58 protein-coding genes and 1 pseudogene (1 of these 59 only partly in view) are annotated in these 57,671 nt (G+C 38.5%); 51 read left to right on the top strand and 8 right to left on the bottom strand.

Annotated elements, in window-relative coordinates:
• Both E2K98_RS13980 and E2K98_RS13985 read left to right on the top strand, forming a co-directional pair.
• Positions 1–224, top strand: partial view of a hypothetical protein gene (locus tag E2K98_RS13980; RefSeq protein ID WP_133335062.1) — the end only. It extends 283 nt beyond the left edge of the window; the window shows 224 of its 507 coding nt (coding positions 284–507); its start codon lies off the left edge, out of view; its stop codon occupies positions 222–224.
• A 342-nt stretch (positions 225–566) separates the two neighbouring features.
• Positions 567–2,039 (top strand): DHA2 family efflux MFS transporter permease subunit, encoded by a 1,473-nt coding sequence (locus E2K98_RS13985; protein ID WP_235824818.1) that lies wholly within the window; start codon positions 567–569, stop codon positions 2,037–2,039.
• Positions 2,040–2,086: 47 nt separating this feature from the next.
• On the opposite strand, the gene E2K98_RS13990 is transcribed toward E2K98_RS13985, so the two are convergent.
• Together E2K98_RS13990 and E2K98_RS13995 are read right to left on the bottom strand one after the other, a co-directional pair.
• The gene (locus tag E2K98_RS13990) at positions 2,087–2,506 is read right to left on the bottom strand and encodes a hypothetical protein (protein WP_133335066.1); all 420 of its coding nucleotides are present in this window, start codon (positions 2,504–2,506) and stop codon (positions 2,087–2,089) included.
• A gap of 22 nt (positions 2,507–2,528) precedes the next feature.
• Positions 2,529–3,101, bottom strand: coding sequence for a helix-turn-helix domain-containing protein (locus tag E2K98_RS13995; RefSeq protein WP_133335068.1), 573 nt, complete (start codon positions 3,099–3,101; stop codon positions 2,529–2,531).
• Positions 3,102–3,325: 224 nt separating this feature from the next.
• Between E2K98_RS13995 and E2K98_RS14000 the strand changes: the two genes are divergently transcribed.
• From E2K98_RS14000 to E2K98_RS14015, 4 genes are all read left to right on the top strand, one after another.
• Positions 3,326–4,525, top strand: a complete 1,200-nt coding sequence (locus E2K98_RS14000; RefSeq protein WP_133335070.1) for an aminotransferase-like domain-containing protein — start codon at positions 3,326–3,328, stop codon at positions 4,523–4,525.
• A 524-nt stretch (positions 4,526–5,049) separates the two neighbouring features.
• Positions 5,050–6,585 carry an NCS1 family nucleobase:cation symporter-1 gene (locus tag E2K98_RS14005; protein WP_133335072.1) on the top strand — a complete coding sequence of 512 codons (1,536 nt, stop codon included), beginning with the start codon at positions 5,050–5,052 and terminating at the stop codon, positions 6,583–6,585.
• Between the two features lie 198 nt (positions 6,586–6,783).
• Positions 6,784–7,359, top strand: a complete 576-nt coding sequence (yyaC, locus tag E2K98_RS14010) for a spore protease YyaC (RefSeq protein ID WP_133335074.1) — start codon at positions 6,784–6,786, stop codon at positions 7,357–7,359.
• A 150-nt stretch (positions 7,360–7,509) separates the two neighbouring features.
• Positions 7,510–8,187 (top strand): GntR family transcriptional regulator, encoded by a 678-nt coding sequence (locus E2K98_RS14015; RefSeq protein WP_133335076.1) that lies wholly within the window; start codon positions 7,510–7,512, stop codon positions 8,185–8,187.
• 69 nt (positions 8,188–8,256) lie between these two features.
• Here E2K98_RS14015 and nadX read toward each other — a convergent pair whose 3' ends face one another.
• The gene (gene nadX, locus E2K98_RS14020; protein WP_133335078.1) at positions 8,257–9,063 is read right to left on the bottom strand and encodes an aspartate dehydrogenase; all 807 of its coding nucleotides are present in this window, start codon (positions 9,061–9,063) and stop codon (positions 8,257–8,259) included.
• A 610-nt stretch (positions 9,064–9,673) separates the two neighbouring features.
• Between nadX and E2K98_RS14025 the strand changes: the two genes are divergently transcribed.
• Together E2K98_RS14025 and E2K98_RS14030 are read left to right on the top strand one after the other, a co-directional pair.
• Positions 9,674–11,122, top strand: coding sequence for a hypothetical protein (locus tag E2K98_RS14025; protein WP_133335080.1), 1,449 nt, complete (start codon positions 9,674–9,676; stop codon positions 11,120–11,122).
• Positions 11,123–11,251: 129 nt separating this feature from the next.
• Positions 11,252–11,947, top strand: coding sequence for an NAD(P)-binding domain-containing protein (locus tag E2K98_RS14030; protein WP_133335082.1), 696 nt, complete (start codon positions 11,252–11,254; stop codon positions 11,945–11,947).
• 228 nt (positions 11,948–12,175) lie between these two features.
• Here E2K98_RS14030 and E2K98_RS14035 read toward each other — a convergent pair whose 3' ends face one another.
• Both E2K98_RS14035 and E2K98_RS14040 read right to left on the bottom strand, forming a co-directional pair.
• On the bottom strand, positions 12,176–13,558 hold the full coding sequence (locus tag E2K98_RS14035; RefSeq protein WP_133335084.1) for a hypothetical protein: 1,383 nt from the start codon (positions 13,556–13,558) through the stop codon (positions 12,176–12,178).
• A 434-nt stretch (positions 13,559–13,992) separates the two neighbouring features.
• The gene (locus E2K98_RS14040; RefSeq protein WP_026576273.1) at positions 13,993–14,328 is read right to left on the bottom strand and encodes a hypothetical protein; all 336 of its coding nucleotides are present in this window, start codon (positions 14,326–14,328) and stop codon (positions 13,993–13,995) included.
• 333 nt (positions 14,329–14,661) lie between these two features.
• On the opposite strand from E2K98_RS14040, the gene E2K98_RS14045 reads away from it, so the two are divergent.
• The 15 genes from E2K98_RS14045 to E2K98_RS30950 all read left to right on the top strand — a co-directional run bounded on the left by E2K98_RS14045 (position 14,662) and on the right by E2K98_RS30950 (position 25,560).
• The gene (locus E2K98_RS14045; RefSeq protein WP_133335086.1) at positions 14,662–14,997 is read left to right on the top strand and encodes a 2Fe-2S iron-sulfur cluster-binding protein; all 336 of its coding nucleotides are present in this window, start codon (positions 14,662–14,664) and stop codon (positions 14,995–14,997) included.
• Between the two features lie 60 nt (positions 14,998–15,057).
• Positions 15,058–15,828: a creatininase family protein gene (locus E2K98_RS14050; RefSeq protein WP_133335088.1), complete on the top strand. Its 771-nt coding sequence runs from the start codon at positions 15,058–15,060 to the stop codon at positions 15,826–15,828.
• Positions 15,829–16,067: 239 nt separating this feature from the next.
• Positions 16,068–16,799 carry a TenA family transcriptional regulator gene (locus E2K98_RS14055; protein ID WP_133335090.1) on the top strand — a complete coding sequence of 244 codons (732 nt, stop codon included), beginning with the start codon at positions 16,068–16,070 and terminating at the stop codon, positions 16,797–16,799.
• 137 nt (positions 16,800–16,936) lie between these two features.
• Positions 16,937–18,400, top strand: coding sequence for an aldehyde dehydrogenase family protein (locus E2K98_RS14060; RefSeq protein WP_208025369.1), 1,464 nt, complete (start codon positions 16,937–16,939; stop codon positions 18,398–18,400).
• Positions 18,401–18,423: 23 nt separating this feature from the next.
• Positions 18,424–18,903: a GlcG/HbpS family heme-binding protein gene (locus tag E2K98_RS14065; RefSeq protein ID WP_133335094.1), complete on the top strand. Its 480-nt coding sequence runs from the start codon at positions 18,424–18,426 to the stop codon at positions 18,901–18,903.
• 39 nt (positions 18,904–18,942) lie between these two features.
• The gene (locus E2K98_RS14070; RefSeq protein ID WP_235824809.1) at positions 18,943–19,608 is read left to right on the top strand and encodes a chromate transporter; all 666 of its coding nucleotides are present in this window, start codon (positions 18,943–18,945) and stop codon (positions 19,606–19,608) included.
• Entirely contained in the window at positions 19,605–20,135 is a 531-nt protein-coding gene (locus tag E2K98_RS14075; protein ID WP_133335097.1) for a chromate transporter, read from the top strand. Before E2K98_RS14070 ends, E2K98_RS14075 begins: the two co-directional genes overlap by 4 nt.
• Positions 20,136–20,184: 49 nt before the next feature.
• A complete protein-coding gene (locus E2K98_RS14080) occupies positions 20,185–20,889 on the top strand; it encodes a GntR family transcriptional regulator (RefSeq protein WP_133335099.1) in 705 nt (234 codons plus the stop codon).
• 38 nt (positions 20,890–20,927) lie between these two features.
• Entirely contained in the window at positions 20,928–21,275 is a 348-nt protein-coding gene (locus tag E2K98_RS14085; RefSeq protein ID WP_133335101.1) for a 2Fe-2S iron-sulfur cluster-binding protein, read from the top strand.
• 60 nt (positions 21,276–21,335) lie between these two features.
• A complete protein-coding gene (locus E2K98_RS30945) occupies positions 21,336–21,512 on the top strand; it encodes a hypothetical protein (protein ID WP_155925787.1) in 177 nt (58 codons plus the stop codon).
• Positions 21,513–21,897: 385 nt separating this feature from the next.
• Positions 21,898–22,275, top strand: coding sequence for a CidA/LrgA family protein (locus E2K98_RS14095; protein ID WP_235824819.1), 378 nt, complete (start codon positions 21,898–21,900; stop codon positions 22,273–22,275).
• On the top strand, positions 22,259–22,951 hold the full coding sequence (locus E2K98_RS14100; RefSeq protein ID WP_165976271.1) for an LrgB family protein: 693 nt from the start codon (positions 22,259–22,261) through the stop codon (positions 22,949–22,951). Before E2K98_RS14095 ends, E2K98_RS14100 begins: the two co-directional genes overlap by 17 nt.
• Before the next feature lie 69 nt (positions 22,952–23,020).
• Positions 23,021–23,494, top strand: coding sequence for a DinB family protein (locus tag E2K98_RS14105; RefSeq protein WP_133335107.1), 474 nt, complete (start codon positions 23,021–23,023; stop codon positions 23,492–23,494).
• A 314-nt stretch (positions 23,495–23,808) separates the two neighbouring features.
• The gene (gene gabP, locus E2K98_RS14110) at positions 23,809–25,218 is read left to right on the top strand and encodes a GABA permease (protein WP_133335109.1); all 1,410 of its coding nucleotides are present in this window, start codon (positions 23,809–23,811) and stop codon (positions 25,216–25,218) included.
• Between the two features lie 174 nt (positions 25,219–25,392).
• Complete coding sequence (locus E2K98_RS30950) at positions 25,393–25,560, top strand: hypothetical protein (RefSeq protein ID WP_165976272.1); 168 nt, start codon at positions 25,393–25,395, stop codon at positions 25,558–25,560.
• A 126-nt stretch (positions 25,561–25,686) separates the two neighbouring features.
• Here the strand turns inward: E2K98_RS30950 and E2K98_RS14115 are convergent, their stop codons facing one another.
• Complete coding sequence (locus tag E2K98_RS14115) at positions 25,687–26,028, bottom strand: hypothetical protein (RefSeq protein ID WP_133335111.1); 342 nt, start codon at positions 26,026–26,028, stop codon at positions 25,687–25,689.
• A gap of 254 nt (positions 26,029–26,282) precedes the next feature.
• Between E2K98_RS14115 and E2K98_RS14120 the strand changes: the two genes are divergently transcribed.
• Positions 26,283–26,471, top strand: a complete 189-nt coding sequence (locus E2K98_RS14120) for a hypothetical protein (RefSeq protein WP_133335113.1) — start codon at positions 26,283–26,285, stop codon at positions 26,469–26,471.
• A gap of 152 nt (positions 26,472–26,623) precedes the next feature.
• Here the strand turns inward: E2K98_RS14120 and E2K98_RS31445 are convergent, their stop codons facing one another.
• Positions 26,624–27,514, bottom strand: a complete 891-nt coding sequence (locus E2K98_RS31445) for a hypothetical protein (protein ID WP_208025370.1) — start codon at positions 27,512–27,514, stop codon at positions 26,624–26,626.
• Between the two features lie 197 nt (positions 27,515–27,711).
• On the opposite strand from E2K98_RS31445, the gene E2K98_RS14130 reads away from it, so the two are divergent.
• Positions 27,712–28,599, top strand: a complete 888-nt coding sequence (locus tag E2K98_RS14130; protein ID WP_133335115.1) for a glycosyltransferase — start codon at positions 27,712–27,714, stop codon at positions 28,597–28,599.
• Positions 28,600–28,743: 144 nt separating this feature from the next.
• On the opposite strand, the gene E2K98_RS14135 is transcribed toward E2K98_RS14130, so the two are convergent.
• The gene (locus tag E2K98_RS14135) at positions 28,744–29,589 is read right to left on the bottom strand and encodes a DUF7164 domain-containing protein (protein ID WP_133335117.1); all 846 of its coding nucleotides are present in this window, start codon (positions 29,587–29,589) and stop codon (positions 28,744–28,746) included.
• A 319-nt stretch (positions 29,590–29,908) separates the two neighbouring features.
• On the opposite strand from E2K98_RS14135, the gene E2K98_RS14140 reads away from it, so the two are divergent.
• The 26 genes and pseudogenes from E2K98_RS14140 (at position 29,909) to E2K98_RS14265 (ending at position 57,544) form a co-directional block, all read left to right on the top strand.
• Positions 29,909–31,120 carry a glycosyltransferase gene (locus E2K98_RS14140; RefSeq protein WP_165976273.1) on the top strand — a complete coding sequence of 404 codons (1,212 nt, stop codon included), beginning with the start codon at positions 29,909–29,911 and terminating at the stop codon, positions 31,118–31,120.
• A 96-nt stretch (positions 31,121–31,216) separates the two neighbouring features.
• Complete coding sequence (locus E2K98_RS14145; RefSeq protein ID WP_133335121.1) at positions 31,217–31,996, top strand: hypothetical protein; 780 nt, start codon at positions 31,217–31,219, stop codon at positions 31,994–31,996.
• A 40-nt stretch (positions 31,997–32,036) separates the two neighbouring features.
• Positions 32,037–33,365: a lipopolysaccharide biosynthesis protein RfbH gene (gene rfbH / locus E2K98_RS14150; RefSeq protein ID WP_133335123.1), complete on the top strand. Its 1,329-nt coding sequence runs from the start codon at positions 32,037–32,039 to the stop codon at positions 33,363–33,365.
• Positions 33,362–34,138, top strand: a complete 777-nt coding sequence (rfbF, locus tag E2K98_RS14155) for a glucose-1-phosphate cytidylyltransferase (protein WP_133335125.1) — start codon at positions 33,362–33,364, stop codon at positions 34,136–34,138. Before rfbH ends, rfbF begins: the two co-directional genes overlap by 4 nt.
• Positions 34,139–34,152: 14 nt before the next feature.
• Entirely contained in the window at positions 34,153–35,256 is a 1,104-nt protein-coding gene (rfbG, locus tag E2K98_RS14160) for a CDP-glucose 4,6-dehydratase (protein ID WP_133335127.1), read from the top strand.
• The gene (gene rfbC, locus E2K98_RS14165) at positions 35,246–35,812 is read left to right on the top strand and encodes a dTDP-4-dehydrorhamnose 3,5-epimerase (RefSeq protein WP_133335129.1); all 567 of its coding nucleotides are present in this window, start codon (positions 35,246–35,248) and stop codon (positions 35,810–35,812) included. The genes rfbG and rfbC overlap by 11 nt, the downstream gene beginning before the upstream one ends.
• Complete coding sequence (locus E2K98_RS14170) at positions 35,802–36,704, top strand: NAD-dependent epimerase/dehydratase family protein (RefSeq protein ID WP_133335131.1); 903 nt, start codon at positions 35,802–35,804, stop codon at positions 36,702–36,704. Before rfbC ends, E2K98_RS14170 begins: the two co-directional genes overlap by 11 nt.
• Positions 36,705–36,907: 203 nt before the next feature.
• The gene (locus E2K98_RS14175; RefSeq protein ID WP_133335133.1) at positions 36,908–38,008 is read left to right on the top strand and encodes an ABC transporter substrate-binding protein; all 1,101 of its coding nucleotides are present in this window, start codon (positions 36,908–36,910) and stop codon (positions 38,006–38,008) included.
• A complete protein-coding gene (locus E2K98_RS14180; protein ID WP_133335135.1) occupies positions 37,998–38,831 on the top strand; it encodes an alkaline phosphatase family protein in 834 nt (277 codons plus the stop codon). The genes E2K98_RS14175 and E2K98_RS14180 overlap by 11 nt, the downstream gene beginning before the upstream one ends.
• 76 nt (positions 38,832–38,907) lie before the next feature.
• Entirely contained in the window at positions 38,908–39,753 is an 846-nt protein-coding gene (locus E2K98_RS14185) for an ABC transporter permease (protein ID WP_372512719.1), read from the top strand.
• Positions 39,750–40,529 carry an ABC transporter permease gene (locus E2K98_RS14190; RefSeq protein WP_133335137.1) on the top strand — a complete coding sequence of 260 codons (780 nt, stop codon included), beginning with the start codon at positions 39,750–39,752 and terminating at the stop codon, positions 40,527–40,529. Before E2K98_RS14185 ends, E2K98_RS14190 begins: the two co-directional genes overlap by 4 nt.
• Position 40,530: 1 nt before the next feature.
• Positions 40,531–41,535, top strand: coding sequence for an ABC transporter ATP-binding protein (locus E2K98_RS14195; RefSeq protein WP_133335139.1), 1,005 nt, complete (start codon positions 40,531–40,533; stop codon positions 41,533–41,535).
• Positions 41,532–42,335: a DeoR/GlpR family DNA-binding transcription regulator gene (locus E2K98_RS14200; protein ID WP_133335141.1), complete on the top strand. Its 804-nt coding sequence runs from the start codon at positions 41,532–41,534 to the stop codon at positions 42,333–42,335. Before E2K98_RS14195 ends, E2K98_RS14200 begins: the two co-directional genes overlap by 4 nt.
• Positions 42,325–43,323 (top strand): histidinol phosphate phosphatase domain-containing protein, encoded by a 999-nt coding sequence (locus tag E2K98_RS14205; RefSeq protein ID WP_133335143.1) that lies wholly within the window; start codon positions 42,325–42,327, stop codon positions 43,321–43,323. The genes E2K98_RS14200 and E2K98_RS14205 overlap by 11 nt, the downstream gene beginning before the upstream one ends.
• 250 nt (positions 43,324–43,573) lie before the next feature.
• Positions 43,574–44,587 carry a LacI family DNA-binding transcriptional regulator gene (locus E2K98_RS14210; protein ID WP_133335145.1) on the top strand — a complete coding sequence of 338 codons (1,014 nt, stop codon included), beginning with the start codon at positions 43,574–43,576 and terminating at the stop codon, positions 44,585–44,587.
• A gap of 10 nt (positions 44,588–44,597) precedes the next feature.
• Positions 44,598–45,914 (top strand): ABC transporter substrate-binding protein, encoded by a 1,317-nt coding sequence (locus tag E2K98_RS14215; RefSeq protein WP_133335147.1) that lies wholly within the window; start codon positions 44,598–44,600, stop codon positions 45,912–45,914.
• A gap of 149 nt (positions 45,915–46,063) precedes the next feature.
• Positions 46,064–47,338: an ABC transporter permease subunit gene (locus E2K98_RS14220; protein ID WP_133335573.1), complete on the top strand. Its 1,275-nt coding sequence runs from the start codon at positions 46,064–46,066 to the stop codon at positions 47,336–47,338.
• Between the two features lie 44 nt (positions 47,339–47,382).
• Positions 47,383–48,210, top strand: coding sequence for a carbohydrate ABC transporter permease (locus E2K98_RS14225; protein ID WP_133335149.1), 828 nt, complete (start codon positions 47,383–47,385; stop codon positions 48,208–48,210).
• Between the two features lie 20 nt (positions 48,211–48,230).
• On the top strand, positions 48,231–48,953 hold the full coding sequence (locus tag E2K98_RS14230) for a ThuA domain-containing protein (RefSeq protein ID WP_133335151.1): 723 nt from the start codon (positions 48,231–48,233) through the stop codon (positions 48,951–48,953).
• Positions 48,954–48,972: 19 nt separating this feature from the next.
• A complete protein-coding gene (locus E2K98_RS14235) occupies positions 48,973–50,019 on the top strand; it encodes a Gfo/Idh/MocA family protein (RefSeq protein WP_133335153.1) in 1,047 nt (348 codons plus the stop codon).
• Positions 50,020–50,029: 10 nt separating this feature from the next.
• On the top strand, positions 50,030–51,052 hold the full coding sequence (locus E2K98_RS14240) for a Gfo/Idh/MocA family protein (protein WP_133335155.1): 1,023 nt from the start codon (positions 50,030–50,032) through the stop codon (positions 51,050–51,052).
• Between the two features lie 39 nt (positions 51,053–51,091).
• Entirely contained in the window at positions 51,092–52,060 is a 969-nt protein-coding gene (locus E2K98_RS14245) for a sugar phosphate isomerase/epimerase family protein (protein ID WP_133335157.1), read from the top strand.
• Between the two features lie 60 nt (positions 52,061–52,120).
• Positions 52,121–52,877, top strand: a pseudogene (locus E2K98_RS14250) (SDR family oxidoreductase).
• A gap of 639 nt (positions 52,878–53,516) precedes the next feature.
• The gene (locus E2K98_RS14255) at positions 53,517–54,566 is read left to right on the top strand and encodes a putative 2-aminoethylphosphonate ABC transporter substrate-binding protein (RefSeq protein ID WP_133335159.1); all 1,050 of its coding nucleotides are present in this window, start codon (positions 53,517–53,519) and stop codon (positions 54,564–54,566) included.
• 117 nt (positions 54,567–54,683) lie between these two features.
• A complete protein-coding gene (locus E2K98_RS14260; RefSeq protein ID WP_133335161.1) occupies positions 54,684–55,682 on the top strand; it encodes an ATP-binding cassette domain-containing protein in 999 nt (332 codons plus the stop codon).
• Positions 55,683–55,762: 80 nt separating this feature from the next.
• The gene (locus E2K98_RS14265) at positions 55,763–57,544 is read left to right on the top strand and encodes a putative 2-aminoethylphosphonate ABC transporter permease subunit (RefSeq protein WP_235824821.1); all 1,782 of its coding nucleotides are present in this window, start codon (positions 55,763–55,765) and stop codon (positions 57,542–57,544) included.
• The last annotated feature ends 127 nt before the right edge of the window (positions 57,545–57,671 follow it).

A 57,671-nucleotide genomic window follows, 5' to 3' on the forward strand; every position in this document is an offset into this window, starting at 1 on the left:
ATCATGAAATCATGAGAGAATTAATGGACCAAAATATTCTCCAAGAACATGAAATTGATCAACTACAAGAACAGTTAGGGCACCAAGACGATAATGGTGATTGGGATGGAGAACGAAATGGCGATGGTCCAAATAACGTCGACGATAATGACCAGGATAACCAACAAAACAACAATGACAATGACTTTAGTGACTGGGATAACGGTGACGACAATTGGGTTTAAAAATTGAAAGAAGTTCCAAATACAAGCCTGCTTCCTTTAACAAATAAAGAAGGCAGGCTTTTTTTGATTCGACAAAGTTCGGGCGGTGACAGGCACCGCCCGAACTTTGTCGAATTATACTCCTTGTATAAAAATCTAAATTGCATGATTTTTTTGTATTGGTAAATCCTATTTGTAGACTGAATTTTTTTTGGTTGCAATTTTTGAACTGATGGTATATGATGGTTTTTATGCGTATTAGGGATGCAGGAAAATATATACAAATCAACTAAGGGGGATACAATTTTGGATCATACGTTAAATAAGGCCGCTTCTCCGCCGTATGGTGTCATCGCAGTATTGATGGTCGGGGCCTTTATTGCTTTTTTAAATAATACGTTATTAAATATAGCCCTTCCATCGATCATGAAGGATTTAGATGTAGAGGCCTCAACGGTTCAGTGGCTGACTACAGGGTTTATGCTCGTAAACGGGATATTAATCCCAACCACCGCCTACTTAATCCAAAAATATACAGTTCGCAGACTATTCTTAGTCGCAATGGGGCTATTCACCGTTGGGACAATTCTTGCTGGATTTGCACATTTTTTTATTATGTTATTAGCTGGCCGTATGATACAAGCTTCTGGCTCGGCCATCTTAATGCCATTATTAATGAATGTTATGCTAGTAAGCTTCCCAGTGGAAAAAAGGGGAACTGCGATGGGGGTATTCGGGTTAATTTTAATGTTTGCCCCGGCAATTGGTCCGACTTTATCCGGCTGGATTATTGAACATTACGATTGGAGAATGCTTTTTCATTTTGTTACTCCCATTGCCATTATCGTTCTTTTGATTGGCTTTTTCATGCTTAAGGATAAAAAAGAGAAAATGGATATGCGCTTGGATTTCATTGCACTTCTTCTATCAAGCATGGGATTTGGTGGAATTCTTTATGGGTTTAGTTCAGCAGGAAAAAAGGGCTGGGATAGCCCTGAGGTTTATGGAACCATTATTGTCGGAGTTATTTCATTAACTGTTTTTATCATCCGTCAATTAAAGCAGGAACGACCAATGCTGAACTTCAAGGTCTATCAGTACCCAATGTTCTCGCTATCATCGGCTATTTCAATGGTTTTGTATATGGCATTATTTTCAGGGATGCTGCTTCTTCCAATATATGTTCAAACCTTGAGGGGAATTACTCCGATGGATGCCGGGCTTTTACTACTGCCAGGGGCACTTCTAATGTCCATCATGTCTCCGATTACAGGGAAATTATTTGATAAGATCGGTGGACGCATCCTAGCCATCATCGGATTAAGCATTGTTACAGTTACCACTTATGGATTTAGCCAATTAACCTTGCATACGACTTATACACATCTCATTCTTTTATATTCCATTCGAAGTCTTGGGATTTCTATGGTGATGATGCCGGTTTCGACTAATGGTTTGAACCAATTACCGAAATCACTTTATCCGCATGGAACAGCAATGAATAATACATTGAACCAAGTAGCAGGAGCCATTGGGACGGCATTACTAGTAACGATTATGACAAACCGCACAGCATCACAGGCCAAAGAAATTGGTGCTGAGGCGATGAAGCATCTTACATCGAAGCCAACACCGGCAGCACTTGCTGAGATGAAGCAGCAGGTTATGATGAAGGCGATGTTAAATGGAATCAACTATTCCTTCCTTGTCGCTACTTTTATTGCAGCTTTGGCACTTTTTCTAGCCTTCTTTATCAAACGGGCCAAACAAGCCGAAGAACCCATTGAAGGAAACTCACGAAGTAAAAAAGTTAGAACCAAATTAGCGGAAAATTAGAATAGAAAAAGGGTGGCTCCATGAGTCACCCTTTTTCATCAGGTATTTTATGCACTTGTTTTTAAATCATAAGAAAAATCGCTGTCATTCCATTCGAAAATGCCTTCCTGTAAACGAATGGTGGGATTAAACGGACATGGAATTGAAACTACTTCTTCTGAGTAACTCTTTATTTCCTCCCGACATTTTTCAACCAATTGTGTTTTCAACAGAAGGAGTTCGTCTTTTGAGGCTACACGGATTAGTCTGTTAATCGAAATTTTACTCTCATTTATCCCATACTTTTCGCAAATACTATCATGAAAACCTTTATTAAACTGAATCATCATGGGAAGGTCTTGGATAGATGCCACACCATATACTTCTTTAATTACATCCTCATATCTAATTTGACTGCCGGTAGCAAATCTGGTTATTTTCTTTTCTGGGTTTTCCAATATATAAACTGTTTCAATTGAATTATTCATAAAAATCTGCCTCTCCTCATAATTAAAGTTGGATGTTTGGACTGGAATAGTAAATTACCACACTAATTTCACAAATTTCTTTATCTCTATTTTCAAAAATCTGATAAACATCAGTTGAAAAGGAGACGGAATCTCCTTGGTCCAATGAATACTGATCTTCATCACCAATGGTAATTGAGAATGTACCGGAATGGACTGTGATTGATTTAATCGCACCAATTCCGTTTGGTTCAGTATAGTGATTGCAGCCTGGATGAAGACGGGCCCGGTAACTTTCAATCGGTATACCTGGTGAAGCAAATGTATTATAAACCTCATACAAGTCATTATCCTCCTTGAAAAAAGGCTGGTCAGCCATTCGAATCATTTTAACAGAAGGATTCATTGCTAAAAAGGAAGCGAAAGGAATTTGCAGGCCAGCAGCAATTTTCCAAAGAATGGAGACGGTTGGATTAGAGGCTCCGCGCTCAATTTGACCAAGCATTGGCTTACTAACCCCAGTCAAGTCAGCCAGCTCGTCCAAAGTTAATTTCCGTTGTTGCCGGAAGTACCGCAACCGCTGGCCTATTTGAGCCGTTAAGATATCCTTATCCATTAAATAACCCCTTTGTTGGATACAGTATATTACTTTATAAAAATATTATAACATATTTCTATAATGCTTTAGGGCTATAACGTATAAACAAATTAAGGCGAAAAATTTTTCTAAATATTTTGCAAAATGAAATTTATTATCTTATAATGTACAATAAATCTAATATATTATATTTTTTACATCAAAAGGTTGAATACAATATAAATAAAAGGAAGCGACATTATATGAATTATCCATTTGCACCCCAAACCAAAAACTATGAATCATCTGCCGTAAGGGATATCTTAAAGGTTACACAGCAAGGGCATGTTATTTCTTTCGCAGGGGGTCTGCCAGCAGAAGACATTTTTCCAATCGAACAGGTTCAAATTGCCTATGAGAAAGTATTTGCTTCAGGGAAATCTTCATTGCAATATGGACTAACAGAAGGATTTATTCCCCTTCGCGAAGCGGTTCAAGCAAAAATGGAAAAGAGAGGTATTTTTTCACATCCCGATAACATTCTGCTTACAACTGGATCACAGCAAGTAATCGACTTGTTTTCACGAATTATGCTTGCACCGGGGGATGTTGTCCTCACAGAGGATCCTACATATTTAGCAGCATTACAGGTCTTTAGATCGTATGGAGCGAATGTTGTGGCTGTAAAGAGTGATGATCAGGGAATGATCACGGAGGATCTAAAAGAAAAAATTGAAAAATACCAGCCGAAATTTGTCTATACCATCCCAACTTTTGCAAACCCAGATGGAAAAGTGTGGAGTCAGGAACGACGTCAGGAGCTATTCAATCTTTGCTCCGAAAAGAATGTTCTAATTCTTGAAGATGATCCGTATGGCGATATTCAATTCCATCAAGACGAGGTCTATCAGCCGGTGGCTGCTTTAGATACAGATAAAAGGATTGTTTTGTATACCAGCACTTTTTCTAAGTCCGTTGTCCCAGCTTTAAGAACCGGTTGGGTAACCGGACCAGCTGAAGTTATTAAACTAATGACCCAAGCCAAGCAAATGAATGATTTACACTCAAGTTCACTCGATCAACAGGCACTCTATTATTTATTGCGCGATTTTAACCTGGATTCACATATTGCTTTAATTAGAAGCGTTTATTATGAGCGGATGAAATTGATGAAGGAATATTTTGATAAATTGGGGTCAGGATTGTTCACATGTAGGGAGCCAAAAGGTGGAATGTTCATGTGGGTAGAAGGAAATGAGGAGTTAAACACAACTGCCTTGCTTGGCGAAGCCGTTAAAAAGGGAGTTGCATTTGTTCCAGGTGCACCATTCTATGTCAACGAGCCAAAGCACAATACCTTCCGTGTAAACTATAGCCATTCTACTCCTGAAAAAATTAAGCTTGGAATGGAGCGACTGGTGGATGTGTTAACGTCAGTTCCAGTTGCAACGAAAACAATTTAATAAAATAGTTCATTCAAAAGAGTACTGTGTTTAACACAGTACTCTTTTGAATGAAAGTGTAGTTTTTTGTTTGAAATTGAGGACAGGTTCTCATTGAATAGAGAACTAGAAATGTTAAGATAATGATAGTTTATCAATGACCGGTTTTTTACAAAACATAAAAAATACAGTCTAAATTATTTTACCTTTTGTCCAATGACAGCCTAATTTGGTGATATATAATATAAGTTAGGCAGTTGTGGTTTGCTCCAAAATTGGTTTCTCTTGTATTTGGGGCGATTTTTAGATTGATTGGAAGGTGATGCGATGAACGAAGTTGTAGCATTATTTTAAAGCGCTTACATTCGTGAAAAGCTAAAAGGTAATAGAAGTTTAAAAAATCGTAAAATAGGAAATCAAAATATTCTCATTAATTATAAAGAAACGGCAATAATATCATGGTGATCATAAATATTCTCTAGCGAATGCACAGCATTGGTTTTACTCGGAAAGTTCTTTGAAAAACCAAACAAGGGGGAATTTTATTGAAAACGCAAATTGAGCAAAATGGTATTGTCATTTTGACACAAGAAGCGGCGGACAGCTTAAGCAATAGCGAGATGTGGAATGACGATCTCCGTCCGACCACTATGAAGGAACATTCTTGGAAAGGTCTAAATTTTGCTACTCTTTGGATTGGAATGTGTTTATGCATCCCAGCCTATACGATGGCAAGCGGGATGATCTCATTAGGAATGAACTGGTGGCAGGCAATTGGAACCATCTTTATTGGAAATGTTATTGTTCTTATTCCTATTTTATTGAACTCGCATGCTGGGACAAAATTCGGTATTCCGTACCCAGTGTTTGCACGACTTTGGTTTGGCTCAAAGGGTGCACACATCCCAGCTTTAGCAAGAGCACTTGTTGCAGCGGGATGGTTTGGGATTAACACCTGGATTGGAACAGGTGCCATTGATACATTGTTATCAGCTTCTTTCTCTTTCTGGAGCTTCCCAGGACATACAGCGATTGTTTTTGCTCTTTTTTGGATCTTAAACGTAGCTGTTGCCTATAAGGGCCCGCAAGCCATGAAGTATTTAAGTTTGATTGCAACTCCTGTTGTTGGGGTCTCTGCAATTATTCTCCTAATCTGGGCATTCACCAATTCCGGCGGTTGGGGGCCAATTTTATCGACTCCATCTAAATTCCAAACCACTGGTGAATTTTTAAAAGTATTTTTTCCTGCCGTTACTGGAGTAATTGCTTTCTGGGCTACTCTTGCCTTAAACATCCCGGATTTCTGCCGATATGCAAAAAGTCAAAAATCTCAAATGATCGCACAAAGCTTTTCACTACCACTAACCATGACCATTTTCTCTTTTATTGGAATTGCTGTAACCTCTGCAACAGTAGTCATTTTCGGGCAGGCCCTTTGGGATCCGGTAGCCTTGCTTGCAAAATTCCCGCCATTTGTTATTTTTCTAGGTACTTTAGTCATTGTTCTTTCTTCATTAACCATTAATGTAGGAGCAAACGTAGTCGCGCCTGCACGTGCGATTGAGAATTTAAATCCAAGACGGATTACGTTTGGAATCGGAGCTCTTGTTACCGGTTTATTTGCCATCCTAATTCAGCCATGGTATATCATGGAGAACTTTGGAAACTATATTTTTGGCTGGCTGGGAACATACGGTGCCTTACTCGGCCCAATTGATGGAATTGCAATCGCCGATTACTGGCTTGTCCGTAAACGGAAAATGGCTCTCCACGAATTGTATGATGTAAACGGCCGCTACAGTTATACAGGCGGATTTAATAAAAATGGTGTATATTCGCTCATCATTGGGGTTGCAATCCCGGTTCTTGGCCTCTTGATTCCAGGACTTCGCTTCATATGGGATAATGCCTGGACATTTGGATTATTTATCTCCATTATTGCCTACACCTATTTAATGAAAGGTGATAAGAGCGTTCTACAAAAAGGAGAGTATGAAAAAATTACAAGCTTCAAAACTGGCATTCCTGGACAAATCTCTGACTCGGTTGATGGCAGTAGCCCAAATGTGGATTTGTTTTAAAGTCATTAAATGAAAGCTGCTCAAAATCATTGGGCAGCTTTTTTGTTACCATTTTACGAACTTTATTGGGTGCAAATTAAAATTCTAAATAATTTTATGGTGAAGTTAACACTATCTATAATAAAATAAAAGAAATGGGCAATGAAAAGTGCCAAAGAAGGTCAGCACATAAAACACCGGTAGGGGGAGGTAAAGGTGATGTGGCCTTTTAAGAAAAAGTTCTTAGAAAAAGGTGAAAGGCCAGGTTTACTTTCCGTACAAGAAACGATTGAGGAAAGAGAAATTGAGAAAATGGCAAAAAAATTAAAACAAGTTCTAGATAGTACGAAAGATGAAATCATTTTTTTATGTATAGGATCAGATCGTTCCACAGGGGACTCTTTTGGTCCAATGGTGGGAACAATGTTAAAGGATAGAAAGGTTCCTTTTCCTGTATATGGTACATTAGAAGAACCAGTTCATGCACTGAATTTTAAGAAGATTCTGAAACAGGTTAAACAAACGCATAATGGACCGTTTATTGTAGCAATCGATGCTGCTTTAGGGGAAGAAAGTCAAATTGGATTAATTGTTTTGAAAGAAGGGGCTATTTTTCCTGGAAAGGCACTTAATAAAGGATTGCCAAGTGTTGGTGACTATCACCTGAAGGCTATTGTCAATTATCTTGATCCATATAAACCAATAGAGTCCTTGAACACCACAAGATTAAATACGGTTATGAAGCTGGCAGATATCGTAACCAGGATTATTTCTCGCGCTATCGAAGATTATTAGATTACGAGGATATATTGCATAATTCCATTTATTTGTAAATGGAAAATTCGAAAATTTTAGTGGTAATTTGAACCATATCATTTGATGTTTTTTTATCCGGTACGATATAATTGGTTTAATGTATACAAAAAGTTGAAGGGAGGAGATCTAATGAGTACTAATTGGGCGGCGGAGGATTTAATTTCCTTAAGAGAAAGGGTTTATTTACACATAAAAGACCTCATCTTAGAAGGTGAATTTAAAACCGGTGATCGGCTTGTGGAAAGGGAGCTTGCTGACAGATTAAATATTAGTAGAACGCCGATTCGTGAGGCTTTATTTCGGTTGGAATCACAAGGGTTTGTAAAAACCGTGCCGAGAAAAGGGGTAATTGTTGCGGACATTTCTGAGAAGGAAATTATTGAAGTTTTTACGATCCTATCTTCTCTTGAAGTTTTAGCAGCAAAATTGGCTGTTCAAAAGTTAGACGAAGAAACAAAAAGCAATATTGATACCTATATAAAAAAGGTTGAAGAATGCTTAGATAATGAAGAGGCTTTTTCTGATTTACATGGGGAATACAATCAACTCTTATATAGTGCTGCTAAAAATTCTAAACTTCAAGAAATACTGAGCGGATTATCTGATTATATTCGTGCTTTCGCCAAAATTGGTTATAAGAACCCAGGAAGAGCCGTACAATCTATGGAAGAACATGTTAAAATTATGGATGCCATTATGAATCAAGAGAGCGAGATGGCAGAATATTTGACAAAAATTCATATGGAAAATTCAAAAAAGGCGTATATTGAAGCGGTTAATCAAAGCAAGGAAAAAAGGAAAGGGTAAAAGGTTGTCCAAAAAGTCCATGATAAAAAAGACTTTTGGACAACCTTTTTTATAGGGTCAACGCACAGATTAAAGGCCAACCATAACGGATTCTGTTAGGTTTCTTAACACTTTTGCTACACTCATTGCTACAATAGGACTAGATTTAGGATTTTCTTTAAAAGGCGTATTTTGTACTTTAATTTCAATCTGACCAAAAAAGCCCCTTGCTAATATGGTGTGGAAATTTGCCTGAATGGTTGGGTCCACAAATACTTGAACTTTTGTTTTTTCGAAACCAACCCCGGCAATACTTAATGCGGCTGATACATTCACGTTTTCAGGGAATAATTTTGCAGCATTCCTGGCATTGCCTTCATATATACAATAAGGCTCAGAGATAGTCTTTAAATTTACTTTTTCCTCAGCAATCGTCCCATACCAGCTTTTTGGTTGTTTCCTCGTGATAAGCGTTATTTCTTCTATTTCTCCTAATACCCCTGCAGCTATTCGGTCTAATCCAGCAATGGCGGCAGAAGGAAGTATGATTTGTTTATTGTATTTTTTTGTAGCAACTTTCAGTGTTTCATAAAATTCATAATCTGCGAAAGCCCCGACAGAGAGTACGATTAAATTACTCCCAGTGGAAAGGGTCTTTTCCCCATATTGCTGTAGCGCTTTATGACCCGCTGCTTCAATAATAATATCCAAATCTTGATCAAAAAACAGGTTTTCGTCGGTCGTGACAACGCAATTTTGCGGAATAGATTCGTTTATACCAGGCTTCTTTCTAACAAGAATGGATTTGACTTCAACCTCGCCTGCTTGATTGGCAACGATCAAATCGCTAATCGCTTTGCCAAGAGTACCATAACCTATGATCCCAGCTTTAAGCATTTTTTTATCACCTCAATAACTTTATTAATTTTTCTCGATCTTTTTATGGTATACCGTATACCTGGAAGCTTTGTTTTATTTTATCGAATAAGCTTTTTAAAAGCAAGAGATAATTACGAAAATAAAAAAACATCTAAATTTTCAAAATTATTTGCTATTTAACCTCTTTTAATGGTATATTAAATTCATTCTATATAGTTTACAATCTCTATATAGTGAAAAATGTGAAAGGAGGGTACATAAATAGGCTCACTGGGTTTAATCTTGTCTCCGTTGTATTATTGAAAGGGCTTACAATAAGAGAGGTATGAGGATCTTATTGTAAAAACTCAGCAGGAATTGAAACATCACCAAAAAATGGGCTTTTCATTTTTATTTTTAAAACATCTTGGTATACAATCCACAATCCACAAAGTGCAAAAAACCCTTAGAACTTCAGGATAACAATTTTGGACTCATGAAAAAAACTGAATAGTTAAGTTAAGCAAAGAAAATTTGATTGAATATTCTTTTGGTTGAAAATCTATATGTCTTCGCTTAAAAGCCAAATGCTATGAAAACCTTGCAAGATTAATTCGATTAATATCTTATAAAGCAACGGAGGAAAGATATGGAATTAACATTAGCTCACTGGGTTTATCTAGTTGTAACTGCAGCTGTCATTGTGATTATGCTTTTTAGAAAAGGTGTTGTTTTACCTCTTATAATTGGGACCTTTTTAGTCGCAGCAGTATATAAAGGGAGTCTTATTGCAGGGTTTCAAGCGGTCTTTAATGCAAATCTAGTTGCCGCAAAGGAGCTATTCAGTATTTTCCTGATTATTTCCATCATGATTGGTCTGCTTAATTCGTTGAAGGATCTTGGGGCGGATAAAAGGATGGTTGTACCGATACAAAAAATAATGGTAAACGGTCATATCTCTTTTATCGTTTTAATGGTCACTACTTATGTAATTTCTCTCTTTTTCTGGCCAACCCCCGCAGTTCCATTAATATGTGCATTATTGGTTCCAGCAGCCGTGAGTGCAGGGTTGCCTGTTATGACATCCGCAATGGTCATTGTCATTGCTGGACAAGGTATGGCTCTTTCTTCAGATTATATTATGCAAGTAGCACCAATGCTTAGTGCAAAAGCAGCAGGAATTGATAAATCCGCAGTTTCAGATAAGGCATTCATTCTTTCTCTTATTACAGGGGTAACCTCCTTAGCCATTGTCTATGTGAGATCTCGAAAAGCAATTAGGAAAAAATCCGGGTCTGTCAATAACTTAAATAATGAAGAAAAAGCTTTCTTTGATGTGGCCAATGAACTTGCTGCTACGGCAGAAGAGAGTCCTGATCTTATCAAAAGAAAAGAAACATGGGGAAGATTATTTGCCATTATTGTTCCTTTGGCAATGCTAGGTGTTATGATTTTTATGTTCCAAACTAAAATTGGCGGCGGTTCAGGATTTGAAGGGGGCGACGGAGCAGCTTTTATTGGCGGTGTTGCAACTATTCTATTAGTGCTAGCGACCATTGCCTTCAATCGAATTCATGCCCTTGATAAAATTAGCGAACATATCACTGAAGGATTTGTTTTTGCCTTTAAGGCAATGGCACCGGTAATTCCAATTGCTGGATACTTTTTCATGGGAAGCGGGGATTTTTCAGGTTCTATCCTATCATTAGGTGATACCGCAGCAAAGCCTGCCTTTCTATTTGATTTAATCCAAGCAGGGCAAAATTATATTCCACATAGTCCATTTTTTGCAGCAATCAGTATATTAATTGTTGGTATTATTACGGGATTGGATGGTTCAGGGTTTGCAGGGCTACCATTAACGGGTGCGTTGTCTGGAGCCATTGCGCCAGGAAGTCACATTGATCCTGCTGTTATGGCGGCAATTGGACAAATGGGTTCAGTTTGGAGCGGTGGTGGAACACTGATTGCATGGTCATCTCTTGTAGCAGTTGCTGGGTTCTTGCAAGTTTCTCCGTTGGAATTGGCTAGGAAAAACTTCATCCCAGTCGTTTCAGGGCTTCTGCTGGCAACCATACTTGCCGTGTTTATATGGTAAAAGAGTGTTCTAGTTTACGAATTTCTTAGTAAAATATAAAATATAATTTTAGAATAAAGGGGTTTTCCAAAGTGTTATAACCTTTGGAAACTCCTTTTTTCATTATGGTTTGAAGAGGGGGTTCGATTGATGGAACAATGTAAGGTGGGGCTAGTAGGGATTGGTAAATTAGGGACCGCGATGATGACGCAATGGAATAAAATGAATAGGAAGATTGGGATTTACCATCCATTAAAAACAAAGGCTGAAAAGTTTGTGGAGCAGTTTCCAAACGGGTTTATCCTAATAGAACAAGAATTAAAGGAATTAGATGTGTTAATTTTAGCTTTACCTGCTGCAACTATTATTCCATTTATTACAAATTTAAAGCTTGAAAGTAATTTACCTGTTTCAACCACGATCGTTAATATGGCAACGACTTTAGATACGAAAGAGCTAAAAGAAAAGTATCCTTCATTAAATATTGAAGGGGTTAAATTTATGGGACATTGGAAAGATTTATTGGAGCATGGCAACGGTTTATTTATTACCGAAAATGTTCTGCAGAAGCCTATTGAAGAACTCTATCATTTCCTTGGGAAGGTAAAAATAGAAAAGGAAAGCTGTTTGACTGAAATTAACAAATTAGCAACCTATTATGCTGTAAAAACAGCCGTTGAATTGGAAAGTGAGTTTGAAAGAAGGGGATTTCCGCCGGAATATGTACAAAGAGCACTAATGTCCCTTGCCCCGGAAGTAATAAGGGGATATTGTGAAGGGAACCTCGGGCATTTCGCCAAGGAAATCGTTAAAGAAATTAAACAGAAGACTACGAAGGATCTATAAAAAAAGTGCCAAGATTGGTCGCCTCTGGCTTTCGAAAAACTTTCGATAGCCTTTATTCATTTATTTTTTTAACCAAATCTATATTGTTAATATATAGGCTTCTCAACAGGCCCATTAGCAGGGACAATCAATAAGAATTCCTGTTTAGGATCTAATAGAGTAAAAAAATGCCGAGAAGAATACCCTTTCTCGACAATCTGAGGTACCAGGTTGGCACCTTTTCTTTATTTAGTTTAGTAGTAATTCAAGTAAGAACAAATATGCCATCACGATGCCGATGTAGAGGGCTGCGAAGGAAAGATTCCAATTTGATACTTTATAAGAGCTTTCCTTTACGATGTTGGACATCAGGCCTAATGTAGCATTATACGGACCCACTAAAAAGGAAGAAACAGCCCCCGCTAACATCGCTACCGTTAAGATGTAAGGGGAAATTCCCATTGCTTGTGGATTTAACCCTTCAATCATTAAAGCAAGTGAAACAGCAGGGTGCAGACCAAGAAAAGCTAAGGCTAAAGGAATAAAGGGAAGTAAGATCAAGAAAACTTCCACACCTGCCAGGTGAATAAACTTCATAACCCAGCGATATAGCAGCTCATTTGTATGCGAAACATTGATGGCCGAGATGAAAAAGCCTGCCGATAAATAAATAAAGAATTGATCTTTCATACTAACGGAAAAAGATTGGAAATGCTCCAAAAGGTGTACACCAAACTCTTTTCCTTGCTTCAAGAATAAAGACCAGGTAAGGGCAAATGGAATCACCAATAAAGAAATGAGAATCAAAAACGGATAAGGAAACCTTGTTTCAACCAGCGAAATCACGACATTGAAAATGATAATGGCCAATAAGATTTGAAAGACTCTTCCAGAACGGTTGATTTGACCAGATTCAACCGTTGCTGCTAATTCATTCACTGTCAAATTCTTTTGAGTTTGAAGCATTCTTTTTGATTTCCTTGCCCCTATAAACCAATCAAGTCCCATTCCGATAATGCTTAATGGTATAACATATGGAAGTATGGATACCCAAGTAACTCCCGTCATCGTAATTACAATTCCGACAATCGGTGTTACCGGTGCCCAAATTAATGGCATCGCAAAGCCCCTTGTAATCGCCCTGCTCATGAAGCGCTCTTTGTTATTCACCGTATACAGTCCGAGTGCAGGTCTAATCGAGAAATAAGTCATTGGCAATGTTGCAAGATTCATAAAAATACTAAAAAAGTACGAAATTCCGGAGGTAATCATATACAATTGTCCGGAGGTTTTTACTTTTTTTTGAATAATGCTTTGAATCCCCCCGCTGTAGCCGCCAATTTTAATCGGAATTCCTAAAATCGGAATCAGGGTAAACATGGTGAGTAAATCCAGCATTGGGCCGAAGGAAAGGATATATTGCTTCCAATGCGCTCCGCTTGAAGCAAGTAAAAAAACACCAAGGAGTAAAAACGTACCTCCTAATATTTGCACAAAACGTTTTGCTTGAAAAAACGTGCTGACTACAATAATAAGGCACAAGCTGGAAAGAAGAAAGCCAATATGCAATTGGGGCAGAAGCACAGAAAATAAGTATAATACGATTACAAAGAAAAGCAGATATCTTAGCATACCAACACCCTAACTATAAGGAAATGTAATACATCAATACTTGAGTTACAATTAAAATCTGTTTAATTGTATACCAAAACATCCTAATTCAAGGAAGATTAGTCACAAATCTGCCATATTTACTTAAAATTTTGGTATTTGGTATACAAAATCCTTGAGTTTATTTAAAGCTCATTGTAAAATAAAAATAACAAATAGCAAACAAAACAGGGGGATACTGACATGCTAAATTTTTTATTTAATTCTAAAAAAGCTGCTGAAAAAGCGGAGAAAAAATTAGCATCATTGAGAAAAACACTTAAGTTTTAATGTTTGGATTTTAATTGGTTAACCGTCACAAAGCAGCTGTGGCGGTTTTTTTACGTTTATACCATTTAATATGCAAAAACCGGAGAGACGTTGCCATCTCTCCGGCCGTAAGCCTCTATTAATATCTATACAGCAACCTCACTTGATTTTACAAGTTTACTGTTTACCGAATCTACACTGTTACCGGAGGCTTTTACGATCTCATTTAATTCCTCGCGCGCGGCTTCAATTGTTTCAAACCTTTCAAAAAACTTTACACCGATATGGTTTACATATTCTTTTCCTTCAAATTCTTCGAACAACTTAATCTTAATTTTTTCATCCAACACTTTGGCAATCGTATACTTCGCCTTTAATTTATCAAAGAAATAGAAATGGTAGGTTTCGACAGGTTCTAGGCCATCGTTCTCGAGACTTGTTTGAAAGGTATCTTTATTCGTTAATACTATATATTTTCCCAATTTCTTCACTCCTTTAAATTAATTCAATAGTTTTAAACGCTTACAAATTGGAGAGTAGTAATATGTCCAAACACCTCCTCGGAACATTGTATACCAAAACTACTTAATTTGTATTTTATATCAAGGAGACAAAATATTCAACATTATATTCTAAATATTTAAATAATTACTTTTTAAAAAGCTATGGTAGATAGATTTTCAGCGGAAAATTTGGATAAAAATTTTATAAAGCGAGTTAAAAATAAAAAATTTTTAGTTTACTTATCTACCAAAAAGATTGTATACTTCAGAAAAGTATCAAAATTTTTAGAAAAAACAGAAAGGGGCTATTTTATGCCGAAAGTTATCCTGCACGTTGATGGAACTACAGTGGAGCAAGAAGTAAAAGACAATGCAAACTTAGTAGTATTAGCAGCAACACGTCTATTACCAAAGTTAAAATATGGCTGTGGAATGGGGCGTTGTACAAAGTGTACATGTCAGGTGATTAACGGTGCAGAAGATTTAGCAGCGCCGAATTGGAAAGAAGTAAAAATGCTTGGAGATAAAGTGAATGAGGGGTACCGATTAACGTGCCAATTAACGATCCAGCGGGATATTGAAATTTCGCAAGAAAATATTTCAGTCCAGGTTCCTAAAAAGCAATCACCGATTCAAATTAATGGATGATTATTTTTTTAACTTATTTATTGGTATACAAAATACATTGATTTTCAAAGGAGATTTGTGATGGAGGGTTATGATTTAACCAGGATGACATGGAAAGAGGTTGAAGGAGCATTAAAAAGTGTTCAGGTTGCAATTATCCCGGTTGGCGCACATGAACAGCATGGTCCCCATATGGTGGAAAGCTGTGATGCTGTTCTGGCTGAAAGGATGGCCAAGCGGCTTGGGGAGAGAATGTTTCCCTATGCGGTAGTTACGCCAACGGTGAATATGGGTGTTTCGGAACACCATATGAATTTTCCTGGAACCATTTCACTGAATCCATCTACACTCATTGCGATTTTACATGATATGATTTCCTCTTTGAAGCATCATGGAATTAAGAAATTTTTATTATTAAACTCACATGGCGGGAATCAATCTACACTCAATGTTGCTTCACTGACTTTAACAAAAGAACTGGATGTAGAAGTTTACTATGCAAAAACAACTGCATCTGCAAAAAAATCGATTCAGAACTATATTGGTTCAAGCTTATTTGGCCATAGCTGTGAACGTGAAGTTTCGGAAGCTTTATATTTAGCACCAGAGATTGTCCGAATGGACCAACTAGAAAAAGGGGATATTCAAGAAGAAGGTAGATGGAAACAGCTAAGACCTGGGAAAGCAATACAAGGATTTTATCGTTACGAGGAAATGACCCAAAATGGTTGTATTGGTGACGCAACAAAAGCCAGTTTTGCAATAGGCCGTGAGATCGTAGAGGAGTCCCTGGATAATCTTTCAGCAGAGCTCTTTAAATTATTAAATATACATGTGGATGTCCATTCCTAAATCGAAAATAGAGAAAATTAAGTATTTTTCAATAATCTTTAAAAAATTCTAAAAATTGTGTTTACAAGTAGTCATTTATCGGTTACTATTAAATCAAGGTATACCAAATACACTATTAACACAGTGGAAACGGTAAAAAACTAGTAAACTTTATTTTTTTATCGAAGTTTGGTATACAAAATATCAAATGCCAATAGCAGCATTGAAAATCTACATAAAAACTAAGGAGGAGATTTAAAATGGCAGAATTATTATCAAAAGATGAGTTTCGCAAGGAATTAGAGGAAGCAATTAAAGGAAATCATAGCCAAAAGGCACCGTTTACATTAGCTTGGGCTGAAGGTAAATTGGAAAGAAAACACTTTGCTAGATGGGCAGAAAACCATTACCACTACGTTGGCCCATTCGCTGATTACTTAGCGTATATTTATCACAATACTCCAACCAATCCAAAATTCGAAGCTGCTAAAGATTTCACCTTACAAAACATGTATGAAGAAGAAATCGCTGCTGACCGCCACACGGATCTCCTTATTCGTTTTGCTGAGGCATGTGGAACTACTCGTGAACGAGTAATGAATCCTGAAAATATGGCTCCAACTACATTAGGATTACAGAGCTGGTGTTTCGCGGTTGCAGCACGTGAGAATTTCGTTGTTGCCACTGCAGCATTAGTAGTTGGACTTGAGTCGCAGGTTCCAGATATTTACCGTAAACAAACTCCAGCGTTACGTGAGCAATACAACTTTACAGATGAAGAAATTGAATTCTTCGATCTACACATTGTTTCAGATGAAATCCATGGTGAGCGCGGTTATAAAATTGTGCTTGACCACGCAGACACACCAGAATTACAACAGCGCTGCCTAGAAATTGTACGTACTGGAGCAAAAATGCGTCGTATGTACATGGATGGCTTATGGAAGGAATACTTAGAACAAGATTTAGGCGCATTAGTAGAAACAAAATAATATCAGTATATGAAAATATAAATAAGTCATTACTTTCCTAATTTGTAGGCCGTCAGAATAATCTTGTAGTTAAAGGTTTAATTGACGGCCGCTTTTATTAGAAAGTTTTACTTAAATAAACGAAAAAGGTGATCGTAGTGATAACTACAAAAGTAGAAACATTTAATAACTATATAGATGGGATTTGGCAGGAATCGGTAAGCAAAAAAACGTTTAATAGTTTAAATCCTGCCAATAAAGAAGAAGTTGTCGGGGTTTTCCAAGCGTCTAATGAAGACGACGTAAATTTAGCCATTGAAGCTGCCCAAAAGGCGTTCCCAGGTTGGGCTAAAACAGCGCCATCCAAACGAGCAGCCATTTTAAATCAAGCAGCAAATATTCTGGAGCAAAAAGCTGATCAGTTAGCCGAAGAGTTAACACGTGAAGAAGGTAAGCATGTTAATGATGCTAAGAATGAAGTGTTACGCTCTGCCCAAACACTTCGATACTATGCTGTTGAGGGGCAAAGTTTTACAGGTGAAACATTTCCAAACGATGATCCAAACATGAAGGTATCCACGGAAAGAGAACCGCTTGGAGTGGTGAGTGTCATAACTCCTTGGAACTTTCCTCTATCGATTCCTGCCCGAAAAATCGCTCCCGCTTTAATCACAGGTAATACGGTGGTTTTTAAGCCCTCTTCTGATACACCACTCATTGCCGTACGCCTTGTTGAAGCACTTTACGAAGCAGGCATTCCAAATGGTGTTATTAATTTCGTAACGGGCAAGGCAAGTGACATTGGTGACCGATTGGTAACCCATCCGTCCGTCAGGGCTGTCACGTTTACAGGCTCAACTGCAGCCGGTGAAGATATTCATCGAAAAGCTTCTATGACAACTCGAACGCAGATGGAACTGGGCGGAAAAAACCCATTAATTGTCATGGATGATGCTGACCTCGATTTAGCCGCAACCCTGACAGTAAATGGTGGATTCTCCTTAACAGGGCAAGCTTGCACCGGAACGAGCCGGGTCATTGTATTGAAGGAAGTAAAAGAAGCATTTATTCAAAAGCTTGTTGATAAAACTAGCGTCCTAAAAATAGGAAATGGTTTTGAGGCGGGGGTGAAAATTGGACCGCTTGCAAACGAAAAACAAATGAAAAATGTTTTAAATTATATCGAATTTGGTAAAGAAGATGGCGCCGAATTAGTCTATGGCGGCGAGCCATTAACAACAGGGGAATTCGAAAAGGGCTACTTTGTAAGACCTGCCATTTTTACAAATGTAAAGCCGAATCATCGAATTGCAAAAGAAGAAATTTTTGGACCTGTCGTGGCCGTTATTGAAGTGGATACATATGAAGAGGCCATCGCTGTTGCCAATGATGTTGAGTACGGATTATCTGCTTCTATCGTGACCAATAATTTGAAGATTGCCAACCAATTTACAAAAGATATTCAGGCCGGAACGGTCAAAGTCAATCGGACGACGACTGGTAATTTAATGAATGCACCTTTTGGCGGTTTGAAAAAATCAAGTACTTCAACATTCCGTGAATCTGGAAGAGTGGGTCTTGAATTCTTTTCACAATTGAAAACAGTATATATCGGTTATTAAAAAAATGAAAAGGAGAACATAAAATGAAAACAGCATTGAAATTAGAATTAGAAGAAGCAAAATTAATGATTGAGGCGGCCAAGAAAAAATCAGAAGAAATTAATGTTCTCGAAACCATTGCAATTGTGGATGACGGAGGAAATCTCATTGCACTTGAGCGAATGAATGGAGCACGAATTACCGGTCCGGAAATTTCCATCGCCAAAGCCTACACTGCAGCAGGACATAAGCGATCTACTCACCTCTTTAATAAAGAACCAAATGGTCCTGCACTGCCGGGAAATGAGGCATTTGGTATCAACCAAATGCTTCCAGGGAAATTTGCAATTTTTGTAGGTGGATTCCCGATTGTGGTAAACGGTGAAGTGATTGGCGGCATTGGGGTAAGCGGTGGAAACGGTGAACAAGATACAGCAGTTGGAACGGCAGCTCTTCAAGCATTACAACACTATGTAGAAAAAGATGGATTTGAAGTCATCACTACAGCAGATATTAAAAAATAGTGAGCTCATTCAATTAAAAGCTTGGACAGAATGAGGCCCATGTTCATTCAACCGGAAGGGATTGTTATCAAAGAAATAGATGATTGGTTGAAGAAAGGGGATACACATGTGAAACCGTATGTTGATTTAGCGATTGGGTTTGCCCGCACTGGTATAACAGGCTACGGGGGCGGGCCCTCAACAATTCCGTTGATTGAATATGAAGCGGTCAAAAAATATCATTGGACATCTGAAGAAGAATTTTCCGAGATTTTGGCGATGGCCAATACATTGCCAGGGCCAATTGCGACAAAAATGGCGGCCTATATTGGATTTAAAGTGAAGGGTACATTAGGAGCAACCGTGGCCATTCTTGCTCATATCCTGCCATCGATCATTGCAATGTTTGCCTTATTAACTGCACTTTATTCGTTTCGGAATTCCCCGATTGTGAGTGGAATGGTGCAAGGGGTTACGCCTGTAATTGGATTTATGCTCGCGGAAATGGCTTACCGGTTTTTCCAAAATGGTCGAAAAGGACTTGGTTTATCGAAAATGATTAGCCTATCTGTCCTATCATTAATTGTAGTCCAGTTCCTAGGATTACATCCAGGAATCTTAATCGCTATTTTTCTAATTACTGCCTTTATTATTGCAGACCGTAAAGAAAAAGCTGCCGCCAAACAGGCCGAAGTTGTTGTTAAAAGAGAGGAAAAAAGTTCATGATCTATTTGCATATTTTTTGGGCATTTTTAATTTCGAATTTACTGGGCTACGGGGGCGGTCCTGCTACAATTCCATTATACCAAAATGAAGTCGTTAATCATTATCATTGGATGTCAGCATCTGAATTTGGGAATATATTAGCGATTGCGAATGCCCTGCCTGGTCCGATTGCAACCAAAATTGGCGGGTTTATCGGCTATCAAGTGGGTGGTCCGATTGGCGCAATTGTTGGGCTGGCAGCTACAATCCTTCCCTCTGCCATAGCTGTAATAATATTGTTTAAATTTGTAAATTTATTTAAAGATAACGCAAGAGTCAAGCTCATGACCAAGTCTGTACAGCCCATTATCGCTATCTTGCTGGGCGTAATGGCTTATCAATTTTTCTTAACGGCTTTTGAAAAAAGCGGTGTCTTTCATTTAGTTTTGTTAGCTGTAGTGAGTTATTTCGCTTTAATTAAAATCAAGCTCCATCCATCATTACTGATTCTTGGAGCGCTAATCTATGGCGGGGTATTTTTATCATAATTTTGATAAAAGGGAATGAAAATACTTAAGAAATAAGAGGGTGTGATGAATGGATATTAGGTGGGAGGAAAACAATCTTTTATCAGTACGAGAACATGCATATTTATACTTAAAAGATATGATTCTTGAAGGTGAATATAAAGCCGGTGATCGGTTGATTGAAAGAGAACTCGCAGGGAAACTGAATATTAGTCGCACCCCAATCCGAGAGGCTCTGTTCCGTTTGGAATCTCAAGGATTTGTAAAAACCGTACCCAGAAAAGGGGTAGTAGTTTCCAATATATCAGAAACTGAAGTTATCGAAGTGTTTACGATTCTTTCTTCTTTAGAAGTTCTCGCTGTCAAATTAGCCGCAGAAAAAATGGATGAGGATATCAAAGTAGAACTTGATCAAAAAATCCAAGAACTGATGGAACTCGAAGCAGGAGCGGAAGAAAATTATAATCTTGAACATATTCAAATGAACCGTCTTATCAACAAAGCATCGAAAAGCCCAAAATTGTTTGAAATTCTTTCCAGTTTGATTGATTTTATTCATATGGCTGCCAATATGGGATACGAAACACCAGGGAGACGTAAAGATTCTCTAAGGGAACATATTGAAATCATGAAAGCATTGCGTAATCAAGAAACAGAATTAGCAGAGTATTTTATGAGAATTCATATCGAAAACTCAAAAAAAGCGTATATCACCTATATACAGAACCGGAAAGAGAAGCTAAATAAAAAGAAAATGGAAATCCCCTCTAAATGAATTACTAATAAGAAGATAAAAAAGGGAGGACTTGGGAGATGCCGAAAATTCATTTTGTTAACAATGATAAACAATTAGATGTGCCGGAAAATTCGAATATTTTAAGAATGTCCCTTCGCTATGACGGAGAGCTTCCAAACCGGTGCGGCGGAGGAATTTGCGGAACATGTGTTTTTAAAGCGATTGAAGGAGCAGAATACCTGGATAAAGTAAAAATTCAAGAAAAAAGAAAATTAGGGGAAGAATGGCTTGAAAAAGGCTACCGCCTTGGCTGTCAAACCTTTGTAACCAACGGAGATGTTTCCCTTTCTTGGGATGAAGAGGTAACAAAACAGGTAATCAAAAGAAAACCTGATAAACTGCAAAAGGAAGTAACATCGGTTTAATATTTCTCTAAAATTAGTATTGTAGCAGATTCATATTAAGAAGGATTGGCGGGTGATCTTATGTGGGTATGTAACAGTCATATGAAGGAGATCATTGCATTAATGGATACTCCCCATATTAGTAAAGCATCATATCAAATAAAATGCTCGGCTTGTGATAACCGTGCTATTGCAAAGGTGTATTTTGCGCATAAACCATTCCGTCTTCAAAAAAATCAGAAGGAACTTGTAAAATGATTCATAAATGAAAACAAGGCGCATAATGCGCCTTTTTATTATTTTAGCTCTGTTAAAGGAAAATGTGGATTTTTGAACAACGTTGATTGGAGCGGAGGGCACGAAGACTCCTGTGGGAGTACGGGACAGGGGAGACCCCGCAGGAGCGAAGCGACGAGGAGGCTCCCCGAACCGCCCACGGAAAGCGAAGTGCCTGGAGCGGAAATCAACATCCAAGTGTAACAGAGCCATTATTTTAAGAAGGTTATCTTACATACTTTTGCTTAGATATGAAATTTCTATGTTATGAAAGCTTACATAATTTAAGATTCACTTCCTCTAATATGGCATACTTAAATCATATAAATCAGATTTATTCACGTAGCTATCAGGAGGTGTTGGGTTGATGCTTCGTTATTTTGTTCAATTTTTCACAATACTGCTGTTCTATTCAATCGGGAATGGAATGGTATCATGGTTACAGCTTTCGATACCTGGAAGCATTGCTGGATTATTTCTTTTATTTATTGCACTGAACTTTAGAGTTTGCCAACTCAAGTGGGTAGAAACAATTGCCCAATTGCATATTAAGCATATTACGCTGTTATTTATTCCTTTTACTGTCGGTATATGGAATAATATTGGGATTTTCCAATTGGAGGGAGCAAAGCTTGCGATCGTTCTGGCTATAAGCAGTTTGGTCGTCCTGCTGGCAACTGCAGTTATTGCAGAAACAATTGAAACAAGAACACAAAGGAGGAAACAAGGTGGAAAAATGGATTGAAAGTTTATTCATATGTACAGGGATCACATTACTAAGCTACATTGCAGGTGTTCGTGTTTTTCAAAAATTTAATAAGCCTTGGCTAAATCCAATGTATACTGTGTCTGTTTTTATTGTTAGTGTACTGTCTTTGCTTCACATGAATATGAAGATTTATACTTCCGGGACGGGGATTTTTTCACTTCTATTAGGAACTGCCACTGTTTCTCTTGCCATACCTTTATATAAGCAGATTCTTCTCATAAAAAAATATCTACCTGTGATTCTTTCGAGTGTATTTCCTGGAACGGTATTGGGCGTTGCTTCAATTGTTGTTTTAACAAAAGCACTCCATTTAAACCAAAAAATCATGGTTTCCTTACTACCCAAATCAGTTACCGCTCCTATTGCTCTGTCGATTTCCAACTCACTTGGAGGGATTCCTTCACTAACAGTCCTTTTTGTTTTCACCTCAGCCATTTTTTCACTGATCATCGGTCCACTCCTTTTAAAACATGCCCGGATCAAAAGTGGTGTTGCAAAAGGACTTGCATTAGGAACATCAGCACAGGCAATAGGAGCCAACCGTGCCTTTGAGTGGGGAGAATTTGAGGGTGCGATGGGAAGTATTGCGATGATCATTGCAGGTGTGGTGATGTCACTATTAACACCGCTTCTTATAATGCTATATCTTTAATGATTGCATAAACCATGATTTCCCATATACAATTAGGTTAGTTTATTTCCTGATGAAGGAGGGGAAACGATGCTATTATCAATGGAAACAAAACTCCAATATCACCACTGGGCCAACCGTACATTATTAGAACATATTAATCAATTAGATGAGGAGCTTTTTATTAAAGAAGTTAACAGCATTTTTCCATCGCTTGCAGCTATATTTGAACATATTTATTCAGTCGATTCTATGTGGCGGAAACGAATCTCCGGAGAAAAAGCACCCGTTTTAGAGACAATAAAATTTGATTCACCGACCATGGCCATTCAATCATTTGATCAACTTTACCAACTCTACAAACAGCTATATATAATAGAAGGAAAAATTTCATACCAAAATTCAAAAGGCGAAATGTTTCAAAATGAGCTTTACGAAATCATTGAACACCTCAGCAATCATGGGACCTACCATCGCGGGAATGCCTCAGCAGTGCTCCATCAACTCGGACATAATAGTGTTTCCACCGATTTAATCTTTTTCCTTAGAATGGTTACCAAATGATTAAGATTAAATACTATTCAATTAATAATAAATTACAAACAAAAGGGCATCAGGCGTTGTTGCCCTTTTTTCATTTTGTCATATCTTCTTGCAGAATTATTTTACAATTTGTCTAATGAATGCGCTTTCTCACTTGGATATAATATTTAAAAAGAATAACAATTTGGAATGTTGGGATATTGGTCGCATTCCAAATGACTTCACCGTTGGTAAAATAATATTGTAGTAGAAAGTAGGTGATACTTCCCGATTTATATTTGTCGAAATAAAGGAAACATAAAAGTTTTAAATTTCGGACAAAGGGTGTGTTGAATTTGAGTCAAAACCAAGAGAATTTAAAAAAAGAGTTAAAAATTCGCCATATTACGATGATTTCCATCGGGGGAGTAATCGGTGCTGGCCTTTTTATGGGAAGTGGTGCTGTTATCCACTCTGCTGGCCCTGGTTCGATTATCTCTTATGGACTAGCCGGGCTGCTTGTCATTTTCATCATGAGAATGCTTGGGGAAATGGCTACTGTTAATCCGACGAGTGGATCTTTTTCTACATATGCACGTGAAGCAATCGGCCCATGGGCCGGATATACCATAGGTTGGCTTTATTGGTTCTTCTGGGTGATCGTAATTGCGATCGAAGCAACAGCAGGAGCAGCCAATATACAGTACTGGTTCCCCAATATCCCGGCATGGCTATTAAGCTTAGTTTTAACGATTTTATTAACCCTCACCAATGTTTACTCTGTAAAATCTTTTGGTGAATTTGAATATTGGTTTTCTTTCATCAAAGTTGCAACCATCACTTTGTTTCTAATTGTCGGTCTCGCGGTTATATCTGGTCTTATGCCAGGCGTGACAGCTCCAGGGGCTTCTAACTTAACCGGGTTAGGCGGATTTATGCCGCACGGGATCAGTTCCATTCTTCTTGGAATTACCGTTGTCATTTTCTCGTTTATGGGTACCGAGATTGTTGCTGTTGCCGCAGGGGAATCCGCAGAACCTGCAAAAGCCGTTCGAATTGCCACAAACAGTGTTATTTGGCGGATTCTTATTTTTTATATCGGATCGATTGCCGTTGTTGTTACCTTGCTTCCTTGGAATTCTGCTAATCTTTTAAAAAGTCCATTCGTTGCCGTCCTTGAGCATGTTGGAATTCCTGCGGCAGCACAAATAATGAATTTCGTCGTGCTAACAGCCGTCCTTTCCTGTTTGAATTCAGGTCTTTATACGAATTCCCGGATGTTATATGGTATGGCAAAAACGGGGGATGCTCCAAAAGCATTCTTAAAGCTTAGTAAGAAAGGGGTTCCGGCAAATGCTGTGCTTTTTGGAACAGTCTTTGCCTATATAGGAGTCATCTTCAATTATTTTTCACCTGATAAAGTCTTCCTCTTCCTAGTCAATGCTTCAGGGGGAATTGCGCTATTAGTATACCTTGTAATTGCCGTTTCTCATTTGAAAATGCGTCGTAATGTACAGCGTGAGAATCCAGAACTGCTTAAGGTAAAAATGTGGTTATTTCCTTACTTAACCTATGTGACCATCGCAGGGATTGTCGCCATTTTAGTCGCAATGGTCTTTATTGATTCCATGCGATCACAAGTATTTTTAACCTTACTCATTGCTGTACTTGTAGTGGCATCTTATTTCTTTATTCGACGCAAGAAAGGCGATTCGGCTGAAATCGATGACAGCGATCTTACAACTTCAAAAATCATCAAAACATAGTTCAATTTTGATAAAGTTTAAGACTCAGGTGTTTGGGCACCTGAGTCTTTTTCCATTGCTTTATTTAATGCTAGTCTTATTAACTACACATTTCAAAAGGTCTTTACATAGATTGTTATAATAACAGGGTTTGATTCAAACCTTGTTTCTTTATAAATGAAGGAGGGGATTTACTTGGGATGTAATTGTGGTGGTAATAAAAAAATAGTTGCTCAACCAACTACCGTTTATAAATCAACACCAATTTATAAAACAACATCCATTTATAAGGCGGCACAAGACGCAGTAAATAAAAAAATGCAAAGTATTTCTAACCAAAACCAAGAAGATTCTCGGAAATAACATATCCGTAAAATAAACAATGATAAAGGGTGAGGATTCATAAAGAATGTACCTCCCCTTTTTCAATAAAAAAAGCATCAGTTAATAAAACACTAATTGTTAATAGAAAATTTGGTTTGAAAAAATTTATTTCTTTCCATGATGTTCATGACATTCCGATTGTTCACAGGCCTTAATTGCATCTTGAATTAACAGTTCGAGAATAATTTCTTTTTTGATTGCCAATCGAATTAGTTCTTCCAATTTTTCTGTGAGAAAAGATACTTGACCTGGAGAAAGGTGTTCTCTTCTAAGAAGTTCTGTTTCAGCATTTATTGCATTAGCCAATGCTTTTTCAATCTCAGCAACTGAAGAGAGAATTTCATTTATTTTTTTCTGACACTTTCTTTGTGAGCATTTACGAGACTTGTGATGTTCATCCTTTGCATGATGATCATGAGGCTCATGATGTTCATGATGGGGGGGCATAAGCACACCTCTTTTCATTTGTTACTTTAAATTTATGTTCATTTTTATTAAATGTTTGTACGTTTGCCCAGTTTCAGATTAGTTATAGACGGATATGTAAAGTAAACGCTATGGATTAATTTAGGTTTGTGAAAAGATAAGACACTTTGTTTATGAAAAGTATTTTTTTCAATTTTTAAGAACTTAGACATTTGCTTAGGCAATTATATTCACCCAACATATGATAAAGCAGTAAACAGAAAGGGGTGGTAAGCTTGGCATCACCACAGGATGATTTTAGAACTGCAGCCGCTGCAATGGAGCAGGCATTAGCAGATGCTTTGAATGCAGCAGTAAAAGTTCAGAACCCTGACACAGGCTTTATCGAGAGGTTATTAAAGCTTATAATTAAAAAGGAGATCGTTCTTGAATTACTATTAGAGGAATTTAATAACGCAGGTTAATAGTTTTTTAAATTTGAGGAGGAGCTCGTTCATTTGGTTAATGAATGAGCTTCTTAATTTATAACATTTTTATAAAGTCAGCTTTTAATTGATTTTCTTATGCAGAAAAAGCCCTTCGCAAAAGCGATGGGCCTTTTCTAAACTAACTTGTCTTAATCATCTTCAAAACCAGGACATTCTTCAAGTAACAATTCTAACAGAATTTCTTTTTTAATGATTAGCTTTAAGATTTGCTCAATTTCCTCTACAGTTCCATTTTGGTTAAAAACGTGTAACGTTTCTGCAAGTGCAGCTTCCATATTTGCTATAGGCTGAAGAAGCGGACATGCAGTCGTCGTTGGCGGTGGTGTAGTAGTCGGAGCCGCAGTAGTAGTCGGAGCCGCAGTAGTAGTCGGAGCCGCAGTAGTAGTCGGAGCCGCAGTAGTAGTCGGAGCCGCAGTAGTAGTCGGAGCCGCAGTAGTAGTCGGAGCCGCAGTAGTAGTCGGAGCCGCAGTAGTAGTTGGAGCCGCAGTAGTAGTTGGAGCCGCAGTAGTAGTCGGTGCGGCAGTAGTAGTCGGAGCTGCGGTCGTAGTTGCTGGCGGAAGACAGGAAGGACCTGGAATTGTGACCCCTGGTGGGGTTTGGGAAAGACTTCCACCCGCAAATGTAGCTGCTTGAACACACCCTAAAGAAACGGTTACACTGTTGGAAAATGTGACGCAAAAAGTTGCTGAATTACCTACAGTAAGCCCGGAAACATCTGCGAAGCTGATTCCTACAAATGGATTTGGACCATTAGGATTTGTAATGATAGAGCATTGAGCTGTTACAGGCATTAAAGGGTTTGTAGGTGTTACAGAAATGAACACATTTGAACCACACATTAAACCATTAACAAAGTTCTGAGCATCAGGGCAATCTACTCCAATATTAAAGTGACTTAATTGGTTTTGAGAACTTACATTTGTTACGAGGTAACAAAATTGTTGGGGGTTAGTTTGTGGAAGAAAAGTTATTTGGAACCCGCCAAGGTTAACCGTGTCATTTGAACAAGGCAACGGCATAGATTTTTTCACTCCTTTATAATGATTAATTCAGGAAGTTACCAACCTGTCCATATACAATATGATATGTTATAAAATTTGCTTAGACGATTATGGAAAAACGAATAATTTGGTAACTATCCCTATGTCCATTTTTCACACCTACATAATTTCTTGTACATATACATATTCAAGAAGATAATTAAAGGAGTGTTTACATGGATGCCGAAGGAAGAAAGCCTTTCGTTTCTATCATAATTCCAGTTAAAAATGAAGGGGAACACATAAAAAATACGCTGGAATCATTATTTAATGTTAAAACAGATGCCGATTATGAGATTATTGTTGTAGATGATTATTCAGAGGATGGATGCTGTACTTTTCTGGACAACACCCCAAATGAAAAAATCAGAATGATTCGTACAGAAGGACTTGGTCTTGCAAATGCAAAAAATGCGGGAGCTGACATCGCTAAAGGGGATATTTTTATTTTTTGCGATGCTCATCTTTTCTTTGAAGATTATTGGATTGAACGTTTAATAGATCCGATAAAAAATGGAAAAGCAGCTGCCGCCAATCCTGGTATTGCTGATGCGGCCAATCCCAGCAACATTGGTTATGGATATACTTGGAGTAAGGATTTAGAACCAAAATGGAATACGGATAGAAAAAAGGATCCTTATCCTGTCCCATTATTGGCTGGAGGCTGTATGGCGATTTCAAAAGAGGCATACTTGGATGTTGATGGGTTTGATAGGGGATTTGTTGTCTGGGGACATGAGGATGAAGAAATTTCATTTAAGTTGTGGCTGTTTGGCTATCAATGCTACATTGTTCCAGAGGTTACAATTTTACATGTATTTCGACCGTCGGCACCATTTGAATTAAAATGGGATTTTATTAATTATAACTTAATGAGAATGGCTTTGTTACATTTGAATTTAGTACGAGTTGCAAAGCTTTCTAGTTTAATAAAATATAGCGATAAAGAAAAAATATTGGATGATGTCCTTTCAGGCAATGTACTAGAGAAGCGAGCCTTATATTTTAAAAAGAGAAAACATGATGATAACTGGTTTATGGAGAAGTTTAATATATCATTTTAAATAGCAATTAATTCTCACATATTGATTTATCTAGAACTCTCTTTTATTTTTATCAATTCAAAGAAAAGGGAACATGGTTTAAATTTGACCATGTTCCTTTTTTTAGGTTGCATAATAATTTTCTGGCTAATACAGGAATTGGTTTTAAAGACCAATCCGTTCTTGCTTAGCCTTTAAGGCAATAAAAAGACAATAATCTTTTACAATTGATTGATCAAGTTCCTCCAATTTAATGTGGTCATAGTAACCAAGTTCGAAAGCAAACTTTGAGAACATTTCAGCTGTGTGCCAGCAGTGTATGTGTGGGTGGTCTAAAGTAGATTCAGATGATGTAGAAAAATAATCTAACTTATTTCCGTCGATAATCACTTTGTCTACAAGATGGTTAACCGCAATTTCATTGCTATACATGGATACAACTCCCTTGTACCATCCTGGCCATATACCATATCCGTTGCTAAATTCATTATTGATAATATATTTCGCTGCTGCTAATGAATGTATGCAAACGTTCCTGACTAATGGAGCCCAGCCGTAATGGGTAGAGCCAATATTATGATGTCCCTGGTGTCGATATCCAAGTTTTTGAGCGATCGTTTTTAAATTTCCGCTTACTTCAGAATCGTTAACATACCCTCCGCCACCCACCGTATAATAATCTGGAAAAAAATCTTTCCAAGCAGGTGTTAGGAATGTATCAACATCCGTCCGAAGAAGCAGATCATATTGATTAAGAAATGCCGCACTATCATCGGCCACACAAGCAATTGAATTGATGTAGTGATAATTTTGCCATTCCTTATTATAACTAATGGGGCTTTGTTCAATTTTAATACAATCATCAGGAATCTTTTTTAAAGCATTTTTTGTTCCAAAAACCACTAAATCTGTATCATCCGCTTCAATATATTTTAAAGAAGTATAAAGCCAGCCAAACTGCATTAATAAACTGGGCTTATCCTCAACATAAACGACCAATGCCCTTTTCATTTAATCACCTCAACTTATAAAAATATTACTTGATAAAGTATGCCTTTGTTATAATATGGCACTTAAAAACTTTACGTACTGTATGTTTTAAAATTCACATATAAATGGGTTTTTTCAATAAAAATTTAAGATTCATTGGATGCAATTATTAATGTTAATTATAACGCTTACAATCTTTTTATTTTTCACCTAATGAAAAAGTTTAGCCAAGCATTAAGGCAGAGCATACATTATTAGTACTTTTCAAAGCGATTGCAATTATATTCCGATTTATTTCCTTCATACTAGAGAATAGTTTAATAAAAGGAGGGAGATCTTTTTGCCTTATTATAGCTTTGTTATTTTATGCTTTAACAATTGGAGTCTAAGTAAGCAGGCGATTACATCATTAATAGAATCTTTAGATGTTTCTTATTTTCAAAAGGGGATTGAATTAATAATAATAAATAATGGATCAGAGGATTACACCACACTAGGGATCTTGGAAATGGAAAGGCAATATCAAGGTCAAATTCATATTATACCAGTGCATAAACATGAAAACATGGGGTATCCCGTAGGCATAAATTGTGGATTAGAGCATTGCAGTGGAGAAATAATTAGTATCTTAAGTAATGATTTAGTTTTTCCAGAGAATTGGTTTGATGGCATCAGAAAAACAATGGAAGAAGACCCTGCTATTGGGGTTGCTGTTCCCTATCTTTCCTATGGGTCTGGTCCCCAACACTTGGGAGTCACCTTTCATTCCTTAGATGCAATGAAGGAATTTGCCAAAAATTTTATGGAAAGCCATAAAGAAAATACGATTTACCTTGATAGAGTTATAGGCGCTTGTATGGTTTTTAAAAAAAATGTAATTGAATTAATAGGGGGAAATGACTTTTGGTATGGAATTGGAAACTATGATGATGATGATTGGTCACTAAGAGTAAGGATTGCAGGCTTTAAACTTGCACTTGTTGGTGGCTCATTCGTACACCATATTGGTTGTATTACCTTTAATCAAGACCCACAATCATTAAACTCTGCTTTGACATCTAACTATTATAAATTTCAAAATAAGTGGAAGCTTTATACCCACGATGAAAAAGCTAGAGAACAACTTATTACTACAACCCGTTTTAATAAAGACCTTCACTTTTATCCGGTAAAAATTGGACAATTTCGGGAACCCATTATAAATAGAAACCCTCAATCGGGCCAATTAAATATTATTGTTGTTGCTGACTGGTCAAGTCAAATATCGAACTGGAAAGAGAAAATAGGTGAGATTGCATCTAATAATCAAGAAAATTCCAGATTTACCTTTTGGATACCTTCTAAATACTATGGGTTTTGGAACTATGAATTGGAAATAAAACAAGGATTAGGAAAACAAGAATTAGATGTCACTTTTCTAAATGATGACATTCCACATATTAATTTATTACAATTTTTATCTCAATTTGATAAGTTTGTAACTTTTGAAAAGGATCATGTAAATAGGTATTTGAAATCTTTAGCTCAACATTGTTTATTAGATTTAATTTAGAATTATTAAGTAGAGCGAAAAAACGCCTATAAAATTTTCCTGAGTTATTTTCTTACAGTGAAATTGTTATTGTTGAAAAATGAAAGGTGGAAAATGATGAAGAATATTTGCATAGCAATTCCAGTCCATGAAAATAGGGACGTGATAATTCAATTGTTAGAAAATATTAAGTATTTCTGCCCAAATTCGTCCGTTGTTTTATTTCAAAGCGGCCAAGATCCTAATCTCTGTAAAAATCTTGGCGTGCCGATATGTCCAACCTCATTTCCATTAACATGGGGACAAGACCTTTCTTGGTTTTTGTTAAATGTGATGGAATGGCTTGAGAAAATCCAATATCCGTATGATTATTTAGTAAATTTGGATTCCGATGCATTATTTGTTAAAAAAGGATTTGAGGAGTTTGTTATTGCAGAAATGCAAGGGGTTGATTATATGGCTGCCCGCTTCTCGGAACCGGAAGATTGGTGGCAGCCAGGACAAACTATGATGAAGGTGTGGCCGCTTTGGCAGCCAATATTTAATAGGAATCATTTTCTTGCAGGTTTTATGGGGGGGCAAGTTTTTAGTAAGAATTACGTAAAGGCTATAATGGATTTTGATAAATTGGATGAGATAAAAAAATTAATGAAACAACACGAGAAAGACATTTTTGCCCTCGAAGAAATGCTATTTGCCACTTTAACTCATACGCTCGGGATGAAAGCAAAACGTTACCCTAAGGATATAGACCTCTGGAATAGAGCGTACCCTCAAATCACTTTGGAAGAAGTAGAATCGATTATGAGTAGTAATGAAGAAACTTATTTTATTCATCCAGTTTATAGGGATATAAATAATCCAGTCAGGAAATACGTAAAGACACTTCAAATCTAATTCCAAGCCATATGGGAATCGTAAAGAAGGGATGTTATAAATGGAAAAAAGTCCTCAGGACCTTCGAAAAGAGATCGTTGACTTAACAAAACTGTACTATAAAGCCAAGTGGCAGAAAAAGGACTTTGAACCCGGTATTGATTATATTCCTGTGAGCGGAAAGGTTTTTGATGAGCAAGAATTAGCTTTTTTAATAGATTCTTCATTAGATTTTTGGTTAACTGCAGGACGATATTCGAATGAATTCGAAAAAAAATTCGCAAAATATATGAATAATCGTTATGCCGTTTTAACAAATTCCGGTTCAAGTGCGAATTTATTAGCTCTTTCCGCTTTGACATCTGAACAATTAGGTGATCGTCGTATCGTATCAGGTGATGAAGTAATAACTGTAGCGGCCGGGTTTCCGACTACGGTTAACCCAATTATCCAAAATGGACTAATCCCGGTATTCGTGGATGTCGATATTCCAACCTATAATATTCAAGTGAAGTCACTAGAAGCTGCTGTTTCGGATAAAACGAAAGCGATCATGATTGCCCATACTCTTGGGAACCCATTCGACTTAAGCGAAGTAAAACGAATTGCAGAAAAATATAATCTTTGGTTAATTGAAGATACCTGTGATGCTGTTGGATCTGAATATAATGGAAAAAAGGTCGGCACATGTGGCGACTTGGCAACTGTAAGCTTCTATCCAGCACATCATATTACAATGGGGGAGGGCGGCGCAGTATTAACTTCTAATCCACTTTTAAAAAAGATTGTCGAATCCTTTAGAGATTGGGGGCGTGATTGTTGGTGCGGACCTGGTAAGGACAACACATGCAAGAAAAGGTTCGGTTGGAACCTGGGGACACTTCCAAATGGATACGACCATAAATACACCTACAGCCATATCGGTTATAACTTAAAGGTTACAGATATGCAGGCAGCCGTGGGACTTGCACAGTTAGAGAAACTGGATGCATTTATTGAATCCCGCCGTGAAAATTATGCTTATTTAAAAAAAGGGTTATCAGATCTTCAGGATTTCCTCATCCTACCAGAAGATACACCAAATAGCCGTCCAAGCTACTTCGGTTTTCCAATAACCGTTCATGAAAAATCCCCAAAAACACGCAATGAAATCACTCAGTTCCTGGAAAAAAATATGATTGGTACTCGATTATTGTTTGCAGGAAATCTTTTAAGGCAACCTGCCTATCAAAATATTAATCACAAAGTAATAGGCAGCCTCAAGAATACTGACATCATCATGAACCAAACCTTTTGGATTGGGGTTTATCCGGGTTTAACGAGCGAAATGCTGGATTATATGATAGAAACATTACATCGTGCATTTGAATCAGAGGTGGAAGAAAATTGAAGGTCGTTATACTAGCAGGAGGTTACGGAACTAGAATAAGTGAAGAATCTCACCTAAAACCTAAACCAATGATTGAAATTGGAGAGTACCCAATTCTTTGGCATATCATGAAAATTTATTCCAGTTATGGATTTAATGATTTTATTATTTGTTTGGGTTATAAAGGCTATAAGATTAAAGATTATTTTTTAAACTACTATCTCTACAAATCTGACGTGACACTGGATTTTACCCATGGAAACCAAAGTATTATGCATAACCAAAAGGCTGAGCCATGGAAGATCACCCTGGCAGAAACAGGATTAGAAACGATGACAGCAGGCCGCATTAAACAGATTCAAAAATATGTTGGCAATGAGCCATTTTTATTAACCTATGGGGACGGATTGGGAGATATCAATATCAAAGAACTCGTAGAATTCCATGAATCACATGGAAAAATTGCCACTCTTACTACAGTACAGCCTGCTGGCAGATTTGGGTCTTTAGAGCTTTCAAATAATAATGAAGTAATGGCTTTCAAGGAAAAGGTAAAAGGTGATGGTGGGTGGATTAACGGTGGATTTTTTGTTTTTCAACCAGAATTTTTTGATTTTATTGATGGTGAGACTACGGTTCTAGAGAAAGAACCGCTCGAAAAGCTTGCGGGATTGGGCCAACTTATGGCGTACAAGCATGACGGCTTTTGGCATCCTATGGATACACTTAGAGATAAAAATTATTTAGAACAGTATTGGAAATCAGGTAAAGCACCTTGGAAAATTTGGAGTTGAAATGAGGTTTCTTAATGATTCAGCAGTCATTTTGGAAAGGAAAGAAAGTATTTATTACTGGTCATACAGGATTTAAAGGATCGTGGCTTTGTTTATGGTTACATTCTTTAGGAGCGGAAATTACCGGTTATTCTTTAGAGCCACCTACTATTCCAAGTTTATTTGAGCAATGTAAAGTAAATGAATTAGTATATTCCATTATCGGTGATATAAGAGACTACAATTTTCTTAGTTCGGTAATTAAAGATTTTGACCCTGACATCATTTTTCATTTGGCTGCCCAGCCTCTTGTTAGACAATCTTACTCTAATCCAATTGAAACCTATGAAACAAATGTTATAGGTACTGTTAATTTGTTAGACGCTGTACGAAAATTAACGAATACTTCATCAAAAAAGAGGGCGCTTGTGAATATTACTTCTGATAAATGCTATGAAAACAAAGAATGGTTATGGGGATATCGTGAACCGGACACTTTAGGAGGATATGATCCTTATTCAAATAGCAAAGCATGCGCTGAACTAGCAACCTCCTGTTATACCCATTCATTTTTTAATCCAAATAATTATTCAAGGCATCTATTAGCTCTGGCTTCAGCGAGAGCGGGCAACGTAATAGGAGGTGGAGATTGGGCGAGTGATCGGTTAGTCCCAGATTGTTTGAGTGCAATATTGAATAAAAAAGAAATAAGAATAAGAAATCCGCAATCCATTCGTCCTTGGCAACATGTTCTAGAGCCCTTAAATGGTTATATCTCCCTAGCAGAAAAATTATATAGGGATGGAGTGCGGTATAACGGTCCGTGGAATTTTGGTCCAAATGATGAAGATGTAATTTCTGTTGAAGGGATTGTTCACTTACTTTATGAAACTTGGGGAGAAAAGGAAAAACTTCAAATTTTAAACGAGGAGCAACCGCATGAAGCAAATCTATTAAAGTTGGACTGTTCTAAAGCTAAAAGTATACTAAATTGGAAACCACGTTGGAACATTGCTCAATCCATCTTAAAAGTGGTGGAGTGGACAAAAGCATATCAAAACCAAAAGGATCTGAGGGAACTATGTTTAGTCCAAATTACTGAATATGAAAATGCAGGGGTATCGGTATATGAAGGTTGAAGAGACAAAGCTCAAAGGATGTTATGAGATTATATCTAACGTATATCCGGATGAAAGAGGAGTATTTGTAAAAACATTTCATAATGAAATATTTAAAAAATTTAATCTCCAAACAGAATATAAAGAAGAGTATTTTTCATTATCACATAAAGGGGTCTTGAGAGGTCTGCATTTTCAGTTACCCCCTTATGATCACGATAAATTGGTTTATTGTACTTATGGAAGTGTTATTGACGCTGTAGTGGATTTACGAAAAGGGTCAGCTACGTATGGAAAATTTGAATTGTTTTACTTAAATTCTCAAAATGGTAAGAGCATTCTTATTCCAAAAGGAATGGCACATGGTTTTTATGTACTAAGTGAGAAGGCGATAATGGTTTATAACGTATCAGAAGTTTATTCCCCTGCTCACGACAGTGGTATCAGATGGGATTCGGTTGGAATTCCATGGCCCGATCAACATCCAATTCTTTCAGATAGAGATAGACAACTTGCCTCATTTTCAGATTTCATTACCCCATTTGAATATAGAGAAGAAGAAAATAATGAAAAATAAAAAAACAATTATAGTTACTGGTGCAACGGGGTTTATCGGGTCACATCTCACAAACCAACTTGTATCAGCAGGTTGGAATACGCATATAATTATACGTCCAAACTCTAACACTTCCCTTTTAAAAGATGTACTCACAAAGGTAACAATACATGTTCATGACGGAACAACTGAAAACTTAATTGAAATTATGAGTAAGACTAAGCCGGATGTTGTCATTCATTTAGCTTCTTTGTTTTTAGCAAATCATTCACCGCATGATATTGATCCAATGATTAAAAGTAACATTTTATATTCAACCCAATTAGTTGAAGCTATGGTAAAGAGCAATATTTATCATTTAATTAATACTGGGACTTCATGGCAGCATTTCAACAATCAGCCATATAATCCTGTTTGCTTGTATGCAGCTACTAAGGAAGCGTTTAATGCAATATTGACCTATTATACGGAAGTTACATCTCTAAATGTAACAACATTAAAATTATTTGATACGTATGGTCCAAATGATTCTAGATCAAAGTTGATTTCCCTACTCCAAAAAACAGTGAAAGAAGAGAAACAATTAGCAATGTCAAATGGTGAGCAATTAATTGACCTTGTTTACATTGATGATGTGGTAAATGCTTATATGGTCACAATTGACCGTCATTTAGACGGGATATGTGCAAAAAAGGAAGAATTTGCAATAAGTTCAAATAATCCAATGTCATTAAGAGAAATTGTAAAAATTTACGAAAAAGTGATTGGGAAATCTCTGCCGATAGAATGGGGGAAACGACCCTATCGAATACGTGAAGTGATGGTTCCTTGGAATCAAGGTATCATTCTACCCAATTGGTACCCAAAATTCGATTTAGAAACTGGAATTAAGAAGATAGCATTTGAACATTAATGATAGTTGCTTTTTAAATCACTTTCAATATTAATTGGAAAGTGATTTTTATTTTTAACAATTTGAATATTCCTTACAATCTCTTAATAAAGTAATACAAATTATTCATGTTTGTTTCATATCGGCTTTACTTTGTTTCGGTACGATTTAAAGTGTAAAACAAATCTAAAAAGGCATGAAAAAAACACGAAGGGGGATTGATTATGGGGAAAAGGTCACTGTTTAAGATGGCCGCGGTTGGATTACTATCCGTTTCACTTATTGCAGGATGTTCTAGTTCATCATCATCGGGGACAAAAAAGGATGACAGCAGCAAGAATCTTTCCATTGAGGAGATTACGAAAAAGGCACAAAAAGAAGGAGAAATAAATTCAGTTGGAATGCCGGATGCATGGGCAAACTGGAAACAAACTTGGTACGATTTAAAATCGAAATACAATATTAAACACACCGATACCGATATGTCGAGCGCAGAGGAACTTGCGAAATTTGAATCAGAAAAGGATAATGCGACTGCTGATATTGGCGATGTAGGGATTAACTTTGGTCCGCTTGCAAAAGAAAAAGGCTTGACGCTTCCATATAAAACCTCTTATTGGAATGATGTCCCAGATTGGGCAAAGGATGATGAGGGTCACTGGATGGTGGGTTATACCGGTACCATCGCTTTCATTACAGATAAAACAAATGTAAAAAACCCACCAAAAACCTGGAAGGATTTAGTGAATGGCGATTATAAAGTAACGGTTGGGGATGTATTGAAAGCAAGCCAAGCCCAATTTGCCGTATTGGCTGCTGCCTTTGCTAATGGGGGAGATGAAAAAAACATCCAGCCAGGTGTAGACTTCTTTAAAGATTTAGCTAAAAAGGGCCGTTTAGTCACAACAGATCCTAAGTTAACCGCTTTAGAAAAAGGAGAAGTCGACGTTGCTTTAGTTTGGGACTTTAATGGTCTTGGTTACCGTGACCAAATTGATCCGAATCGTTTTGATGTAGTCATTCCTGAAGAAACATCGGTCATGTCAGGCTATGCTTCTGTTATTAATAAATATGCCAAACATCCTAATGCCGCCAAACTTGCTAGAGAATATATTTTCTCAGATGCAGGGCAGGCAAACCTTGCACGAGGCTACGCACGACCAATTCGTCAAAATGTAAAACTTCCGGAGGATGCCAAAGCAAAGCTTCTACCGGATGACATGTACAAAAATGTAAGACCGGTAAAAGATATGAAGGCGTGGGAACAAACGGTTCAACAATTATTAGATTTATGGCAAAGTCAGGTGCTTGTTAATGTCAAATAAGCTTATTTTTATCATGTTGGATGGGTTACGCTATGATACTGCTAGCAGCCAGATGGGCTATATGCATCATCTGATAGAAAAAGGAAACGCTTCACGGTTTAAGGTGAAGTCGGAGTTACCGAGTCTATCACGCCCGTTATATGAGGTGTTACTAACCGGGACTCCTGTCGTTAAAAATGGAATTACCACCAATCAAACAGTCAGGTTGTCACATGAAGAAAGTTTATTCCACTTAACAAAGAAAAATGGACTGAAAAATGCAACGGCATCTTATTATTGGGTAAGTGAACTTTATAATTCAGCTCCGTTTAATCCAGGTACTGATCGGATTCAATTAGATGGCCAGAAAACGATTGAAAGAGGAATTTTCTACTGGGAGGACCATTATCCTGATTCGCATTTATTTGCCGATGCTAATTATCTTCTTCAATCATATGGACCAGATTTCCTCTATGTTCATTCGATGAATATTGATGATGATGGCCATAAATATACGGCAGATTCTGCGCAGTATCGAAATCGCGCGATTGCCGTTGATATGATTCTAGCAAGTGTGCTGCCAAAATGGCTGGAGGCCGGCTACCAAATCATTGTTACTGCCGATCATGGGATGAATGATGATGGCCAGCATGGTGGTACGACTGCGGCCGAGCGCGAGGTTCCTTTGTTTATTGTTAGTCCCCGGGTAAAAGCCGGAATATACAAAGAGGAAATACCACAATTGCAGATCGCGCCTTTAGCATGTGAATTATTGTCGATTCAACCTTCTGCGGCGATGCAAAAGCTATCCATACCTATCCTAAAAGGGGCGCCTTCTTTGTAAGAAGGCGTTTCTTACTAAAAATGGTTTTCCCTAAAAAAACCACCGTGCTTGCGGTTTTTAGAAAGGAGTTTTCCGATTGAAACGTCTTAATGGCATGTTGATTGCCAGTATCATTCCTTTTTTTCTCATCATTCTTCTCTTCTTATTTATTCCGCTATTTTTTATGATTGTAAGCAGCTTTCAGGGGAATGGGGGAACAGGTTTTACCTTTGATCAATATAAAGAAATTATTAAAAATGTTTATTATCATCAAGCCTTTAAAAATAGTATTTTAATATCCCTTTTTTCAAGTCTAATAGCCATTATTCTAGCCGTGTTCGCAACCTATTCGATCACTCTTTTTTCTAAAAGAATTCAGGATCGTATTTTAGTATTTGCCAATATGACCGCTAATTTTGCCGGGATTCCGCTCGCATTTGCATTTATTGTTTTATTAGGTAACAGCGGATTATTTACCCTGTTATTTAAATATTTTGGCTGGGACATGCTGAGTCGCTTTAATTTATATTCTTGGTCGGGAATGGTCCTTATTTATGTTTATTTCCAGTTGCCACTAGCGGTTATGATGCTTTATCCCATCTATCAAGGAATTCAGGCACAGTGGAAGGAAGCCGCCTTCCTGCTGGGCGCCTCGCCTGCACAATTTTGGCTGAAAATCGGGGTTCCAATTATCAGCCCAAGTATCGCCGGAACTTTTAGTATTCTATTTGCAAATGCCATGGGCGCCTATGCTTCAGCGTATGCCCTGGCTGGAAGTACGTATAATCTCGTTACCATCAGGATTGGTGCTCTAACGACCGGTGATATTTTTGCTAAACCGGAGCTGGGAAGTGCCGTTGCCTGTATTTTAGGAATTACATTAGTGATTGCCTTGCTAATTAATGAATGGTTAACCAGAAAAATACGGAGGGATTTATCATGAAAAAACCATTCTATCATTATATTACAATTACAATCGTCCTCCTGTATTTATTGGTCCCGTTATTAGGAACGTTTCTCTATTCATTTGCTACTTCCTGGCACAAAACAATTCTTCCTGAAGGACTTACTTTTAAATGGTATCTCGATCTATTTGGCGATGTTCGCTTTTTAAGCTCCTTAGGCCGGTCCCTGATCATGTCTTTAGGTTCAACGATTATTACACTAGTGATTATGGTTCCCGCGATATTTTCGATTGTTCTATATGCGCCAAAATTAGAAAAATTAATTCAGTCACTGATTGTAATGACCTATGCGATGCCGGGAATTATTTTGGCGGTAGGTTTAATCCGCGCTTACACAAATAGCGGCATTTCGATGGTAGTTGTGACCATGGGGGCCTATTTTGTAGGGATTCTTCCTTATATGTACCAAGGGACGCGGAATTCCTTGCGAAACATTCACGCTGAATCTTTAATGGAAGCAGCAGAAATGCTGGGAGCAAGCCGTTTAACCGCATTTTTAAAAGTAGTTATACCAAATATCATGTCTGGAATACTTGTATCCGCTTTGCTTTCGTTTTCCATCCTGTTCGGGGAATTCGTCCTGGTAAATCTATTAGTTGGAGGAAGCTTTGAAACAGTTCAAGTCTATTTATATCAAAAATTAAACCAAAGCGGGCATATCGCAAGTGCTATAGTCGTTTGTTACTTTGTGTTAATTAGTATTCTTTCTGCGATTATGGTGAAAGCGACTCGTACGAAAAAGGAGACTGTCTAATATGAGTTTTGTAACGATCGAAAATCTAAAAAAATCGTTTCATCAAGAAACTGTGTTACATTCGATCAACCTTTCGATTAAGGAGGGGGAATTCGTTACCTTGCTAGGTCCGAGCGGCTGCGGAAAAAGTACACTATTACGCTCGATTGCCGGGCTGTTAACGCCTGAAGAAGGATTGATTTATATTGACGGTAAGAATGTGACAAATGTGAAACCTAAAGACCGGCAAGTGGGGATGGTTTTTCAATCGTATGCATTGTTTCCTAATATGACAGTTCAAGAGAATATCGAATTTGGCTTAAAAATGAAGAAGCATGATCAGCAAACGATCAAAAGGAAAGTGGCGCGTATTGTTGAATTAGTAGAATTGGGTGGGAAGGAAGCGTCCTATCCCCGTGAGTTGTCAGGGGGACAGCAGCAGCGGGTTGCACTCGCACGTTCCCTTGTGACTGAACCGAAAGTTTTGTTACTAGATGAGCCGCTAAGTGCCCTTGATGCACAAATTCGAAAAAATTTACAAAAACAGCTGCGGGCAATTCAACAAGAGCTCAATATGACCACTGTTCTTGTCACCCATGACCAGGAGGAAGCGATGGCAGTAAGTGATTATATTTATATTTTAAATAATGGAGTAATTGCTCAAAGCGGTACTCCTCATGAAATTTATACCCGTCCGGCAAACGAATTTGTTGCAAGATTTATTGGAAATTACAATGTTCTAACAGGTGAGCAATTATCAAAATTATTTGGGAACCAGGAGACTTTTTTAAATAATTTGTATGCGATTAGACCGGAAGCATTCAGTCCAGACCCTTTGCACGAGGCCTATGAATTTTCCGGTGAAATTCAAGCTGCCATGATGCTTGGAAATATAACACGTTACGAACTTGATGCCAATGGAGTAACGGTTACGGCCGATCATTTACATAAAAATGATGCGAGTCTGCAAAGAAACCAATTCCAAAAACTCTATCTTCATCGGAAGGATGTGATTCCATTATCATGAGCGTAGTGTTAAATGAACGGCAGCAATACATTTTGGAGCAGCTGGACCGTGAAAAAAAGGTTCTTGTAGCCTCGCTTGCAGAGAAATTGGGAGTTGCTCCTGAGACCATTCGACGGGATTTGGATACCTTAGAGAAAGAGAAAAAATTAAAACGGGTGCACGGTGGTGCAGTAAAATTTCATCATGTTAATCATGAGCCGCATTTTGTGAAAAAAATGAATGTAAAAACAAAGGCGAAAAAGGCGATTGGAAAAAAAGCCGCAGCGTTCATTGAAGACGGGGACACGATTATGATCGATGTCGGTACAACCACGATTCATGTTGCCAAGGCAATTTCTGGGGTAAAAGATGTCACGATAGTGACAAATTCCTTGGCGGCTGCAGAAGAGTTAAATACCCGTTTAGAGAACCAAGATTTTGATGGGAAAATTATTGTTCTTGGTGGTATTACCAATCCAACCCAAAAATCAATTGTTGGAGCTATGACCTGTAAAATGTTGAAAGGCTTCCGATTTGACAAATTATTTTTATCGTGTGGCGGCATTACGATGGAAGATGTGAGTGATTTTGATTTTGAAGAATGTTTGGTTTCATCGACGATGATTGAGCGGGCGAATCAAGTATTTCTTCTACTAGATTCCTCAAAAGTTGGTCATGAATCTTTTTATAAAATTTGTTCATTATCATCGGTCGATTGTATTATTTGTGATGTAGAGATGCCCGCAGCATGGAAACAAATCAAATTCGATCAAATGATAAAATGGGTCCGTGTAGAAGGTGGGGAAGAGGATGAAGGTTGATTATCATTTGCATTTAGAAGAGGGGCCATATTCATTTCGCTGGCTTGAACGGACAAAAAGGGCCATGGACCATTTCTCCCCCATTAATGAGAAGGCTCACACAATTGAGTGGATGTATCAAAGTATGACACGTTTAATAGAGCGTGTCCAAAAGGGAGCGTACGACTCCTCTTGGATTGATTTATATTTAAAAGAAGCAAAAAGAAAAGGATTGCGGGAAGTAGGGATTGTCGATCATTTGTATCGTTTTAAAGAAACAAGGGCGTATTTTGAAAAGTATTTGGATTTAGGGGAAACCGACCTTGGAAAGATGCAGCGAAAATGGCTGGACCAAGTGATGACAGTATCAATGGGGGATTTTGTTCAGGTGATTGCGGAAGCGAAAAAACGCTGGGAAGCAGAAGGGATTACTCTTCGTTTAGGAATTGAGGCGGATTATTTTCCCGGGGGAGAGGAATGGCTGCAGGAACTGCTTGGGTCTTACGAATGGGATTATGTGATTGGTTCTGTTCATTATCTGTATGGCTGGGGCTCCGACAATCCAGAAACGCAGCAGCGATTTTCTGAGTTTCAATTGGAGGCCCTTTATGAGGATTTTTTCAATGTAGTAGAGAAGGCAATCCGCAGTAAGCTTTTTTCCTTTCTCGCTCATTTGGATAACTTAAAGGTGTTTAATTATCGTCCGGAGGAAAGCCTTCTATTAGCTCATTACGAAAAAATCGCCAAAGCTCTGGTGGAAACGGATACAGCAACAGAAATAAATGCCGGACTATATTACCGATATCCTGTTAAGGAAATGTGTCCTAGTCGAACCTTTTTAGATGTATTAATTCAAAAAGGTGTTCGCTTTACCACCTCATCCGATTCCCATTTTCCAGATGATATCGGTGCCTATATCGATTTGAACACAAAAACACTTTTGGAGAAAGGGATAAAAGAAATTGCAACCTTTGAAAAAGGGAAAAGAATTATGAAACCACTAGGCTGATCAACGCAGTGCCTGGCACCATGTGAAAAATTCACATTGGTGCCAGGCACTGTGTTCAACTTTTCACTAAGTAAGTTTCCGATATAATGAATTATTTTGGATTACGAAACAATTATGAATTTAATAACTTTTCTGAAAAATATATTGAAATCGATTTCAAAATGAATTAAAGTGGAGTTGTATCGATTGATTGAAATCGATTTCAACGCTCAAACCAACTTGAATAAAGGGGGGAGAAGGGGGGATTTGTTTGGCAACAATTGCCGATGTAGCAAAGAGAGCAGGGCTTTCACGAGCGACCGTTTCAAGGGTGCTCAACAATCATCCAAATGTAACGGAGGATAAAAAGAGATTGGTTCGTGAGGCAATGGAGGCATTAAATTATGTCCCCAACACAACTGCTCAGCGGCTGCGAAATCAAAAAACAGATACCATTGCCATTTTAGTTCCAGTTCTGACAAATCCGTTTTTTGCGTACCTGCTGGAAGCGATGGATATGGTCGCAACTCAGAATCATCTTCAGTTACTGATTTGCCAAACGAGATACAGCAAACAGAAGGAACTAGATTTTCTCGAGTTATTACGAACAAAACAGGTGGATGGATTAATCCTAACCTCGTACGAAAATGAATGGAAAAAAATTGAGCCATATGCAGAACTTGGTCCTATGGTGTTATGCAATGAATATGAAAGACAAACAAAGGTGCCGGTTGTCCGAATGGATCAAGTGGAGGCAAGCTACATAGGGACAAGGCATTTGATTGAGCAAGGTCATGAACGAATTGCTTGTACAAATGGTGATAAAAGTAATCTTGGAAAGGATCGCCAAGCGGGTTATCGGCGAGCATTGGAGGAATATGATCTTCCGATCCACCAAGAATGGGTATTTTCCAATGTTTACGATATTGAGGATGGAAAAAGGACCTTGAGAACCATCATGAATATGAAGGACAGGCCAACAGCCGTATTTACTGGCAGTGATCAGGTAGCAGCAGGAATGATCATGGCAGCGAAGGCTCTTGGAAAAAAGGTTCCGGCCGATATCGCAATAATTGGTTTTGATGATCAACCCATTGCTCGTGTTGTCGAACCCGCTTTGACAACCATTCGACAGCCCATTGAAGAGATGGGAAAAACAGCAATGGATGTGATGATAGATGCCATTGCCCATAAAAATCAAGATAGCCACCTAGAGATTCTATTACCTTTTGATTTGGTAATCAGAGATTCAACCATGTCAAAATTGAAATCGATTTCAAAATAGGGGGAAAAACATGAAAAAGTCGAAAAAAGCGAAACTGTTAGCTGTATTTGCCACATTATCACTGGCACTAGCTGCCTGTAGTTCAGACTCTGCATCAACCACAAAGGAAAAGCCAGCTAATGACAAAAATAAACCGGCTTCTGAGCAAAAAGTGAAACTGATCTATGCTCGTGGAAAGGATGTTACACAGGGAACAGCCAAAATGGTGGAAGCCTTTGAAGCATCCCATCCTAATATTGATGTAGAATTCCGGGAAATGCCTTCCGATACCGGTCAGCAACATGATGCATATATTACGGCTTTTAACGCAAAATCTTCTGAAATTGATGTCATTGATATGGACGTTATTTGGCCTGCCGAATTCGCCCAGGCAGGATATGTACTTCCGCTCGACCGCTTTATCCAGCAGGATGGAATTGATTTAAATGAATACAATCAGGGTGCTTTAGGTGCTGCCCAGTTTAATGGGAAGCAATGGGCCTTGCCAAAATTTGTCGATGCTGGCCTATTATTCTATCGGAAAGATCTTGTAAAACCAAATGAAGTCCCAAAAACATGGGATGATTTATTGAAACAAGCAAAGGCCAAAAAAGGTCAAGGGAACACGAAATTTGGTTACGTGTTTCAATCCAAGCAATACGAGGGACTTGTTTGTAATGCTGTAGAATTTGTTGGAGCATACGGCGGTGCCTTCATTGATAAAGACGGTAAAGTTGCCGTAAATAGCCCTCAAGCCATTAAAGGATTGAAAAAACTAGTTGAGATTGCTAAATCAGATGCTGTACCTGGAAACGTAACGACTTTTACTGAAATTGAGTCTGACCAAGCCTTTATCGAAGGTCAAACCGTATTTTTACGCAACTGGCCATATGAATATGCCAGTGCAAACGATAAAACAAAATCTAAAATTGCGGGTAAAGTTGGCGTAGCGCCGCTTCCGGCAGGTGACAAAGGCTCTGCAGCAGCATTAGGCGGCTGGATGGCTGGGATTAACAAGTATTCGAAGCATCCGAAAGAAGCATGGGAATTCTTGAAGTTTATGGCAGGTGCGGAAGGACAAAAAATCGACGCAATTTACGGAGGGCATGCTCCAACAATCACCAAGCTTTATCAAGATCCGGAAGTTCTGAAAGCGAACCCGACTTTTGCAGATAAAGGGTTTGTTGATGGTTTAAGTGCTGCGATTTCCCGTCCGGTTGCACCAAACTATCCTGAAATCTCTGAGATTATCCAAGTCAATGTTTCAAAAGCCATTGCCGGCGAGCAAACGGTCGAACAAGCAGTGAAGAATATGGAAAAAGAGATGAAGGAAAAGATGGGACAATAAGTTTTTTTAGAAGTAGGATTAGCCTTCAGAAGCGAAGGCTAATCCCTTTCCTCAAAAAGCCAAAGGAGGGATAGGCCCTGAGAATGAATCCTGAATCCCAAAATAAACCAGCGATAAAATCAGTTGCATCATCAAAGAAACGGAAAGGCATGTTTACAGAAAAAACAGCGGGCTATTATCTCGTTGCACCTGCTATGATTTTAATTTTTATAATCGCCATCTGGCCAGTAATCCAATCCTTTTATTTCAGCTTGTTTGATTTAAAATTAAACAATCCTGCTAAATCAGAAGTACATTTAAGTTATCAGGTGGATCTTGAACGATATCTAAATAACTTTCCATTTTTTATTGGGGCACTTAATACTGAAATTACGAAAGGAAATGCTTCCGATAAACTTACAGCCATTAAAGAAAACCTGCAAAAACTAGACCAAAAACTCCAAAGTGATTCCAACCTCAAAAAGCAATATAAAACTGTAAATGATAAACTCATGAATTTTGAGCAAGTTCCAAGCGAGCTTAGTTTAGCCAAGATTGACCAGAGAACGGCCGAAGAGTTGAATAAAACAGCTAAATCCGTCAGCAGTGAGCTACTCAAAATCTCAAAAACTGTAAATTTCACACAAGAGAAAAAACTCCTTGGTTTAGCCTCAGGGTATGGGGATGCAATCATTGAACCGAATTTTATCGGCTTAAAACATTATAAGGATGATTTAACAAGTCCACGCATGTGGAAGGCAATGGGAAATACAACTACCTTTACCGTCATTTCTGTTTTTGTGGAATTAGTCTTAGGACTTGCCATTGCCCTTTTGATTAATAAAGCGTTTTTTGGAAGAGGGCTCATTCGCGCTAGTATTTTGATCCCATGGGCGATTCCAACTGCGGTATCTGCTCTCATGTGGAAGTTTTTATATGATGGTCAAAATGGCATCGTTGCAAAACTTTTTGAAGCCTTCGGGTTGGTAGATAAAATGGAAAAGCTGCTTGTAACCGATACAGGAGCGATGTTTTCCGTGATTTTTTCAGATGTATGGAAGACCACTCCTTATATGGCTTTGCTGCTATTGGCAGGCTTACAGACAATTCCGTCATCCCTCTACGAAGCAGCTTCGATTGATGGGGCTGGAAGATGGAAGCAGTTTTTCAAAATTACTTTACCACTGTTAAAGTCTAGTATTCTTGTTGCTCTTTTGTTTAGAACGCTCGATGCATTCCGTGTTTTTGACTTAGTGTATGTTCTTACCGGCGGTGGGCCTGCTAACTCTACAGAAACGATTTCGATTCTCGCTTATAAAGTCATGTTCTCTCAAACGAATTTTGGTCACGGTTCAGCCCTCTCTGTCATTGTATTTATTTGCGTAGCGATTATTTCGATGGTTTATATCAAGTTTTTAGGCAGGGATTTATTAAATGACAGGTAAGGGAGATTTACTTGAACAGCAAATTTTAAGGGAGGAAGTTTAACATGGAGAAAAAAGCGAGTCCATTCTTTTATGTGTTTCTAATTGGGTTTGTATTTGTTGTCATGTTTCCATTTTTATGGATGCTGATGAGCTCCGTAAAACCGCCATCAGAGTTATTTGGCGACAAAGCATTTACTCCCTACACGACACACCCGACATTGGAGAATTACATATCTGTTTTTGCCAAGCACCCATTTTTACATTATTTATGGAACAGTACCGTTGTGGCAACCGTTACAACCGTTTATACCATTAGTGTGGCTTCATTTGCCGCCTATGCGATTGCCAGGCTGCAGTTTAAAGGAAAAACCGTAATCCTTGGAATTGTTTTGTCCGTATCCATGTTTCCGCAAATCGCAACCATTTCACCAATCTATATTTTTTTAAAAAACGTTGGTCTTACAAACTCTTATTTAGGGTTAATTATTCCGTATACTACATTTACACTTCCACTTTCCATTTGGATTCTGGTGACTTTTTTTAGAAAGATACCGCTGGATCTGGAGGAGGCAGCTAAAATTGACGGTGCTTCTTTAATGCAAACTTTTTGGAAAGTGATCATGCCGCTCGCGGTACCAGGAATCTTTACAACAGCCATCCTTGTCTTTATCGCAGCCTGGAATGAGTTTTTATTTGCGCTTACCATCAATACGGATGAAAAATACAAAACAGTCCCAATAGGAATTGCGATGTTCCAAGGGCAGTTTACGATTCCATGGGGAGAGATTGCCGCTGCAACAGTGATTGTAACCATTCCACTAGTCATCATGGTCCTTGTTTTCCAAAGGAGAATTGTTTCAGGGCTAACGAGTGGATCTGTGAAAGAATAGTAGATTAGGAGATGAATAGAATGGTGAATGTGACAGTTTGGAATGAAAATCGCCATGAGCAAAAAAATCCGGTTGTGAAGGAAATTTATCCACAAGGGATTCATGGGGCAATTGCCGGATTCTTAACTGGTGCTGGTTTTGATGTAAAAACCGCTACATTGGATGAACCAGAAAATGGTTTAACGGTTGAGGTTCTAGGGAGCACGGATGTCCTTGTTTGGTGGGGGCATCTTGCCCATCATGAAGTATCCGATGAAATTGTCGAAAAGGTGCATCAACGGGTTTTGGATGGAATGGGCTTAATTATCCTACATTCCGGTCATTTCTCAAAGATTTTCAAAAAATTAATGGGTACCTCCTGCGATTTAAAGTGGCGGGAAGCGGATGATAAGGAACGAATCTGGGTGGTCGACCCAAGCCATCCCATCGTAGATGGTCTAGGGGAAACAATCGAACTTGAAAAAGAAGAAATGTATGGGGAGCATTTTGATATCCCCGCGCCAGATCAATTAGTTTTCGTCAGCTGGTTCGAAGGCGGGGAGGTATTCCGCAGCGGCTGCACCTATCATCGAGGGAACGGCAGGATTTTTTATTTTCGACCTGGTCATGAAACCTACCCAACCTACCATCATCCTGATATTCAAAAAGTGATCACCAATGCGGTGAAATGGGCAGAGCCGATGAAACGAAATCGACCTGTTTATGGGAATGCCAAGCCATTAGAAACGATTTCAGTAAAATAACGAAAGAGGAGGAAAGCAAATGAGTAAATTAAGAATTGCCGTTATTGGTTGCGGAAGTATTGCCAGGCACCGTCATTTACCGGAATACGCTGCCAATTCAAAGGTTCAGATTGTTGCAGTGTGTGACATTGTCAAGGAAAGGGCAGAAGAAATAGGTGGCCAATTTGGGGCGAGGGTTTTTAGTAATTTTGAGGAATTGCTTTTAGAAGCGGAGATTGATGCTGTATCCGTTTGCACCCCCAATTACCTGCATGCTCCGATTTCAATCGCTGCATTAAATGCAGGCAAACATGTTCTTTGTGAAAAGCCAATGGCTACCTCACAAGCAGAAGCGTTAGCAATGATTGAAGCAGCAAAGTCTAACGGAAAAAAACTAATGATCGCTCATAATCAACGTTTTGTTCCTTCACATGTAAAGGCCAGAAAACTAATAGAGACCGGGGAAGTTGGAAAAATCTACAGCTTTAGAACGGCATTTGGCCATCCAGGTCCGGAAAAATGGAGTGCAGATGGAGCGCGCAGCTGGTTTTTCAAAAAAGAACAGGCATTTATTGGTGCGATGGGTGATCTCGGTGTCCATAAAACGGATTTAATCCGCTATTTACTTGGCGAGGAAATCGTTGAGGTCGCCTCATTTGTCGAAACCAGCGCAAAAACGAATAGTGATGTTGACGATAATGCGGTTTGTATTTTGAAAACAGAATCGGGAATCGTCGGTACACTCGCAGCAAGCTGGTCCTATGTGTCGAAGGAAGATAATTCAACCATTATCTATGGAGAAAATGCGATTCTTAGATTGGAGGAGGATCCTATTTTCTCATTGATTGTTCAGTATAAGAATGGGGAAAACGTTAAATATGAACTTGGGAAAATCCAATCAAATGAGGAAGGTGGACAGGGTAGTTCACACGTAATCGAGAATTTTGTTACCAGTATAGTAAATGATACAGAGCCGGTGATCTCGGGTGAGGAAGGGATGAAATCTTTACAAGTCATTTTAGCTGCCCTTGAATCGAATGAAACGAAACAAATTGTGAAGCCTGGCACAAAGTCCGTGGCTAAATGAGGTGTTTTAGATGAGTAAACTACGAATTGGGATTGTCGGTACCGGTGGAATTGCGGTCACCCGCCATATCCCAACCTTCCTACAATTAAGTGAATCGACCACGATTGAGGGAGTCTATGATGTTGATCATGCACGAGCCGAACAGATTGCTTCGCAGTTTAATAGTTTTAAAGTGTATCCATCCTATCAAGAACTGTTTGACGATGTTGATGTTATTGTAATTTGTACACCAAATAAGTTCCATGCAGAAATTGCCATTGCAGCTCTTGAGGCTGGAAAGCACGTCCTATGTGAAAAACCAATGGCGCTGACCGTTACAGAATGCCAGCAAATGGAATCAGCAGCAAAAAAATCAGGAAAGGTTTTAGCTGTCGCCTATCATTACCGTTTTATGAAAGAAGCTCTCGCTGCTAAAAATATCATCGAAGCAGGTGAAATTGGCAACCCTCTTGTAGTTCGCGTTCAGGCATTACGCCGCCGTAAAGTGCCGGGCTGGGGTGTTTTTACCAATAAAGAATTACAGGGGGGCGGCAGCTTAATCGATTATGGCTGTCATCTCCTTGATTTAGCACTTTGGTTAATGGGGGATGTAGAACCGATAGAGGTTTCCGGGACTACATATAATGCTTTAAGTAAAACTGCTGGACAGGTAAACCAGTGGGGTTCTTTTGATCATCAAACCTTCAATGTCGATGATCATGTTTCTGCCTATATCAAATTTGCAAACGGAGCTTCAATGCTTTTTGAAACATCATGGTCGAATAATATTAAAGAAGATGTCGTTGAAAATATCAGCATATCAGGTGACAAAGGCGGCTTAGAAGTTTTTCCTCTTCGTTTGAACTATGCCAAACATGGTATGTTGTTTAATAGTCAAGCTGTTTGGATTCCTGGAGAAGATAAGCCAGATCTCCCTCAAGCAGAGAATTTTGTTGCGGCCTGCCTTGGGCACGCTGAGCTGGTGGTAAAACCTGAGCAAGCAATTAGAGTATCCCAAGTAATAGAAGAGATTTATAGGAGCAGTCAGATTTAGGGCAGGATTCATTTTTAATCGAAAGGTAGTGAGTACAGTATGCAGCTTGGTGTATTTACGGTATTGTTTGCCGAAAAGAAATTTGAAGAAATGCTTGATTATGTGAAAGATTCTGGACTAAATGCAGTAGAAATTGGGACCGGGAACTATCCAGGTAACGCCCATTGCGACCTTGATGGGTTGCTTGAAAGCAAGGGCAAGCGTGAAGACTATCTGAAAGAGATTGATAAACGAGGCTTAACGATTAGTGCCTTTAGCTGTCACGGTAATCCGCTCTCGCCTGATAGGGAATTTGCTAAAACATCACATGAAACGTATGTAAAGACCGTACAACTAGCAGAATTAATGGGGGTTCCCGTTGTGAATTGTTTTTCTGGAACTGCCGGTGACCATGAAGGTGCAAAATATCCAAACTGGCCAGTTGCCCCGTGGCCAAATGAATATGGTGAAGTATTAAAATGGCAATGGGAAGAAAAGCTTATCCCCTATTGGAAGGAATGGGGGAAATTTGCTGAGGATCGGAAGGTGAAAATTGGTCTTGAGCTCCATGGCGGTTTTCTCGTCCATACCCCCTATACGCTGTTAAAGCTAAGGGAACACACCTGTGAAGCGATTGGTGCGAATTTGGATCCGAGTCATTTGTGGTGGCAGGGGATTGATCCGGTTGCCGCGATTAAAATCCTTGGCAAAGAAAAGGCCATTCATCATTTTCATGCAAAAGATACGTATATTGATCAGGAAAATGTCAATATGTACGGTCTTACTGATATGCAACCGTATGGAAGTGTGCAGACAAGGGCCTGGTCCTTCCGCTCAGTTGGCTGCGGTCACAGTCTGCATGATTGGTCCGACATGATGAGTTCACTAAGAACATTTGGTTATGATTATGTTGTCAGCATTGAACATGAAGATCCATTAATGTCCATTGAAGAGGGATTCAGGCGGGCTGTTCGCAACTTAAAAGCTGTTTTGATTGAAGAAAAACCATCTTCTATGTGGTGGGTATAAGATTGTTTTGGCTCGCTATAGTTAAAGCGGGCCTGTTATTTTTTAAAGAGGAGGTTTGTTATGTCAAAACTAAAAGGCCAAATTGCTATTGTTACGGGAGTAAGTCACGAATTGGGCATTGGTGCTGCGATTTGCCGTAAGCTTGCCACTGGCGGGGCCGATCTATTTTTTACTCATTGGAGAGCAGCCCGGGATTGGACAACTAGGTTTCAGGAAGAAATGCGTGGGTTGGGAGTCACCTGTAAACATAAGGAGATTGATTTAGCAAAATCAAATGCTGCTTGTGAAATGATGGACAGTGTCCTGGATGAACTAGGATGCCCGACCATTCTCGTTAATAATGCGGCGCATTCTGAGAGGGATGGGTTATAAGAGCTTAACTGCAAAATGTCTTGATGAGCACTATGCAGTGAACATGAGAAGTACCTTCCTGCTTTGCTGCGAATTTGCCCGACATTTCGAACTGAATGATAAGTCTTTTGGCCGGATAATTAACATTACATCCGGTCAAGGATTAGGACCGATGCCCGGTGAGTTGGCTTATGCTGCGACGAAAGGTGCTATTTCTGCCTTTACAATCACCCTGTCTGCAGAGTTAGCACCAAAGGGAATTACCGTGAATGCCGTAAACCCTGGTCCAACTGATACGGGTTGGATGACAGAAGATTTAAAAGCGGAACTAGCAGGGAAATTTTTAATGGGACGGATTGGCCATCCCGAGGATGCGGCCCAAATAGTCGCCTTTCTGGCATCAAAAGAAGCAGAATGGATAACCGGCCAGGTCATCCATTCAGAAGGCGGTTTTTTGAGGAATTAATCATAATAGAGTAGAAAGTGCCAGGCGCTATGTGAAAAATTCACATGGTGCCTGGCACTTTGCTCATTATTAGCAGGAAGGACATTTTTATAGGTATCAAGCGGATTTTGTCCCTCCGGTGTAGCAGGAAGGACGTTTTTATAGGTATCAAGCGGATTTTGTCCCTCCGGTGTAGCAGGAAGGACATTTTTTTAGATTTCCAGTAGATTTTGTCCCTCCAAGGAGTTCACTTAGTATCTGGACAATACCTATTAAATTATTAATAGAGCAGAAAAAGTATGACAGAACAAAAAGAAAAAAGGAAAAACAAATAAAATGTGTTGCAATTACTTGTTTTTCGTTTTATATTTAGTTTAAATATTAAGAATATTTAAACATCTATTAATAGAAAGAGGGATGAACGTGTTTAGCAAACTAACAAAAATTAGGCAATTTGACGCACCAGGTTAAGATTTTAGTAGGAATTTGTAAGCGCTCACACCTTCTGTCTACCTGAAGAAATCAAGTAATTCCAACCACTGCATGAATCCCAATCACGAAACCATTCATCTAAAAAACTCATTTCTTCCAGATCCTTCATTTTCCCAATAATGGGTGCACTTATCTTGGAAACAAAAAAATTAAAAAGGGGTTGTATCAATGAAAAAATTGGCCTTACTTATGACTGCTATTCTGATTTTCTCCATTTTTGCTGCCGGATGCAGTTCGAAAAGTTCGTCAGGAGGGAAAAAGGAGGTAATAACAGTTTACACGGCGATTGAAGATAATCAGATTCCTGCCTATATCGAGTTATTCAATAAGGTCCATCCAAATATTGAGGTAAAGCTGGTCAGGGACTCAACCGGTATTATTGCTGCGAAGCTGTTAGCGGAAAAAGATAATCCTGTTGCCGATGTGGTCTGGGGCCAAGGAATCACCAGCTTAATTCCACTCGATGAGGCTGGTTTGCTAGAAGCATATAACCCGAAAAATATCGACCAAATTATGCCGACCTTTAAGGATACAGCAAATCCTGTACACTGGGTCGGAATGGATGGATATATGGCTACTTTTGCAGTTAATACCGTTGAATTAAAGAAAAAAGGCTTGCCAATTCCACAATCCTATCAAGATCTGTTAGATCCAAAATATAAAGGACTCATTTCCATGCCAAATCCGGCTTCAAGTGGTACTGGATTTTTAACGGTCTCAGCACTATTACAGTTAATGGGTGAAGACCAAGCCTGGGATTATATGAATAAGCTCCATGAGAATATCGGTATTTATACCCATTCCGGTTCCAAGCCGGCGAAACAAGCAGGAGAGGGAGAATTTCCAATCGGGATTTCATTTGACTACCCAAGCTTTAAAGAAAAAGAGTCAGGTGCACCAGTCGAAGTGGTATTCCCTAAAGAAGGTTCAGGTTGGGAAATGGAAGCAACCGCACTCATCAAGAAGCCAAAAATCAAAAAGGCAGCTAAAACCTTTATGGATTGGGTAACAACAAAGGATTTCTTGCAGCTGGTGAATAAAAACTTTGCCGTTGTCTCAGAAGACTTAGGTAACCCGCTGCCAAATGGTTATCCTCAAGATCTACTAGATAAACAATTAATTAAAAACGACTTCCAATGGGCTGGAAAACAACGTGAGGCTATTTTAGCAGAATGGACGAAACGTTACGATTCGAAGAGTGAACCAAAAGAAGAGTAAAGTGTAATAAACAATACCATCTAAAAAAGGAAAGAAAACTTTGCATGGTTGGATTTTTCATACACTTTGCGAAGTTTTCTTTTCCGATATGAACGTAATAGGGAAAGGGGACTTTTGATGGAACAGCTACTAGGTATTCAAAATGTAACGAAAACCTTCGGGAAATTTGTTGCGCTTGACCATGTTAATTTTTCCGTTAGCAAAAAGGAATTTGTCTGTTTATTAGGGCCGAGCGGCTGTGGGAAAACGACGTTACTGCGGATTATTGCCGGCCTCGAGGAACCAAATTTTGGTTCGAAAATTTTATTAGAGGGAAAGGATATTACTTCATCTCCTCCTTCAAAAAGAAATTTTGGAATTGTTTTTCAATCCTATGCCTTATTTCCCAATTTGACGGCCTATCAAAATATTGCCTATGGTTTAAAAAACAAGAAGTTATCGAAAAAAGTAATCGACGAAAAAGTTCGTGAAGCACTTTCTCTTGTTCATTTAGAGCATATTAAGGACCGTTATCCGGCGCAATTATCGGGGGGGCAGCAGCAGCGGATTGCCTTAGCAAGAGCGCTAGCGTTATCACCAACATTCCTGCTCTTAGATGAACCATTATCAGCACTTGATGCAAAGGTTCGACTAAAATTGCGAATTGAGATTCGTAAATTACAAGAAAAGCTGGGAATCACCACCATTATGGTAACGCATGATCAAGACGAAGCATTGACAATGGCGGATAAAATTGTCGTAATGAACAACGCAAGATTGGAGCAAATCGGAACACCGCAGGAAATCTATGAAAATCCGAAAACTCCATTTGTAGCGGATTTCATCGGGACAGTCAATATGCTGGCCCATGAAGGAACAACCGCTGCCATTCGGCCAGAACATATTCAAATTTCAGAAACTGTCTCAACAAATAGTATCCAAACGATTGTAAAAGCAATGGAATTTCGCGGGGCTTTTTATCGGTTATTCTTGGACATTACCGATCCGAACTATCTGGTTGCTGACGGATTACTAGCCGTCGATGTTCCCGCTTCAATAATTAAAAAGCTAAATATTGATAAAGAAAGTGTTTTGAATGCGGAGCTGCCGCAAAACCATCTCGTTACATACGCCTGAACGGTACAAGTAAATCTGACAATCGGGTAGAGGTGGAAAAGAATGTTGAGGTGATCTAGTTGATTAGTGAGGAACAGGTAATAAATCCAACAGAGGTTCCGGTACAATCTAATGTACATCGAAAGAAAATCCGTCAAAAGACCGGTAAGACGGAATGGTTTCATAAATCCTTAATTGTCTTGATGCTTTTAGGACTAATCATTGGAATTGTCCTGCCGTTAATTCAGTTATTTTTTGAAGCGCTAAAGGATAAAAACGGTGCCTATGCCGGGTTTGTCAATTTTGTCCATTATTTTCAAACCCCATCTCTCGTTCAGTCTATGTACAATACCTTATTTATTTCGATTATAACCGGAGTAATCTCGGTAGTGCTGGCGTTTTTTTATGCTTATGCATTAACTCGGACGCAAATCCGCTGGAAAGGATTTTTTAAATATATCGCTTTTCTCCCTTTGTTTGCCCCTACGATGATGCATGGAATTGCACTGATATATTTATTTGGGAATAAAGGGGCATTCACTACCGGTTTTTTTGGATTTTTTGAAAAAATATTTGGAACGGCTTTAGGAATTGATATCCATTTATATGGCCCTGTGGGAATTGTCATCTCTGAAGTCATCTATACATTCCCGCAAGCGTTTTTAATTTTGATGGTGGCGATATCTGTAACAGATTACAGACTATACGAGGCAGCCGAGACGCTTGGGTCCGGGAAAATGAAAAAGTTTTTTACGGTAACGATTCCAAGTATTAAATATGGTTTGGTTAGTGCCTTTTTTGTAGCCTTTATTTTAAGCTTTACCGATTTTGGCGCGCCAAAGGTGGTCGGGGCCCAATACAATGTGCTTGCAACGGATATTTATAAGCAAGTGGTCGGACAGCAGAATTTAAGCATGGGTTCAACCGTTGGGATTATTTTAATCATTCCGGCATTGATCGCGTTTCTTGCCGACCGAATGATGCAAAGGAAACAAAGTGCTTCCTTTTCTTCAAAATCCGTTTCCTATAAAATTAAGAAAAATCCATGGCGTGACAGGACTTACTTTGTATATTGCCTTCTGATTTCCTTGGGTGTTTTATCCTTAATCGGTGCTATCATTGCTGCTTCCCTTGTGAAGGTCTGGCCATACAATTTTTCTTTGACGCTTGAGCATTTAACTTTTAAAAATGTCGCAGGGAATGGGCTTGAGCCTTATTTTAATAGCCTTTACGTATCGCTTATTACCGCTATTATTGGTACGATGGTCATTTTCTTTGGGGCATATCTCATTGAAAAAACGCGGTTTATGAAGGTAACGAGGCAGGTAAGTTACTTTTTATCGATTTTACCGCTGGCATTGCCTGGACTTGTTATTGGGTTAGCGTATATCTTTTTCTTTAATAAACCGGAATTTAATTTTTGGGGGTTGACGATTGTTAATCCGTTTCAATCCCTATATGGAACATTTATGATCATCATCATAGCGAATATTATCCATTTTTATTCGGTCAATCTCATTACGGCAACAACGGCTTTGAAAAAATTAGACAAGGAATTTGAGCCGGTTTCTGAATCAATGAATATTCCGTTTTATAAAACTTTTTTCAATGTAACGGTTCCTATGTCGATTCCTGCAATTTTGGAGATTGGAATTTATCTGTTTGTTAACTCAATGACTACAATCTCGGCGGTCATTTTCCTTTACACTGCAGATACTAAGCTTGCATCGATCTCAATTGTGAATATGACAGATGCGGGGGACACCGCTCCAGCCGCTGCCATGTCTTTCATCATTGTTCTCACGAATATTTTTGTTCGGGTCGCTTATGAATTTGCTACCAAGAAAATTAGAAAACGAACGCAAGCCTGGCAGCAGCGGTAATAAAAATCTTGTAGATGTAGAGAACCTCTACATCTAATTTTTTTATATTTTGCTTTGCTACCCATCTTTGTTGGTGCATAGTCAGGCATGAAGGCTAAAACTTTTAAAGATCTCGGTAGAAATGGTC

This window comes from Bacillus salipaludis (assembly GCF_004358205.1).

Bases quoted from the DNA above. Each gene is read 5' to 3' on its own strand.
- E2K98_RS13985 (WP_235824818.1), top strand. From the start codon at position 567: ATGGTCGGGGCCTTTATTGCTTTTTTAAATAATACGTTATTAAATATA.
- E2K98_RS13990 (WP_133335066.1), bottom strand. From the start codon at position 2,506: ATGAATAATTCAATTGAAACAGTTTATATATTGGAAAACCCAGAAAAG.
- E2K98_RS13995 (WP_133335068.1), bottom strand. From the start codon at position 3,101: ATGGATAAGGATATCTTAACGGCTCAAATAGGCCAGCGGTTGCGGTAC.
- E2K98_RS14000 (WP_133335070.1), top strand. From the start codon at position 3,326: ATGAATTATCCATTTGCACCCCAAACCAAAAACTATGAATCATCTGCC.
- yyaC (WP_133335074.1), top strand. From the start codon at position 6,784: ATGTGGCCTTTTAAGAAAAAGTTCTTAGAAAAAGGTGAAAGGCCAGGT.
- E2K98_RS14015 (WP_133335076.1), top strand. From the start codon at position 7,510: ATGAGTACTAATTGGGCGGCGGAGGATTTAATTTCCTTAAGAGAAAGG.
- nadX (WP_133335078.1), bottom strand. From the start codon at position 9,063: ATGCTTAAAGCTGGGATCATAGGTTATGGTACTCTTGGCAAAGCGATT.
- E2K98_RS14025 (WP_133335080.1), top strand. From the start codon at position 9,674: ATGGAATTAACATTAGCTCACTGGGTTTATCTAGTTGTAACTGCAGCT.
- E2K98_RS14030 (WP_133335082.1), top strand. From the start codon at position 11,252: ATGGAACAATGTAAGGTGGGGCTAGTAGGGATTGGTAAATTAGGGACC.
- E2K98_RS14035 (WP_133335084.1), bottom strand. From the start codon at position 13,558: ATGCTAAGATATCTGCTTTTCTTTGTAATCGTATTATACTTATTTTCT.
- E2K98_RS14045 (WP_133335086.1), top strand. From the start codon at position 14,662: ATGCCGAAAGTTATCCTGCACGTTGATGGAACTACAGTGGAGCAAGAA.
- E2K98_RS14050 (WP_133335088.1), top strand. From the start codon at position 15,058: ATGGAGGGTTATGATTTAACCAGGATGACATGGAAAGAGGTTGAAGGA.
- E2K98_RS14055 (WP_133335090.1), top strand. From the start codon at position 16,068: ATGGCAGAATTATTATCAAAAGATGAGTTTCGCAAGGAATTAGAGGAA.
- E2K98_RS14065 (WP_133335094.1), top strand. From the start codon at position 18,424: ATGAAAACAGCATTGAAATTAGAATTAGAAGAAGCAAAATTAATGATT.
- E2K98_RS14070 (WP_235824809.1), top strand. From the start codon at position 18,943: ATGTTCATTCAACCGGAAGGGATTGTTATCAAAGAAATAGATGATTGG.
- E2K98_RS14075 (WP_133335097.1), top strand. From the start codon at position 19,605: ATGATCTATTTGCATATTTTTTGGGCATTTTTAATTTCGAATTTACTG.
- E2K98_RS14080 (WP_133335099.1), top strand. From the start codon at position 20,185: ATGGATATTAGGTGGGAGGAAAACAATCTTTTATCAGTACGAGAACAT.
- E2K98_RS14085 (WP_133335101.1), top strand. From the start codon at position 20,928: ATGCCGAAAATTCATTTTGTTAACAATGATAAACAATTAGATGTGCCG.
- E2K98_RS30945 (WP_155925787.1), top strand. From the start codon at position 21,336: ATGTGGGTATGTAACAGTCATATGAAGGAGATCATTGCATTAATGGAT.
- E2K98_RS14095 (WP_235824819.1), top strand. From the start codon at position 21,898: ATGCTTCGTTATTTTGTTCAATTTTTCACAATACTGCTGTTCTATTCA.
- E2K98_RS14105 (WP_133335107.1), top strand. From the start codon at position 23,021: ATGCTATTATCAATGGAAACAAAACTCCAATATCACCACTGGGCCAAC.
- E2K98_RS14115 (WP_133335111.1), bottom strand. From the start codon at position 26,028: ATGCCCCCCCATCATGAACATCATGAGCCTCATGATCATCATGCAAAG.
- E2K98_RS31445 (WP_208025370.1), bottom strand. From the start codon at position 27,514: ATGCCGTTGCCTTGTTCAAATGACACGGTTAACCTTGGCGGGTTCCAA.
- E2K98_RS14130 (WP_133335115.1), top strand. From the start codon at position 27,712: ATGGATGCCGAAGGAAGAAAGCCTTTCGTTTCTATCATAATTCCAGTT.
- E2K98_RS14135 (WP_133335117.1), bottom strand. From the start codon at position 29,589: ATGAAAAGGGCATTGGTCGTTTATGTTGAGGATAAGCCCAGTTTATTA.
- E2K98_RS14145 (WP_133335121.1), top strand. From the start codon at position 31,217: ATGAAGAATATTTGCATAGCAATTCCAGTCCATGAAAATAGGGACGTG.
- rfbH (WP_133335123.1), top strand. From the start codon at position 32,037: ATGGAAAAAAGTCCTCAGGACCTTCGAAAAGAGATCGTTGACTTAACA.
- rfbG (WP_133335127.1), top strand. From the start codon at position 34,153: ATGATTCAGCAGTCATTTTGGAAAGGAAAGAAAGTATTTATTACTGGT.
- rfbC (WP_133335129.1), top strand. From the start codon at position 35,246: ATGAAGGTTGAAGAGACAAAGCTCAAAGGATGTTATGAGATTATATCT.
- E2K98_RS14170 (WP_133335131.1), top strand. From the start codon at position 35,802: ATGAAAAATAAAAAAACAATTATAGTTACTGGTGCAACGGGGTTTATC.
- E2K98_RS14175 (WP_133335133.1), top strand. From the start codon at position 36,908: ATGGGGAAAAGGTCACTGTTTAAGATGGCCGCGGTTGGATTACTATCC.
- E2K98_RS14180 (WP_133335135.1), top strand. From the start codon at position 37,998: ATGTCAAATAAGCTTATTTTTATCATGTTGGATGGGTTACGCTATGAT.
- E2K98_RS14190 (WP_133335137.1), top strand. From the start codon at position 39,750: ATGAAAAAACCATTCTATCATTATATTACAATTACAATCGTCCTCCTG.
- E2K98_RS14195 (WP_133335139.1), top strand. From the start codon at position 40,531: ATGAGTTTTGTAACGATCGAAAATCTAAAAAAATCGTTTCATCAAGAA.
- E2K98_RS14200 (WP_133335141.1), top strand. From the start codon at position 41,532: ATGAGCGTAGTGTTAAATGAACGGCAGCAATACATTTTGGAGCAGCTG.
- E2K98_RS14205 (WP_133335143.1), top strand. From the start codon at position 42,325: ATGAAGGTTGATTATCATTTGCATTTAGAAGAGGGGCCATATTCATTT.
- E2K98_RS14215 (WP_133335147.1), top strand. From the start codon at position 44,598: ATGAAAAAGTCGAAAAAAGCGAAACTGTTAGCTGTATTTGCCACATTA.
- E2K98_RS14220 (WP_133335573.1), top strand. From the start codon at position 46,064: ATGTTTACAGAAAAAACAGCGGGCTATTATCTCGTTGCACCTGCTATG.
- E2K98_RS14225 (WP_133335149.1), top strand. From the start codon at position 47,383: ATGGAGAAAAAAGCGAGTCCATTCTTTTATGTGTTTCTAATTGGGTTT.
- E2K98_RS14230 (WP_133335151.1), top strand. From the start codon at position 48,231: ATGGTGAATGTGACAGTTTGGAATGAAAATCGCCATGAGCAAAAAAAT.
- E2K98_RS14235 (WP_133335153.1), top strand. From the start codon at position 48,973: ATGAGTAAATTAAGAATTGCCGTTATTGGTTGCGGAAGTATTGCCAGG.
- E2K98_RS14240 (WP_133335155.1), top strand. From the start codon at position 50,030: ATGAGTAAACTACGAATTGGGATTGTCGGTACCGGTGGAATTGCGGTC.
- E2K98_RS14245 (WP_133335157.1), top strand. From the start codon at position 51,092: ATGCAGCTTGGTGTATTTACGGTATTGTTTGCCGAAAAGAAATTTGAA.
- E2K98_RS14255 (WP_133335159.1), top strand. From the start codon at position 53,517: ATGAAAAAATTGGCCTTACTTATGACTGCTATTCTGATTTTCTCCATT.
- E2K98_RS14260 (WP_133335161.1), top strand. From the start codon at position 54,684: ATGGAACAGCTACTAGGTATTCAAAATGTAACGAAAACCTTCGGGAAA.